General features: G+C 55.3%; 47 protein-coding genes and 2 riboswitches (1 of these 49 cut by a window edge). Of the genes, 22 read left to right on the top strand and 25 right to left on the bottom strand.

All coding sequences use genetic code 11. The annotated features are described in order from the left end of the window. Positions 1-446: 446 nt before the first annotated feature. The gene (locus HRQ63_RS15950; protein WP_229714225.1) at positions 447-1,193 is read right to left on the bottom strand and encodes a transcriptional regulator; all 747 of its coding nucleotides are present in this window, start codon (positions 1,191-1,193) and stop codon (positions 447-449) included. Between the two features lie 586 nt (positions 1,194-1,779). Here HRQ63_RS15950 and HRQ63_RS15955 point away from each other — a divergent pair. From HRQ63_RS15955 to HRQ63_RS15965, 3 genes are all read left to right on the top strand, one after another. Beyond that, on the top strand, positions 1,780-3,903 hold the full coding sequence (locus HRQ63_RS15955; protein ID WP_172245501.1) for a BglG family transcription antiterminator: 2,124 nt from the start codon (positions 1,780-1,782) through the stop codon (positions 3,901-3,903). Next, entirely contained in the window at positions 3,900-5,864 is a 1,965-nt protein-coding gene (locus HRQ63_RS15960; RefSeq protein ID WP_172245503.1) for a PTS mannitol transporter subunit IICBA, read from the top strand. Before HRQ63_RS15955 ends, HRQ63_RS15960 begins: the two co-directional genes overlap by 4 nt. A 344-nt stretch (positions 5,865-6,208) precedes the next feature. After that, entirely contained in the window at positions 6,209-7,357 is a 1,149-nt protein-coding gene (locus HRQ63_RS15965) for a mannitol-1-phosphate 5-dehydrogenase (protein ID WP_172245513.1), read from the top strand. A gap of 150 nt (positions 7,358-7,507) precedes the next feature. Here the strand turns inward: HRQ63_RS15965 and HRQ63_RS15970 are convergent, their stop codons facing one another. From HRQ63_RS15970 to HRQ63_RS15990, 5 genes are all read right to left on the bottom strand, one after another. Next, positions 7,508-8,614 (bottom strand): metallophosphoesterase, encoded by a 1,107-nt coding sequence (locus tag HRQ63_RS15970; RefSeq protein WP_172245525.1) that lies wholly within the window; start codon positions 8,612-8,614, stop codon positions 7,508-7,510. A gap of 433 nt (positions 8,615-9,047) precedes the next feature. Then, positions 9,048-9,863: a carbohydrate ABC transporter permease gene (locus HRQ63_RS15975; RefSeq protein WP_172245527.1), complete on the bottom strand. Its 816-nt coding sequence runs from the start codon at positions 9,861-9,863 to the stop codon at positions 9,048-9,050. Positions 9,864-9,890: 27 nt separating this feature from the next. Continuing rightward, positions 9,891-10,775 carry a carbohydrate ABC transporter permease gene (locus HRQ63_RS15980; RefSeq protein ID WP_371873225.1) on the bottom strand — a complete coding sequence of 295 codons (885 nt, stop codon included), beginning with the start codon at positions 10,773-10,775 and terminating at the stop codon, positions 9,891-9,893. Positions 10,776-10,788: 13 nt separating this feature from the next. Further along, complete coding sequence (locus tag HRQ63_RS15985; protein ID WP_172245537.1) at positions 10,789-12,060, bottom strand: ABC transporter substrate-binding protein; 1,272 nt, start codon at positions 12,058-12,060, stop codon at positions 10,789-10,791. Next, a complete protein-coding gene (locus HRQ63_RS15990) occupies positions 12,057-13,322 on the bottom strand; it encodes an LLM class flavin-dependent oxidoreductase (RefSeq protein WP_172245539.1) in 1,266 nt (421 codons plus the stop codon). Before HRQ63_RS15990 ends, HRQ63_RS15985 begins: the two co-directional genes overlap by 4 nt. Positions 13,323-13,508: 186 nt before the next feature. On the opposite strand from HRQ63_RS15990, the gene HRQ63_RS15995 reads away from it, so the two are divergent. From HRQ63_RS15995 to nspC, 3 genes are all read left to right on the top strand, one after another. Next, on the top strand, positions 13,509-14,384 hold the full coding sequence (locus HRQ63_RS15995; RefSeq protein ID WP_172245541.1) for an AraC family transcriptional regulator: 876 nt from the start codon (positions 13,509-13,511) through the stop codon (positions 14,382-14,384). Positions 14,385-14,742: 358 nt separating this feature from the next. Continuing rightward, positions 14,743-15,942, top strand: coding sequence for a saccharopine dehydrogenase family protein (locus HRQ63_RS16000; protein ID WP_172245543.1), 1,200 nt, complete (start codon positions 14,743-14,745; stop codon positions 15,940-15,942). A gap of 22 nt (positions 15,943-15,964) precedes the next feature. Then, entirely contained in the window at positions 15,965-17,107 is a 1,143-nt protein-coding gene (nspC, locus tag HRQ63_RS16005; protein ID WP_172245545.1) for a carboxynorspermidine decarboxylase, read from the top strand. 73 nt (positions 17,108-17,180) lie between these two features. Here the strand turns inward: nspC and HRQ63_RS16010 are convergent, their stop codons facing one another. The 4 genes from HRQ63_RS16010 to HRQ63_RS16025 all read right to left on the bottom strand — a co-directional run bounded on the left by HRQ63_RS16010 (position 17,181) and on the right by HRQ63_RS16025 (position 20,571). Continuing rightward, positions 17,181-17,669 (bottom strand): glycosyl-4,4'-diaponeurosporenoate acyltransferase CrtO family protein, encoded by a 489-nt coding sequence (locus tag HRQ63_RS16010; protein WP_172245547.1) that lies wholly within the window; start codon positions 17,667-17,669, stop codon positions 17,181-17,183. 136 nt (positions 17,670-17,805) lie between these two features. Further along, a complete protein-coding gene (locus HRQ63_RS16015; protein WP_172245549.1) occupies positions 17,806-18,618 on the bottom strand; it encodes an undecaprenyl-diphosphate phosphatase in 813 nt (270 codons plus the stop codon). Positions 18,619-18,854: 236 nt separating this feature from the next. Continuing rightward, positions 18,855-19,901, bottom strand: coding sequence for an EAL domain-containing protein (locus tag HRQ63_RS16020; RefSeq protein ID WP_172245551.1), 1,047 nt, complete (start codon positions 19,899-19,901; stop codon positions 18,855-18,857). A gap of 253 nt (positions 19,902-20,154) precedes the next feature. Beyond that, a complete protein-coding gene (locus HRQ63_RS16025) occupies positions 20,155-20,571 on the bottom strand; it encodes a pyridoxamine 5'-phosphate oxidase family protein (protein ID WP_172245553.1) in 417 nt (138 codons plus the stop codon). Between the two features lie 173 nt (positions 20,572-20,744). Continuing rightward, positions 20,745-20,857: riboswitch (TPP riboswitch) on the top strand. 162 nt (positions 20,858-21,019) lie between these two features. Here HRQ63_RS16025 and HRQ63_RS16030 point away from each other — a divergent pair. From HRQ63_RS16030 to HRQ63_RS16050, 5 genes are read left to right on the top strand one after another with little or no spacing between them, the layout of a single operon-like run. Next, a complete protein-coding gene (locus HRQ63_RS16030; protein ID WP_229714226.1) occupies positions 21,020-22,060 on the top strand; it encodes an ABC transporter substrate-binding protein in 1,041 nt (346 codons plus the stop codon). Between the two features lie 53 nt (positions 22,061-22,113). Beyond that, a complete protein-coding gene (locus tag HRQ63_RS16035) occupies positions 22,114-22,413 on the top strand; it encodes a thiamine-binding protein (RefSeq protein WP_037285198.1) in 300 nt (99 codons plus the stop codon). Further along, complete coding sequence (locus HRQ63_RS16040; protein ID WP_172245557.1) at positions 22,410-23,207, top strand: ABC transporter permease; 798 nt, start codon at positions 22,410-22,412, stop codon at positions 23,205-23,207. Before HRQ63_RS16035 ends, HRQ63_RS16040 begins: the two co-directional genes overlap by 4 nt. Then, a complete protein-coding gene (locus tag HRQ63_RS16045; RefSeq protein ID WP_172245559.1) occupies positions 23,204-24,022 on the top strand; it encodes an ABC transporter ATP-binding protein in 819 nt (272 codons plus the stop codon). The genes HRQ63_RS16040 and HRQ63_RS16045 overlap by 4 nt, the downstream gene beginning before the upstream one ends. Positions 24,023-24,051: 29 nt before the next feature. Continuing rightward, positions 24,052-24,921: a TatD family hydrolase gene (locus HRQ63_RS16050; protein ID WP_172245561.1), complete on the top strand. Its 870-nt coding sequence runs from the start codon at positions 24,052-24,054 to the stop codon at positions 24,919-24,921. Between the two features lie 525 nt (positions 24,922-25,446). On the opposite strand, the gene HRQ63_RS16055 is transcribed toward HRQ63_RS16050, so the two are convergent. The 8 genes from HRQ63_RS16055 to HRQ63_RS16090 all read right to left on the bottom strand — a co-directional run bounded on the left by HRQ63_RS16055 (position 25,447) and on the right by HRQ63_RS16090 (position 34,452). Continuing rightward, positions 25,447-26,265: a purine-nucleoside phosphorylase gene (locus HRQ63_RS16055; RefSeq protein ID WP_172245563.1), complete on the bottom strand. Its 819-nt coding sequence runs from the start codon at positions 26,263-26,265 to the stop codon at positions 25,447-25,449. Positions 26,266-27,187: 922 nt separating this feature from the next. After that, on the bottom strand, positions 27,188-28,114 hold the full coding sequence (locus HRQ63_RS16060; RefSeq protein WP_172245565.1) for a serine/threonine protein kinase: 927 nt from the start codon (positions 28,112-28,114) through the stop codon (positions 27,188-27,190). A gap of 65 nt (positions 28,115-28,179) precedes the next feature. Further along, entirely contained in the window at positions 28,180-28,929 is a 750-nt protein-coding gene (gene nfsA, locus HRQ63_RS16065; RefSeq protein WP_172245567.1) for an oxygen-insensitive NADPH nitroreductase, read from the bottom strand. Between the two features lie 229 nt (positions 28,930-29,158). Beyond that, on the bottom strand, positions 29,159-29,413 hold the full coding sequence (locus HRQ63_RS16070) for a hypothetical protein (RefSeq protein WP_172245569.1): 255 nt from the start codon (positions 29,411-29,413) through the stop codon (positions 29,159-29,161). Positions 29,414-29,600: 187 nt separating this feature from the next. After that, a complete protein-coding gene (locus tag HRQ63_RS16075) occupies positions 29,601-30,497 on the bottom strand; it encodes a hypothetical protein (protein WP_172245571.1) in 897 nt (298 codons plus the stop codon). A 197-nt stretch (positions 30,498-30,694) separates the two neighbouring features. Then, the gene (locus HRQ63_RS16080; protein ID WP_172245573.1) at positions 30,695-33,199 is read right to left on the bottom strand and encodes a heavy metal translocating P-type ATPase; all 2,505 of its coding nucleotides are present in this window, start codon (positions 33,197-33,199) and stop codon (positions 30,695-30,697) included. Between the two features lie 511 nt (positions 33,200-33,710). Next, positions 33,711-33,911 (bottom strand): copper ion binding protein, encoded by a 201-nt coding sequence (locus HRQ63_RS16085; RefSeq protein WP_172245576.1) that lies wholly within the window; start codon positions 33,909-33,911, stop codon positions 33,711-33,713. Positions 33,912-34,098: 187 nt separating this feature from the next. After that, positions 34,099-34,452, bottom strand: coding sequence for a metal-sensitive transcriptional regulator (locus HRQ63_RS16090; RefSeq protein WP_037285218.1), 354 nt, complete (start codon positions 34,450-34,452; stop codon positions 34,099-34,101). Between the two features lie 374 nt (positions 34,453-34,826). Between HRQ63_RS16090 and HRQ63_RS16095 the strand changes: the two genes are divergently transcribed. From HRQ63_RS16095 to HRQ63_RS16120, 7 genes are all read left to right on the top strand, one after another. After that, positions 34,827-35,402, top strand: a complete 576-nt coding sequence (locus tag HRQ63_RS16095) for a thymidine kinase (RefSeq protein WP_172245578.1) — start codon at positions 34,827-34,829, stop codon at positions 35,400-35,402. A gap of 204 nt (positions 35,403-35,606) precedes the next feature. Continuing rightward, positions 35,607-37,424, top strand: coding sequence for a cache domain-containing sensor histidine kinase (locus tag HRQ63_RS16100; protein WP_229714227.1), 1,818 nt, complete (start codon positions 35,607-35,609; stop codon positions 37,422-37,424). Then, entirely contained in the window at positions 37,417-37,953 is a 537-nt protein-coding gene (locus tag HRQ63_RS25965; RefSeq protein ID WP_229714228.1) for a response regulator, read from the top strand. Before HRQ63_RS16100 ends, HRQ63_RS25965 begins: the two co-directional genes overlap by 8 nt. A gap of 27 nt (positions 37,954-37,980) precedes the next feature. Further along, positions 37,981-38,508 carry a helix-turn-helix transcriptional regulator gene (locus HRQ63_RS25970; protein ID WP_229714229.1) on the top strand — a complete coding sequence of 176 codons (528 nt, stop codon included), beginning with the start codon at positions 37,981-37,983 and terminating at the stop codon, positions 38,506-38,508. 585 nt (positions 38,509-39,093) lie between these two features. Further along, a complete protein-coding gene (locus HRQ63_RS16110) occupies positions 39,094-40,401 on the top strand; it encodes an ABC transporter substrate-binding protein (RefSeq protein WP_172245588.1) in 1,308 nt (435 codons plus the stop codon). 92 nt (positions 40,402-40,493) lie between these two features. After that, positions 40,494-41,372: a carbohydrate ABC transporter permease gene (locus HRQ63_RS16115; RefSeq protein ID WP_172245590.1), complete on the top strand. Its 879-nt coding sequence runs from the start codon at positions 40,494-40,496 to the stop codon at positions 41,370-41,372. 43 nt (positions 41,373-41,415) lie between these two features. Further along, positions 41,416-42,258 carry a carbohydrate ABC transporter permease gene (locus HRQ63_RS16120; protein WP_172245592.1) on the top strand — a complete coding sequence of 281 codons (843 nt, stop codon included), beginning with the start codon at positions 41,416-41,418 and terminating at the stop codon, positions 42,256-42,258. Between the two features lie 48 nt (positions 42,259-42,306). On the opposite strand, the gene HRQ63_RS16125 is transcribed toward HRQ63_RS16120, so the two are convergent. Beyond that, positions 42,307-43,611 carry a hypothetical protein gene (locus HRQ63_RS16125; protein ID WP_172245594.1) on the bottom strand — a complete coding sequence of 435 codons (1,305 nt, stop codon included), beginning with the start codon at positions 43,609-43,611 and terminating at the stop codon, positions 42,307-42,309. A gap of 245 nt (positions 43,612-43,856) precedes the next feature. On the opposite strand from HRQ63_RS16125, the gene HRQ63_RS16130 reads away from it, so the two are divergent. Both HRQ63_RS16130 and HRQ63_RS16135 read left to right on the top strand, forming a co-directional pair. Further along, positions 43,857-44,699, top strand: coding sequence for an MBL fold metallo-hydrolase (locus HRQ63_RS16130; protein ID WP_172245596.1), 843 nt, complete (start codon positions 43,857-43,859; stop codon positions 44,697-44,699). Positions 44,700-45,049: 350 nt separating this feature from the next. Next, a complete protein-coding gene (locus HRQ63_RS16135; protein ID WP_172245598.1) occupies positions 45,050-46,753 on the top strand; it encodes a methyl-accepting chemotaxis protein in 1,704 nt (567 codons plus the stop codon). Positions 46,754-47,200: 447 nt separating this feature from the next. Here the strand turns inward: HRQ63_RS16135 and HRQ63_RS16140 are convergent, their stop codons facing one another. The 4 genes from HRQ63_RS16140 to HRQ63_RS16155 all read right to left on the bottom strand — a co-directional run bounded on the left by HRQ63_RS16140 (position 47,201) and on the right by HRQ63_RS16155 (position 52,837). Then, positions 47,201-47,728 (bottom strand): GNAT family N-acetyltransferase, encoded by a 528-nt coding sequence (locus tag HRQ63_RS16140; RefSeq protein WP_216673964.1) that lies wholly within the window; start codon positions 47,726-47,728, stop codon positions 47,201-47,203. A 163-nt stretch (positions 47,729-47,891) separates the two neighbouring features. Then, positions 47,892-49,754 (bottom strand): ABC transporter substrate-binding protein, encoded by a 1,863-nt coding sequence (locus HRQ63_RS16145; protein WP_172245600.1) that lies wholly within the window; start codon positions 49,752-49,754, stop codon positions 47,892-47,894. Between the two features lie 74 nt (positions 49,755-49,828). Next, positions 49,829-51,373: an ABC transporter permease gene (locus tag HRQ63_RS16150; RefSeq protein WP_172245602.1), complete on the bottom strand. Its 1,545-nt coding sequence runs from the start codon at positions 51,371-51,373 to the stop codon at positions 49,829-49,831. A gap of 21 nt (positions 51,374-51,394) precedes the next feature. Further along, a complete protein-coding gene (locus HRQ63_RS16155) occupies positions 51,395-52,837 on the bottom strand; it encodes an ABC transporter permease (RefSeq protein WP_172245604.1) in 1,443 nt (480 codons plus the stop codon). 179 nt (positions 52,838-53,016) lie between these two features. Between HRQ63_RS16155 and HRQ63_RS16160 the strand changes: the two genes are divergently transcribed. Further along, the gene (locus HRQ63_RS16160; RefSeq protein WP_172245606.1) at positions 53,017-54,801 is read left to right on the top strand and encodes an ABC transporter ATP-binding protein; all 1,785 of its coding nucleotides are present in this window, start codon (positions 53,017-53,019) and stop codon (positions 54,799-54,801) included. Between the two features lie 99 nt (positions 54,802-54,900). Then, positions 54,901-55,074: a hypothetical protein gene (locus HRQ63_RS16165; protein WP_172245608.1), complete on the top strand. Its 174-nt coding sequence runs from the start codon at positions 54,901-54,903 to the stop codon at positions 55,072-55,074. A 115-nt stretch (positions 55,075-55,189) separates the two neighbouring features. On the opposite strand, the gene HRQ63_RS16170 is transcribed toward HRQ63_RS16165, so the two are convergent. Both HRQ63_RS16170 and HRQ63_RS16175 read right to left on the bottom strand, forming a co-directional pair. Beyond that, on the bottom strand, positions 55,190-56,707 hold the full coding sequence (locus HRQ63_RS16170; RefSeq protein ID WP_172245610.1) for an NAD(P)/FAD-dependent oxidoreductase: 1,518 nt from the start codon (positions 56,705-56,707) through the stop codon (positions 55,190-55,192). An 89-nt stretch (positions 56,708-56,796) separates the two neighbouring features. After that, a riboswitch (purine riboswitch) is annotated at positions 56,797-56,897 on the bottom strand. A 237-nt stretch (positions 56,898-57,134) separates the two neighbouring features. Beyond that, positions 57,135-57,671: the 3' portion of a hypothetical protein gene (locus HRQ63_RS16175; protein WP_172245612.1), read on the bottom strand. 426 nt of this gene lie beyond the right edge of the window; the window shows 537 of its 963 coding nt (coding positions 427-963); its start codon lies beyond the right edge, outside the window; its stop codon occupies positions 57,135-57,137.

The following is a 57,671-nucleotide window of genomic DNA, read 5'->3' on the forward strand; positions in this document are numbered from 1 at the left end:
GAGGCACGGCACGGCACGGCACGGCACGGCACGGCACGGCACGGCACGGCACGGCACGGCACGGCACGGCACGGCACGGCACGGCTAACGGATTGTATGTCCCTTAAACCCTCAAATCAACCCCTTCCGAGATTTTAACGGATCGTATGTCCGTCAGACGTAAATTTTGCTGCTTTTCCCGACAAAAACAAGCCCAATCCCATTCTAAGCGTCGCCTGAATCCGTTAGAATTTTCAAACAGCTCAAAACGGACGCTAAGCGTCATCTCGATCCGTTAAAATTCCGGCTTGGTGAAGCATCCGGCTGATCGGGCCGAAAATCTTGTTTCCGCTTCATTATCGAGTTCATCGCCGACAACATCGACTCCGCACTCCGCCGATGCGGTTCTTTATCGCCGACTTCACTTTACCGCCGACGCTTCCCCGCCCGAATCCCCGCTGCGAACTTCAATTTCTTTGCGATTCGAACTTTATTCTTTTTCCGCCGCTGCCGTACGCTGCGTCAAGCCGTTCATGCTCCCTTCCCCCTGTTTTCCAAGCCGATAACGCCAGCCGATACGTTCGGTACCGCTGCTTATCGTTGGCGATTTCCATGCGTTTGCTCTCGACGAGCGTTTGCAAAATCAGCCGCGCGTGCCGATCCGTCACTCGCAGATGCTCTGCCAACTCCCCCGCGCTAAAAGGAGTCAACCGCCTGCGGGCATACCGAAGCGTTTCCTCCTCCAGCCAATTCAGGCCGCCCGACACCGCATCGAACGATAGAAAGCGGCCGACGAACGCAAGAACCAGCTGCCGACAGCGTTCGGGTTCTTCACGGATCGACAAATAAGCGACATGCAGCAGCGTCCAGCCGTCGAGCCCGAGCAGACTGTGCCGCCAACACAGATCTTTGAAGCGCCTCGTGTCCAGATCGCGCGCATGCGAACCGTAACCCTGGATCTCGATCGCGCCTTTGGCTCCGCCGGGTCGGTAGGCCAGATCGATATACCGATAGCCGCCGTGATAATCGCGTACTTCCCACTCCGCGTACAGATCATCGAAATTGCCTACCGCCGGAAACCAGACCTGCCGCAAAAATTCGATCGTGCCGTGTCCCAAGCCTCGTTCCAACAATTCCCGACGGCGCATGCCGCTCTCTTCATCAATCTGCCGCGCCAACCATTGCCCGTAAGTCTGCTCAAAAGCTGCTCCCATGATGAGCGTACTCCCCCTTTTCGTTTGAAAGCACGCAAAAAAGCCGCCTCCGATACCCGAGTATCGAAAGCGGCGCGTGCTTCGCGTCCGTATACGTTCAGTGTACGCGGGATGCATGTCGCCGGGAAAGCCAGTCTCTTCGTTCGGACCGCCGCGGCCCTTTCCATTACCGATTTGAACGAAATCCGGGAAATGATGAATGATTCTCCCTGTTCTTAAGTCGCGCTCAAAAACCATTCGCATCCATCCGATACATATATTAAGCTATTCACTATATTGAAATCCATGAAAAAATTGCACGTTTTTGCATATAAAATGATTGATTCGCCGTGCCTGTGAGTAATAATTGAATGGAAAACTTTTGCTTGGTAGGAAAAGAGAACTGGAGTTCTTCGGCTTTGTCACTATTGATTCGGGACAAATCCAGGCATCTTTCCTTTGCCATTCCGAGACGGGGTGCTTAAAATTTGAGTAGAGGACGAGATCCTGCCTGCTGCGGCGCGTGCCGCAGTGAATCGTCTCCACCCCGTTCCGGGGTAAATGATATCGCTTTCAAAATAGAGGGGTTGAAAAAGGAGGAATCCGCGTGGACAAACCGACCGGACGGCTGCTACCGATCCTGAAGCGTCTTCTCGCTTCACGGGGGGAGTTCGTTACGGTACGGGATCTGTCGGATGAATTGGACGTCAGCGAAAGAACGGTCAAACGCGAACTTCCCGGCGTGGAACAGTGGCTCTCGGCAAGAGGAGCCCGGCTGATCCGCAAACCGGGTGCCGGAGTCAAACTGGAAGCCGCCCAGACTCAGCTTGACGCTCTTATAGAAGAACTGAGCGCGGCAGGCCCGGTCAGGGACTACAGTAGGGACGAACGCCACTACTTCCTGATCAGCGAGCTGCTGCTTGCGGCCGAGCCTGTCAAATCGTACAGTTTCGCTTCACAGTTCAAAGTTACCGAAAGCACGCTAAGCGCCGATCTCGATCGGGCGGAAGAATGGCTGCAGCCGTTGGGCCTGCGCCTGATCCGCAAACCGGGTTTCGGCGTTTACGTCGAAGGTAGCGAGAATGCCATCCGTTCCGCGCTGATCCAACTTGTTTATGAAAGTGTCGCCGAAGACCAGGTCGCCGAGCTGGTAAGCGGAAGCGTCGGAAACGAGGCCGCAGACCCGACAAGAGTCCGCTCCCATATCCGCAGCCGCCTGCTGAACCTGATCGACGAAGGCGCCGCCGAGCAGCTGCAGCAGATGGTCGAAGAGCTTGAAAACAGCCTCGATCTGAAGCTGACCGACAGTGCTTACATCGGCTTGGCCGTCCACCTGGCTCTTGCGATTCAACGCATTCGGGCCGGGCAGCGCATCGTGATCGATGCCCATGTGCTGGACGGCCTTCGCAAGCTCGGCGAGTTCGAAAAAGCCAAACGGCTTGCGGCAAAGCTGGAAGACATGCTGGGCATCGAGATTCCGGAGGACGAAGTCGGCTACATCACGATGCATCTCAAAGGGGCGGAAACCCGCCTCGACCGGGATCACGACAATTATTACGACTACGTCAGCTTCGAACTCGTCCGCCTGGCCCGCAACATGCTGAAAACGGCGGAAGCCGAGCTCGGCTACGAGCTGAAAGGCAGCAGCAAATTGTTCGCCGGATTCGTTCATCACCTGGGACCGGCCGTCGAACGGCTGAGATTGGGGCTGGACATCCGCAACCCGCTGCTGGGCCAGATTCGCGAACAGTACGCCGAAGTTTTCGCCATTGCCGAGAAATGTTCGAATATTCTGGCCGATTACGTGAATCGCGACGTGCCGGAATCGGAAATCGGCTACATCGCGATGCATATCGGCGCGATGAGCGAATACGCCAGGGCCGAACGTCCTTCCCCGAAAGTGCTGATCGCCTGCGCAAGCGGCATGGGCACCTCGGGCCTGCTGATGGCGAGGGTACGCAAAGAATTCCCGGCCTTCAACCTGATCGGCATCGCTTCCGCTTCGGAAGCCGCCGAGAATCAAGAAGCGGACTTTATCGTTTCCACCGTCGACGTCGAGACCGAAACCCCTGTCGTGCGGGTGTCCGTGCTGCTTTCTTTTAACGACGTCGAAAGTATACGGCGCTTCGCGAACGAAGAACAGCGGCATTTCGCCAAAAAGAAAACCAGGCAGAATCTGCAAAGCGATCTGGTCGGTACGCTCGACGAGCATAAGCAGACGCTGGAAGGCATCCTCGACTTGATGAAAAACGTCGATGTCGCGGATGCCTTTGTCTCCCGGGACGTAGGCGAACTGATCGCGGCCATCTCGCGGCGGTTCACCGAAAACGCGGACGATGCAGCTGTGCTCGAACGCGAGCTGCACGAGCGCGAACGTCTCGGCGAAACCGTTCTCTCCCAAGACGGGCTGATTCTGCTGCACTGCCGCTCCGAAGTGATCGGCAAGCTCATACTGGGCATCTTCCGCTTCCCGGACGGCCTAGCCGCCGAGTCGGAAGACAAGCCGATTCAACTCAAAGCGGCACTTCTGCTGCTGGCGCCGAAAGCCAGCGGCAAATCCTACCTCCAGGCGGCCGGAGAAATCAGCAAATCGCTGATCGACCGTCCCGGATTCGCCGCCAGACTCTCTTCCTCCGAGCCCGATGCGCTCCGAAGAGAGATCGCGGACATGATGAGAGAGCTTTATGCAAGAAAAATAGAACAATACACATTGGAGGTTGAACAATTATGAGCAGCGTATCGACGCCTGAAAAATCGGGCGGACTCAGAGACGGCGTACAAAAGTTCGGACGTTTCCTGAGCGCGATGGTTATGCCGAATATCGGCGCGTTTATCGCGTGGGGTCTCATCACGGCCCTATTTATTCCTAAAGGCTGGTTCCCGAATGAGCAGATCGGATCGCTCGTCGGTCCGATGATTACTTACCTGCTGCCTCTTCTGATTGCTTATAGCGGCGGTAAAATGGTCGCGGATCATCGCGGCGGCGTGCTTGGCGCGATAGCCGTAATGGGTGTGATCGTAGGCGCTCCCGATACGCCGATGTTCCTCGGAGCAATGGCTATGGGACCTCTCGCAGGCTGGGTAATCAAGCAGTTCGACCGTATGGTAGAAGGCAAGATCCCTGCCGGCTTTGAAATGCTGATCAACAACTTCTCTGCTGGTATTCTTGGCGCGGGGTTGGCAATCGGCGGCTATTACGGCGTAGGACCGCTGTTCGAAGCATTCACCAGCGTTCTCGAATCCGGCGTTCAACAGATTGTAAACTGGGGCCTCCTGCCGCTGGTCTCGCTTTTCGTAGAACCGGCGAAGATCCTTTTCCTGAACAACGCGCTGAACCACGGTATCTTCACTCCGCTCGGTACCGACCAAGTAGCGGAACTCGGAAAGTCCGTGTACTATTTGTTGGAAACCAACCCGGGTCCAGGTCTTGGCGTTCTGTTGGCATACTGGGTATTCGCCAAAGGTTCGATCAAAAGTTCGGCTCCTGGCGCGATCGTGATCCAGTTCCTCGGCGGTATTCACGAAATTTACTTCCCTTACGTTCTGATGAGACCTGTTTTGCTTCTGTCCGTCATTCTGGGCGGCATGGCCGGCGTATTCACTTTCGTTGCAACAGGGGCCGGCTTGTCCGGAGCTGCAGCACCGGGTAGTATCATCGCGATCATGGCTGTAACGCCTAAAGGCGGCCACCTTGCCGTTCTCGCCGGCGTAGCCGTAGCTACAATCGTCTCTTTCCTTGTCTCGGCACTGTTCCTGCGCAATTACAAAGCTGACGATGAAGCGTTGGATAAAGCGCGTGATGCTTCCAAAGCTATGAAAGGCACTAACGCTGCATCGGCAACAACAGCAGGCGTAAACGTACGCGTTAACGGCAAAGTCGAAAAAATCGTCTTCGCTTGCGACGCCGGCATGGGTTCGAGCGCAATGGGCGCTTCGTCTTTCCGCAAAAAAGTCAAAGCGGCAGGTCTGCCGATCAACGTTACGAACACCGCGATCGAAAACATTCCTGCGGATGCCGATATCGTCGTGACCCAGGAAAACCTGACGAGTCGCGCACGTGCAAAAGCTCCGAACGCGCATCACGTTTCGATCGACAACTTCATCAACAATCCGGTCTACGAAGACCTGATCGAAGAACTGAAAGCTTCCCAATCCGGCGCTTCCCCGGCTGAACGCAACACGACGGCCACGACTCCGGACGCGCAATGGGATATCGACAATGCACTGGACAAAGCCGCTCCCGGAGCAGGCGCCGTTCAATCGGATATCCTGCGCAAAGAAAACATCCGTCTCGGCCTTCCGAGCGTGACGAAAGAAGAAGCGATCCGCGAAGCGGGACGACTGCTGTCGGCATCCGGTTACGTTAAACCGGGTTACGTGGATGCCATGATCGAACGCGAAGGCGTAGCTTCGACCTACATCGGCAACGGCGTAGCGATTCCTCACGGCGTAGGTACGGCCAAAAACGAGATCGATAACTCCGGCATCGTCGTGCTGCAATATCCTAACGGCGTCGAGTTCGAAGCCGGCACGGCTTACCTGGTCATCGGCATCGCCGGCGCCCGCGGCGAACACTTGAAGATTCTGACGAAGATCGCCGAAGCGATCGAAGACGAGTCGACCGTTCAACGCCTGGCCCAAACCAAAGACGTCAACGATATCTACAACACCCTGAGCGTACAACCCGAGTAATTAATCAAGACGTTTAAAGTCGGCCGGCAGGGATCCCCCTCTGCCGGCTTCGGCTTTGACTTTTTCCTTTGATAATCTTGACGTCGTAATGCTTGTACTTACGAGCTTTTGCTCATCCCTAATTCATGATTGCTTTAAGCTTTTTTGCAGGTCAGTTTTTTACCCTACCGTTTCCCTTTCCCGGAAACGGTTTGATATCTTTTTATTCCCACACTCTTTTAGGAAGATTCTTCTTCCACATCCCGGACGCGAGTCTGTTGACTGAAGCGACTTTTGGCTTTGCGCAGCAAAACAACCCGAGCGCCAGGCAACAGACTCGCGTCCCCTCCTGGAGGTAACAACTCATGACTAAAAAAGCCATTCAATTCGGAGCCGGCAACATCGGCCGCGGTTTCATCGGAGCCCTGCTCGTCGAAGCAGGTTACGAACTGGTCTTCGCCGACGTCAACGAAGCCATGATCAACGAGCTGAACGAAAAGCACGGTTACACCATCCATATCCTGGACCTCGACAAGCGCGAGATTCCGGTAACCGGCGTGTCCGGCGTTCTCTCGAACAGCCCCGAGATGTCGAAGCATATCGCCGACGCCGAAATCATCACGACGGCCGTAGGTCCCAACGTGCTGAAATTCATTGCCGTCAATATTGCCGCAGGTCTTGAAGAACGTGCCAAATCCGGCGCAGGCTTCTTGAACGTCATCGCCTGCGAAAACATGGTGGGCGCAAGCTCGCACTTGAAAGAGCAAGTTTACACGCACCTGTCCGACGAAGCGAAAGCCTACGCGGACGAGCACGTCGGCTTCCCGAACTGCTCCGTCGACCGGATCGTTCCTCCATTCAAAGGCGACAACCTGCTCGACGTGGGCGTGGAATCGTTCTTCGAATGGATTGTGGAAGAGCCTGCATTCAAAGGCGGCGTTCCGTCCATCGAAGGCATGAAGCTTACCGATACGCTGGTTGCTTACGTGCAGCGCAAACTGTACACACTGAACACGGGCCACGCGATCACGGCTTACCTGGGCTACCTCAAAGGCCTGCCGACCGTCGATAAAGCGATCGAAGACGAATCGGTACGCGCGGTCGTACGCGGCGCGATGGAAGAAAGCGGCGCGGCGCTGGTGAAAGAACACGGATTCGACGCGGACGAGCACGCGAAATACATCGACAAGATCGAGAAGCGTTTCCGCAACCCGTATCTGAACGATGACGTGAGCCGCGTAGGGCGCGAACCGCTGCGCAAGCTCGGCCCGAACGACCGTCTGAGCGGTCCGGCGCGCATGGCGCTGAGCCTCGACCTGCCGATCGACAACCTGCTGACCGGCATCGCGGCAGCTTTGCATTACAACAACCCGGAAGACAAGCAATCCGTCGAGCTGCAAGCTTCTATCGAAGAAAAAGGTCTGGAAGGCGCGATCGCCGACGCGACCGGATTCACGGAAGACAGCGGCGAAAACGCGAAGATCGCGGATGCTTACGAGTCGCTGAAAAACTAATATTGTTCAAGGCGAGAAGGCTGCAACCAGTTTTCGGATTGCCTTGCCAAACTTTCGTCATACGAAAAAGAGACTGCTTGGCTTACGCCGCAGTCTCTTTTTTGCGTCAGAACATATCTTTTTTCAAATCACGCTGCCTTCGCTTCGCGATCATTCGAAGTTCACGTTGATCACGGCCAGCTCCGACCGCGTTCCCATCCGCAGCGGCAGTCCCCAGAATCCGTAACCGGACGTCACGATCGAATGCATCTGCCCTTTTTGCAAGTAGCCCCAATCGTTCTCGTAGATCCGGTTCGTGATGAAGTTGGCGGGGAAGATCTGTCCGCGGTGCGTATGGCCCGACACTTCGAGATCGATTCCCGCATCCGCCGCCAGCTCCAGCTCATACGGCTGGTGATCCAGCAGGATCAGCGGCGTCGCCGGCTCTGCTTGCGCAGCCAACTCAGCCACGGACATCCGCCCCGGATCGGTGCGGTCTTTGCGGCCGATCAGCGTCACCGGCAGATCGTCGCTGACCACATCGTCGTACAGCATGATCATGCCGCTGTCTTTCAGCGTGCTGATCAGCGACGTGTCGCCGGCCTCCAGACGATCATGGTTGCCGAGCGACGCGTAGACCGGAGCTTCGATCCCGCGCAGAATCTCCGGAATCCCCTGCTTCACGTACTGCACGATATCGTCATCCACCAGATCGCCGGGGAACAACACCAGATCCGGCTGCTGCTCGTTGATCATTTTGACCAAGCGCTTAGCATGCGAAGGACCCGACAACGCGCCGAAATGCGTATCCGCCGCCATCACGATCTTCATCGACTTTCTGCCGTCCAGCGCGGGCTTGCCGATCGCGACGTCATACGTTTTGACCACCGGGCTGTACGCGCTGTAAGTACCGATTCCGCCCAGAACCACCGTCAGCGTCAGCGCCGCGGCAGTCGCCGAACGGGTCAGTTTGCGGCGGTCGATCCGGGTGAACAGTCGGAGCAGCAGCACGGCGGCGTTCGTTGCCGGCAGCACCAGCACCATCAGGTAAGCAAACACCAGCCAGATGCCCGCGCTCCAGTGCGCCCAAGCATACTCGCTGAACGCGAACCGGAAAAACATCGACCAAGCCGCGATCAACAATCCCGCCGACAGCACGATCAGCCAGCGTTTTTTTACGTCAGGCTTGAACGATTGGATCCCTCTCCACAGATTCCACCCGATATAGAAAAGAAACCCGTGATACACGAGCAGCGAAATGATAATACGAATAACCAAACCTTTTAGGCTCCTCTCAACTTTTGACAAGCGGCAGATCCCATCATCGGCCCTTATGCGTTTTCTTTCTATTATACGAAGTCGCCGACCATGAAGTCGAGCCGCGCTCCTTTTACAAGCAAAGCAATCGTATTGAAGCGTGAAGCGAGACGAACATTCGGGAAAAGATCAAACCGCGAAATAACTACGAAAATACAGTTATCAGTTATCGACGGTTTATCGAAAACGTAATACCTGCATATGTCCATCTATTTGAGCAGAAAAAGAAGCACTCTTCGAAAAAAGAAGCAATTAACTGTATGTATGCAGGTATCAATCTCAAATCGCCGAATTCGCAAAAATGAAATGGAGATATGCAGTTAATTTAAAAAAGCCGCTCCGCCCCTGTCACAGGTTCCGGAACAGCCTTTTATCCCGACTTTGGATTAAGCCCTTACCCTTTGATCGCACCCGCCGTCATCCCTGCGATAAAGTACCTTTGCAGGAACAAGAACAATATCACCATCGGAACCGCCGACAGCACCACTCCGGCGAGCAGCGTCGTATAGTTCGTCACGTACTCCCCGCGGAACTGCATCAGCGCGAGCGGCAGCGTCAGCTTCGAATTGCCGTTGATGAGCAGCATCGGCATCAGCAGGTCGTTCCACGACATGACGAACAGGAACGTCGCGCACGCCGACAAAGCGGGCGCGGACAGCGGAATCGCGATGCGCACGTACAGCCGCCATTCGTTCGCGCCGTCGATGCTGCCCGCTTCCAGCACTTCGCGGCTCAGCGAACGCATGAAGCCCGTCAGCATGAACACGGTCAGCGGCAGGAACAGCGCCACCGACACGACGATCAAGCCCAGCAGATGGTCCGACCAGCCGAGCTTGCGCACCAGCGAATACAGCGGCAGCATATTGACCTGCGTCGGCACGATCAGGCCGGCCGCGTAAAGCGCGAAGAAAAACGCGCCGATCCGGCCGCCGAAGCGCACGATCGCGTACGCGATCAGGCTGCCGAGCAGCAAAGACAGCGATACCGTGCCGAGCGTCACGAGCGCGCTGTTGCCGAAGTAGCGCAGCATCGGCTGCTGATCGAACAGCGCGACGAAGTTTTCCAGCGTGAGCGGCTTCGGCCAACCGAGCGGGTCGGCGAAGAAGGCCGTCGTCGGTTTGAAGGCCGAGATCAGCACGAAATAGAGCGGCGCGGCGATAATCGCCGCGTACAGCAGCACGAGCAGCCGTCCCAGCCATTTGAATGCCATAAAGTAGTCCTTCCTCCTTCCCCCGACCTAAGCGGCCCGGTCCGTCCGCAGCGCTTTGAACTGCAAATACGTCAGCACGGCCAGCACGACCAGGAATATCATCGACCCCGCCGAAGCGAGTCCGAATTCGTAGTTGCCGAACGCCGTATGGTAAATGTACGTCGACAGAATCTCCGTCGCGTTATTCGGGCCTCCGTCCGTCATGACGAAGATCAGGTCGAACGCTTTGAACGACTGGATGGTCGTATACGCGATCACGATTGCCGAAGCCGGCGCGAGCAGCGGCCACGTGATATGGCGGAACAGCTGCCAACGGCTGCCGCCGTCGATGCGCGCCGATTCGTACAGCTCGCCCGGAATGGCCTGCAAACCGGCGATGAACACGATCATCATCTGTCCGGCGTGCGCCCAGACCTGCACCGCCGCGATCGCGTACAGCGCGATATGGCGGTCGCCGATCCAATTTTGCGTCAGACTGTCCAATCCTGCGCCTCTGAGGCCCAGATTGAGCATGCCGATCGTCGGATCGTACACGAACGACCAGATCAGGCCGACCGAGACCGACGACAGAATCGCCGGCAAAAAGTAAAGCGCGCGCAGGAAGACGCGCGTTCGCGTATTGCGCGACAGCAGCATCGCGAGTACCAGCGACACGATCGTCTGCACGATCACGACGCTGAGCATGAACTTGACGTTGTTCAGCAGCGTTTTGCGGAACACGAGGCTGTCGAAGCTGTCTTTGTAATTGTCCAGGCCGATCATCCGGTACGAATCGGACACGCCGTCCCAATCGGTAAAGGAGTAAAACAGCCCCGACAGCGTCGGATACGCGAACAGGAACAGATACAGCAGCGTGCCCGGCAGCAGGAACAGCCACAAGGCACGCTTATGTTTCATTCTTTTGATAGTCATGGGCAGGCCGCGCTTACGACTTGCTCAAGTTTTGATCGATGACGGCTTGGGCTTCCTGCGCGGCTTCCTCCGGCGCAGAACCTCCGAGCACGGCTTGGATCGAGTTGGTGACGGCTTTTTGGTTATCGCCGTTTTTGATCGTGAAGCGCGGTTGGAACAGCGTCTTTTTGCTTGTCCAGTCTTCGGCGACCTTCAGCTCCGGGCTATCGTACGATACGCCGTCGACCGTCACGTTTTGTCCGGTCGCGTTGGCGTATTCGCCCGCCACGTCCGGCTGGCTGAGGTATTCCAGGAACTTTTTCGCTTCTTCCGGATGCTTGGACTTGCTGTTGACGGCTAACATGAACGTGCTCGTATGCACGCCTTCGTACTTGGCTTCGCCCGCGCTCACCGTGATCGGGGCGAGCAGCGCCTGCTCAAGTTCCGGATTTTGCGCCGCGTTCTGCGCGAGCTGGTACGAACCGCTGGCGAGCATGCCCGCTTTTTCCTGTACGAACAACGCGCCTGCCGCGGCGTCCTTCGTGCCGAGCGCGTCCGGTTGGAAGTAGCCTTTATCGTTCAGTTCTTTGATCTGCGTCAGCGTTTTGACCCACCATTCGTCGGTCAGTTTGGCTTCGCCCGCTTCCACTTTTTCGAAAATGTCTTCGCTCGGTTCGTTGTTCATCACCATCGTGTTCATGAATTGGCCCGGACCGATATCCGCGCCCGCGAACGCGATCGGGATGATGCCGTTGTCTTTCAGCGTTTGGCACAAAGCCAGGAAGCCTTCCCAATCGGCAGGCGGCGTCAGGCCGTATTTTTCGAACAGCTTCACGTTGTAGATCGGATCGTTGTAGACGAGCTGGTACGGCACCGCGAGCTGCTTGCCGTCCTGCTGACCCGCCGCGATCAGGTCGGCGTTGAAGCTGTCGAGGAAAGACGAGCCGCTCAGGTCCGTGAATACGCCGGCTTTCGCCAGAGCGTCGAACTGCGCGCCGGGGAACGAAGCGAACACGTCGCCTACCGAACCGTCGGACAATTTCGCCTGCGCCGTCGATTGATACTGGTCGGACGGCAGCGTCTGCATCTCGACCTTGATCGTCGGGTTCGCCGTTTCGAACTTGTCGATAATCGTGTCCAGCGCTTTGACGTCTTCTCCGCGCCAATGCAGGAAATTGATCGTGACGTCGCCGCCCGAACCCGATGCGTCCGAGCCGCCGCCTCCGCAAGCGGAGAGCACCGCCGTCAGCGCAAGCGCGCCCGATGCCAACCAATAACGCACTTTTTTCCCGGATTTCCCCGTCATCGTACAACCTCCTTTTGAATGTCAGCCCATTTTTGCTTGAACAGCGGCAGTGCTTCTTTTCCGAAAATCTCGGCTTCTTCCAAATGCGGGTAGCCGGACAGGATAAACGTGGACACGCCGAGTTCGGCATATTCGATCAACCGCTGCGAGACCTGGTCGGCCGTGCCGACGATCAGGATTGCGCCGCCCGAGCGGACGACCGACAATCCCGTCCACAGGTTGGGACCGACGACGAACTGTTCCGCTTTGGACAGCTCGCGCAGCTCGTTCTGACGGCGTTGGTTGGTCGCGTCGGTCGCGGCGAATTCTTTTTCCGCGCGCTCGATCGCTTCCGGGGACACTTTGCTGATGATCTCCCGGGCCGCCGCCCATGCTTCTTCTTCCGTGTCGCGGACCAGCACCTGCGCGCGCAATCCGTAACGCAGCTCGCGCGGCGCTCCGGTTTCTTGTTCGTACGCTTTGCGCAGTTCTTCGATCTCCGCGATCTGCTCCTCGATCCACGCGTGCGGCTCGCCCCACATCAGGAACGTGTCGGCGTGCCGGATCGCGACTCTTTTCGCGCCTTCCGAGCTGCCGCCCAGATAGAACGGAGGATGCGGATTTTGCACCGTGCGCGGCGATCCCGAAGCACGCTCGAACGTGTAATGCTTGCCGCGGAACGGCTCCGAACTTGACGGAACGGCCTGCTTTTTTGCCGAAGCATCGATGTCCTTTGTCCCGGCATCGGTTTCCGCGGCCGCCGGAGCCGCGCCGTTCGCGCCCGATACCGCCGCGAACTCCGAAGCCTGCGGTTTGTCGCCGTTCGCCCATGCCCGTTTCATCACGTCCAGATACTCGTCCGCCCGTTCGTAACGCTCGTCGTGCGAACGCGCCAGCGGATCGCCCAGTTCTTCGAGATCCTGCACGGAGCTTCCGGTCACGACGTTGATCATCGCCCGGCCGCCGGACAGCTGATCCAACGCCGCGCCCATGCGCGCCGAAAGCACCGGAGCCGTCAGGCCCGGACGCACCGCCACGAGCGGACGCAGCGTCTTCGTGCGGCTCATGACCGCCGAACCGACGACCCAGGCGTCCAGGCACGCGCCGCCGGTCGGAATGAGCACGAATTCGAAGCCCGCCGTCTCCGCCGCCTGCGCCACCTCCGTCAAATAATCCAGCGTCGCCGGACGTTCCGGTTCCACGCCTACATGGGCTCCGTCTCCCGCCGTGGGCAAAAACCAGCCGAACTCGATCTCCCGCTTGCTTCCTTCGCCTGCTGTCATCGTCGCTGCCGCCTTTCTGTCGTTTTATATTTTTGTATTTAAAATTTTAAATATATTATCCCAACTAAACAAGTTGGATTAGTTTTGTTAGAATGATAACAACGCTTACGCCAATAGTAAATGTCATTTCGCCATTCGGCCTTTTTGTCATTTTGTATGCACCCTTGCGAAAAAGGAGCTTTGTTCATGCCGATCGACACCGAATACATGAAAGAAGACCATCACGAATATTTGCGCATCCACTTTTTCACGCCGTCGGATTACGAAAAGTCCGGGCCGGCTTGGCCGATCCGTCTCGGCGCCAATCTAGCCAAGCCCAACTACCATATCGGGCCGCGCACGACCGCCTACTACTATTTGCTGCTCGTGCTTGAAGGACGCGGCACGTTCGTGCACGGCGATCGGAAATACGAGCTTGCCGCGGGCGATATGTATTGTCTTTTTCCGCAGGTGATGCACGAATATTGGACCGACGCCGAAGCGCCGCTGCGCAAAATATTTTTGGCGTTCGACGGAAAAATGGCGCTGGAGCTGCTTCGGCGGATCGGCCTGACGCCCCAGCGTCCGCATCTGCCGTCCGCGCTCGTCGAAGAAGCGGCGGCGGCCATGCGTTCTTTTCTGGAAAAAACGTCCACGGAGCACGCCGAAGCGTCCGATCTGAGCCGCCTGTCGGAGTTCTACCGTATTTTCGCCGCGCTGGAATCGACGACGTTTCCTGAAGGGAGCGAGCCGGACGGCGTCTCTTGGCTTCAGCGCGGGCTGGATTATATGGAGATTCATTACGCGGACGGAATCACGATCGAGGAAGTGGCGCGGCACGCGGGCGTCGGACGGACCCATTTCAGCAAAAAGTTCCACGAGCGCTACGGCCATACGCCGGTCAGCCATATGCAGCGGCTCAAGCTGGACGAAGCCCGCATGCTGCTGGAGCAGACCGGCTACTCGCTGTCGGAGATCGCGCATTCGGTCGGCTACCCGGATCTGTTTTCCTTTTCCAAAGCGTTCAAAAAGCACACCGGGCTTCCGCCCAAGCAGTACCGGCAGCGGCATGCTTCCTTTTAACAGAAACGTTCTGCTTGCCCTCATCCTCACTGGGTAATAAATAGAGGGAGAAACGCCCCACGGCTCCTGCGGGCCCGCTGCGTTCCGATACGGCTTCCAAATGGCCTGCTGAGCGGACAAAACGGAGGAATACGACGGATTACGGAGGATTTCTGTTAAAACCCTGTACAAATCCTGGGACGATTCCGAAAAAAGCCGTTTTTTTCGCGTTTTTCTTGTGTTTTTGCCGAATAGTTTGTATAATCCTTCTTGTTGATTTTTTAACCGCAGTTCATTTCGTTATGTAAAAACTGATCTAGTACTGTGTAAAATTCATGTAAAATCCATCTTTTTAAACGGACTAAGGGGGGACTTGATTTTGGGAAAAGCATTGATTATCGGTGCCGGCGGCGTAGCTAGCGTTGTCGTGCATAAGTGTGTCCAGAATCCGGACGTATTTGAGGAAATTTGTATCGCGAGTCGTACGTTGTCGAAGTGTGAAGCTTTGAAAACGAAATTGGACGGAGGACGCACGAAGATTTCGGTCGCGCAGGTCGATGCCGACCGCACCGAAGAAGTCGTGGAGCTGATCAAAAGCTTCGGGCCGGATATCGTAATCAACGTGGCGCTCCCTTATCAGGATCTGACCATTATGGACGCGTGCCTGGAAACTGGCGTTCACTACTTGGACACTGCCAACTACGAGCCGCTCGACAATCCGAAATTCGAATATAAATGGCAGTGGGCGTACCGCGAGAAGTTCGAGAAAGCCGGCCTTACGGCGGTTCTCGGCAGCGGCTTCGACCCGGGCGTAACCGGCGTATTCAGCGCTTACGCGCTGAAGCACTACTTCGACGAGATCCATCAGATCGATATCGTCGACGCGAACGCGGGCGATCACGGCTATCCGTTCGCGACCAACTTCAACCCGGAGATCAACATCCGCGAAATCACGGCAAAAGGCCGCTACTGGGAAAACGGCGAATGGATCGAGACCGAACCTCTTTCCGAGAAAAAAGTCTACGACCTGCCGCAAATCGGACCGAAAGACATCTACCTCTTGTACCATGAAGAGCTGGAGTCCCTCGCCGAAAACATGCCCGGCCTGAAAAAAATCCGCTTCTGGATGACGTTCTCGCAAAACTACCTGAACCACCTGAAAGTCCTCGAAAACGTCGGCATGACTTCCATCGAGCCGATCGAATTCGAAGGCCAAAAAATCGCGCCGCTTCAGTTCCTGAAAGCCGTGCTGCCGGACCCTGCTTCGCTCGGACCGCGCACGAAAGGCAAAACGAACATCGGCTGCATTTTCCAAGGCACGAAAAACGGCGAGCCGAAAACGTACTACGTCTACAATGTATGCGATCACGAAGAATGCTACCGCGAAGTCGGTTCGCAAGCGATCTCGTACACAACCGGCGTACCTGCCATGATCGGCGCCATGATGGTCCTCAAAGGCCTCTGGAAAAAGCCGGGCGTATACAACGTGGAAGAGTTCGATCCGGACCCGTTCATGGAAGAACTGAACAAACAAGGCCTGCCGTGGGTAGAGGACTTCTCGCCGACGCTGCTGGACTAAGGCGTAGGAGGGAAAACCCATCATGACAGACATCGATTTCAGCGCCGTCCCGTCGCCTTGCTACGTCTTGGACGAGCGTCTGCTCACCAAAAACCTGGAACTGCTCGGTTCCGTGCAGGAACGCACCGGCGCCAAGATCCTGCTCGCCCAGAAAGGATTCTCCATGTTCGCGGAGTATCCCCTGGTCGGCAGATATCTGGCGGGCGTGACGTCCAGTTCGCTGTTCGAGGCGCGCCTCGGTTACGAGAAAATGGGCAAAGAAGTGCATGTGTACGCTCCGGCTTACGTCGATCGCGAGTTCGACGAGCTGCTGAGCTACACGGACCACATCGTGTTCAACTCGTTCGCCCAATGGCGCAAGTTCAAAGACAAAGTCCTGAACTACCCGGGCCGCAAGATCGAAGTGGGCCTGCGCATCAACCCGGAATATTCCGAGCTTGAAGTGCCGCTCTACGATCCGTGCTCGCCGTACTCCCGCATGGGCATCACGCTGGAGAATTTCGACGAGAGCGATCTGGAAGGCATCGACGGCCTGCATTTCCACACGATGTGCGAGCAGAACTCCGATACGCTGGAAAACACGCTCAAAGTCGTCGACGAGAAATTCGGCCACGTCATTTCGAAAATGAAATGGCTGAACTTCGGCGGCGGCCATCATATCACGCGTCCCGACTACGACGTCGAGCGCTTGATCCGCTGCATCGAGTTCGCTCGCGACAAGTACGACGTGCAGGTCTACCTGGAGCCGGGCGAAGCGATCGCGCTGAACACGGGCTACCTGGTGGCGACCGTGCTCGACACGATGAAAAACGGCATGGACATCGCCATCCTTGACACGTCGGCGGAATGCCATATGCCGGACGTTCTGGCGATGCCTTACCGTCCGAACATCGACGGTGCCGGCATGCCGGGCGAAAAAGCGATCACGTACCGTCTGGGCGGCATGACCTGCCTCGCGGGCGACGTGATCGGCGACTACTCGTTCGACCGTCCGCTACAAATCGGCGACAAGCTGGTCTTCGGCGACATGGCGCACTACACGATGGTCAAAAACCATATGTTCAACGGCGTGAACCTCCCTTCGATCGCTTCGTACAGCGACGAGGAAGGCCTCAAAGTGATCCGCGAGTTCAAGTTCGAGGATTACAGTTCGCGGTTGTCTTAAGGTTTGTATAAAAAGAGCCCGACTCCTTTTTGGGGATGTCGGGCTTTTTTTATTGCTCGAAATAGTTGTCGAATCAGGCCCTGCTCTTACGCGCCAAGCGCGATCTCAAACGAATTAACCGTGGCCTATTATACCTCTGGATCAGACAAAACGGGATCTGAACAACCACATTGACTAATGCGCAGATTAGAAAAACAAGCGCATACTCGTCAGGATTGATCCAGATGCAGGCAAAACCCAAGATCGCCATGCCCAAGTGCCCGATCTCCCCGTATTTCGTTTCCAAAACGAATCGATCCGCGTACGCCGGAGTCAGTTCCTCGCTCAGCTCTCTTTTTTGAAAATCCCATAATCCTCCGCCTTCCGGAAGCTTGTCTTTCCACCGGTCGAGACGGATTTTTTTGTACAATTTCCGTTCGAACGGCCGCTCCGCGAAAAACCAATCGTTTTTTTCGTACCAAGACTTCGGCAGGAACCGAACCATATGGGCCGTGCCCAGGCAGCAGACCAACCAAAATACCGTGTTGATCACGATCATCCATATCATAAATCCAGCACTCATTTTTCACCGTCCTTATTCGAAACCGAAGTTAACGATTGAGCCTATGTTTCCATACAAATCTTCTATACCCGAAAGGCTTAAATTAAATTCAAAAAAGCGTGCTTCTGCGAATCGAGAAGCACGCTTTCCTTCTGTCCTACAAAAAGATCAACAACAAAATCCCCACCACGAAACAATAATAAGCGAAATACTTCAAATTCCCTTTCGCCATGATGCCCATGAACCATTTCATCGCGAAATACGTCACGATCAGCGTCGCGACGAAGGCCAGCACGTAAGGCAGCAGCATGCCCGGCGCTTCCGACGTGCTGATGATGTCCGGCAGTCCCAGCACGATCGCGCCGAGGCTAACCGGGATGTACAGCATGAACGAAAATCGCAGCGCCGTATCCTGCTTCATGCCCGTCGCGATCGACGCGATGACGGTCGAGCCGGAACGGCTGACGCCCGGGATCAGCGCGACGGCTTGAGCCAGGCCGACCAGCAGCGCGTCACGGAACTTCAAGTCGCCGTCCTGCTTGCGGCCTCGCATGTTGCGGATCAGCCACAAGGCCACGCCCGTGACCAGCAGCGCGACCGCAACCGTTTTGACCGAGGAGAATGTGACTTCGATCCAGTCCTTGAACAGCAGTCCCACAACCACCGCCGGAATCGTGCCGAGCACCACGTACATCGCGAACATGAAGTCGGATTTGTACTTCGCGTCCCGCGTCCGGATATACTGCCAGGTTCCGACGATCAATCTTCCGATATCATGCCGGTAAATGAACATGATCGCGATCAGCGATGCCGTATTCGTTAAAATTTCGAACGTCAGTCCTGCTTGATCGACCCCGAGCAGCCGCTGGGCGATAATCAGGTGACCGCTGGACGATACGGGGATCGGCTCGGTCGCGCCTTGAACGATGCCCAAGATCAGATACTTGAGCCACAGCCAGGTTTCTTCCATTGTTCTCCCACTTTCTTCTATGTATGGTTTTGCGTTCTGCGGAATGCCGGATGTCCGGCTTCCGTACACATCTCTCTAATTTACCATGAAGACGCCTGCGTGTGAAATTCGCCGGCTGATCGACTATGCTTTTTGCGTTGTAAGCGATCGAAATATCACGAAAAAAGCGGCTTCGCTTGATCGCGCAGCCGCTTTCGGTAAGATTTCGGTTTTGATTATAGCTTCTCCGTAACCTGTTACGCCGTGCCGACCGCGACGGGATTCGCTTCCGGCCGGCCGAACAGATAGCCTTGCGCCAACGAAATGCCCCGGCTGCGGCAGAACTCGTACTCTTCGCGCCGCTCGATGCCTTCCGCAAGCACGACGCCTCCGAACGAAGACGAAATATTGACGATCTCCTCGATGCGGCGCTGCTTATCCGCCGATTCGTCGCAGCGGTCGATCAAGCCGCGGTCGATTTTGACGAAATCGGGACGCAAGTTGGACAGCACTTCCGGCGTCGAAAAACCCGAACCCACGTCGTCCAGCGCCACGGAGACGCCTCGCGAGCGGTATACGTTGAAGATGCGCTGCAAATGCGGCATGTCCATGATCCGTTCGGTCTCCACCACTTCGAACACGAAATCCTGCGGATCCTGGTCGTAGCGCTGAATCGCCGCGAACGTATGCTTCAGGCAGTAATCGGGATTGTAAATGGAAGAAGGCAGAAAGTTGATAAAACGTTTTACGCCGCGAGGCAGCACTTCCGCGCTTCGGCGGATCGCCGAGATACGCGCCGCCCGGTCGAGAAACGAATGCATGCCGGTTCTGCGCGCCACGTCGAACAATTCGAACGGGTTAAAAGGCGCTTCGCCCGGAGCCGCGCGCAGCAAAAATTCGTACGCGACGACCGCTTCCTCTTCGTTGACGATCGGCTGAAGGAAACTCGTGAACTTTTCCTGCGTAATGATGTCGACCATGCCCATATTTTGAAACCGTGCGGCGATCTGCGAAAACGGCAGCCACGGAAGCATCCCCGGCGTATCGCTCTCCCCGCAGATTTTGATTTGAAGCGGATCGGTCCATTCGACGGGCAGGCTGTTCAGCCATTCCGCCATCTCCAAAAATTGTTCTTTGCTCGTATATGAGAAAAAGAGAACGCCGCTTTCGTATCCGTTCCGCCCGGCTTTCCAATTGCGGTCTTCAACCAATCGGTTCAGCATATCGGTGACGGGACGCAAATAAATGGTTCCCCAATCTTCGATCGGTTTGACCGGCTGACAGCTGCTGCATATATGCTCCATGAAGGAACCCCCTAAAACTGATAATTAGCAATTTTCCACTCCGACAAAAACAGTTCGTTTAACCTAGCCAGCAAGCTGTATAATCTCCACCTATTACCCAACTTCCTCCTTTTAGAATCGGTTCTTTCGACTTATTTTTTAATAATTAATCTGATTCGACAACTAATTTTACGCAATCTTCATGAAAAAAAGCTCCGATCCGCCGGATTGCGGCGGTTCGGAGCTTTTATCAAAATGTTCGCGAAAGCCAGACTTAACCTTCCCAAACTTCGACTTCATGCTTGCTTTTCGCATACTCGGCGCGCGTAGGCGTAATCTCGATCACCACGTAGTTCGGGTCGTCCGGGCCTTCCAGCCACTGCTCGAACGTATCGTGCCACAGCTTTTTGCGCAGTTCTTCGTCGCGCGTCACTTTTGCCGTGCCTTCGATCTGCACCTCGTCCTGCGTACCGCCTTGTTCGAAACCGAGCAGCAGCGCCACGTTCGGATTCGATTCCAGCTCCTCGACCTTATGCGTTTTGGCGCTGGTCACGAGATAGACGGTCATGCCTTCATTGAATACCGTCATGTAACGAACCTTCGGACGGCCGCCTTCGACCGTAGCGAAAGATCCGAAGCGGTTGCGTTCCAGCGTTTCCGTGATTTTGCTTTCGAGTTGTTGTTGATCCATGATGGTATAGCCTCCCGTGTCGTGAAAGTAAGATTCTCATCGTGCATAATAGTAAGTACCCGAATAGATGAAAGTGAACCTGCAAACGCCGATTCCCTTTTTACTTTGCGCAGTCTTTCTGGACAGTCTTCTTTTTAAAAGCTATAATGACACCGAAGCAACCCGAAAATTTCATAACCCCCGGGGGGTGTCGGAAGAACGGCCGGCTGAGAGTGTATCCCAACAGATACTGACCCTTATACCTGATCTGGGTAATGCCAGCGTAGGAACGTTTAGCGGAAACGCCTTTTCGACCATATCCCGAGAAGCAGCCGCAGTTGGTATCGACGTTACGCGTCCCGGAATCCGGGACGCTTTTTTGCGTTCCGGCGGGCTTGAAGAAACGGGCAATACGGTTTGAAGGAGACATGAACGCATGATGGGCACACAAAAGGGGAACAGAAAAAGAATGAAGTGGCTGGCTCCGATCGCGGCGCTGATGCTGGCAATTACGGCCTGCTCTGGCGGAAACGGCGGAGGCGCGGCAACGGCCGGAACCGGCGGCGAATCGACGACGGAGGAGACGGGCAGCACGGCCGAACTGCGCGACGTCAGCGTCGTGCTGGACTGGACGCCGAACACCAACCATACCGGACTATACGCGGCGGTCGATCAAGGCTTTTACGAAAAAGAAGGACTGAACGTCAGCATCTTGCAGCCCGGCGCGGGCGGAGCGGACCAGATGGTCGCTTCCGGCGAAGTGCCGTTCGGCATCAGCTATCAGGAAAGCATCACGCAGGCGCGGGTGCAAGGCGTTCCGCTCGTCTCGCTGGCTGCGGTCATTCAACATAATACGTCTGGCTTCGCCGCTCCGACGGATCGCAACATCAAATCGCCGAAAGACTTCGAAGGGAAGCGCTACGGCGGCTGGGGCTCTCCGGTCGAGGAAGCCGTGATGAAATCGATCATGGATCAGGAAGGCGCGGACGTGTCCAAGGTGGAAAATATCAATATGGGCGACGCCGACTTCTTTACTGCCGTGAAACGCGATATCGACTTTGCCTGGATCTTCTACGCGTGGACGGGCATCGAAGCGGAACTGCGCAACGAGCCGATCGATATGCTGTACGTCAAAGATTATTCCGAGAGCCTAGATTACTATACGCCGGTTATCGCGACCAACGAGAAGCAGCTCGCGGACGATCCGGAGCTGGTAAAGGCCTTCATGAAAGCAACGGCTGAAGGTTACCAATACGCCATCGACCACCCTGCCGAAGCAGCCGATATCCTGATCAAAGCCGTGCCGGATCTCGATCCGGAGCTTGTCAAAGCCAGCCAGGAATGGCTCAGCCCGAAATACCAGGACGACGCGGCGCAGTGGGGTTGGCAAAAGCCCGAAGTATGGAAAAACTACGGCGAGTGGATGAGTTCGCAAAATCTGCTTGAAGGCGACTTCGACTCTGCAAAAGCCTTCACTAACGACTACCTGCCCGCTGCAGACGGTAAGTAACATTTTGCAGCAATACACAGACTATCTCTTAATAAAAGGAAGGTTGATCATTCATGGCTACGACTCTGCTCAGCATTCAAGTGATTCCGAAAACGCCCAACGGCGAAGATTCCATTCCTTACGTCGACAAAGCGATCGAAGTCATTCAACGCTCCGGCGTCAAATACGAAGTGCATGCGTTGGAAACGACGCTCGAAGGCGAACTGCCCGAGCTGCTGGAGATCGTGCGGCAGATGCATGAAGCGTTGACGGAAGCCGGCGCGCCGAGCGTCATTTCCCAGATCAAAATCGCGCATTACCCGAGTCCGGACGGCATCAGCATGGAGCGTCTGACGGCCAAATACCGTCCATGACGCGCTCGACGCTCAATCAATGGTTCCGCTCCGCGTGGCCGCCCTTTGTGGCGGTCCTCTTGTTTTTAACGGCTTGGGAGGCGGCGGTACGCTTCTTCGGGATCGAGGCATGGATTCTGCCCTCGCCGTCCGTCATCGCGCAGGAAGCATCAAGCAGCGCGTCGTCGCTATGGATGCACACGTTGTCTACCCTGCAATTGACGCTGATCGGATTCGCGATCGGCTCAACGTTCGGGCTGCTGGTCGCGTGCGCGCTGCATCTGGTCCCGCTGCTCAAGTCGGCCCTCTATCCCCTGCTGATTCTGAGTCAAAACGTGCCGACCATCGCGCTCGCGCCGCTGCTCATGATCTGGTTCGGCTTCGGGCTGCTGCCCAAAATCATCGTCATTACGCTCGTCTGCTTTTTCCCCGTCGCCGTATCGACGATGGACGGCTTTGCGCAGACGGATCGCACCATGTTGAACTATATGCGCATGATCGGAGCGAAACGCACGCAGATTTTTCGCAAATTGGAGTTCCCGCATGCCCTGCCTTCAATGTTCTCCGGCCTGCGCATCGCCGCCACGTACAGCGTCATGGGTGCCGTGATCGCGGAATGGATCGGCGCGCAAAAAGGCATCGGCTACTATATGATTCTGCAAAAATCGGCTTTCCGTACCGATCGGATCTTCGCCGCGATCATCATTATCGTCGTGCTCAGCCTGCTGCTGTTCCTGCTGGTGACGCTGATTGAGCGGCTGGTCGTTCGGGGAGGACGGCGCGGCGCAAGTTCGGAAGGAGGAGAAAGCAGATGAACGATAGGGAAAAAGAAGCGCCGGTCAAGCTGGAACTGTCCGGTCTGCGCAAATCGTTCGGCGGCAAACGCAAACCGCTGCCGGTGATCGGCGGCGTCTCGCTTCAGGTGCGCAAAGGCGAGTTCGTCAGCCTGATCGGCCCTTCCGGTTCGGGGAAAAGCACGCTTTTCCACCTGATCGGCGGTCTGCTGAAGCCTGACTCCGGCGAGATCCGGCTGGACGGTCGCGTCATCAACGGCGAGCGTGGCCATATCGGCTATATGCCGCAGCAGCCTGCGCTGTTCCCTTGGCGCACTATTGAAGACAACGTCGTGCTCGACCGCGAGGTGAACGGCGCTCCGCGCCGCGAATCGCTCGAAGAAGCCAGACGTTGGATGGAACGTGCCGGACTGGCCGGATTCGAAAAAGCGTACCCGCACACGCTGTCCGGCGGCATGCAGCAAAGAGCCGCGTTCGTGCGCTCCCTGCTCAGCCCGCATGAACTGATGTGCCTGGACGAGCCGTTCAGCGCTTTGGATGCTTTTACCCGAAGCGAGATGCAGGCTTGGTTATTGGACATCTGGGAAGAAACGCGCCGCTCCGTCCTGTTCGTGACGCATCATATCGAAGAAGCTTTGCTGCTGTCCGATACGATCTACGTTCTGTCCGGCCGGCCTTCCGAAGCGATGCGTCGCATCGAGGTTCCTTTTCCAAGACCAAGGCGCGAAGAGATTACGGAAACGCCGGAGTTTCTGTCGCTGCGCCGCGAGCTGACGAATCTAATGAAGGAAGAACAGCGCAAAAGCACCGGAATGCCGAGCGCGCGCCAAAACTGAATTTCGCCTAAGGAGGAAAACCGTCCGTCATGCATGCCGCCGACACGAAAGCCGGAAACTACGGATTAGCTGATACCCATATTCATTTGGAGAAATACGAACCGGAACAAATCGCCGCTATGCTCGAAGAGTTTCGGGCTGTCGACGGCGAGTTCGTCGTCGCCGTCTCGATGGATCTCGAATCCGCCCGTCGAACCGAAGCTTTGGCCGAGCGTTACCCGAACCTTGTCCGTCCCGCTTACGGCTTCCACCCCGAACAGCCTCTGCCGTCCGCCGAAGACGAAGAAGCACTGTTTGCCTGGATGCAAGAGCAAGCCTCGTTATCCGTCGAATCGCCCGAGTCCAAGCTGCCCCTCTCCCGCATGACCGCCGTCGGCGAAGTCGGACTGCCTTATTACACCCGTCTTGAAGCCAATGAACGCGGCGAGACGTTGGACGAAGACGGATATGTTCGGCTGCTGGAACGCTTCATTATGTTCGCCGCAAAGCATGATCTTCCCGTCATCCTGCATGCCGTCTACGAAGACGCCGACATCGCCTGCGACCTGCTCGAACGCCATCGCGTCAAGCGCGCCCATTTCCACTGGTTCAAAGGTTCCGAGTCCACAGTCAACCGAATGATCGCAAACGGCTATTGCATCTCGTTCACGCCGGATCTCCTCTACGAAGAAGAAATCCGCGCATTGGCCCGCCTTTACCCGACCCGCTTAGTCATGACCGAAACCGACGGCCCTTGGCCGTTCGAGGGATCTTTCGAAGGCCGAACCACCCATCCGTCCATGACCGAAGCGGTATGTCGCGAGTGGGCGAAGCTGCATGGTTTGACGCAGCAAGATGCCCGACGCCAATTGATCGAAAACGCTCGGCTTTTTTATGGTCGTCATTCTTTGGACGATTGATTGAAATCCTGTTCGCGAAAGAGCCGAAGAGCGGAGGGAGAAATTCGTTCAATACGCTGTCTCACCCGGAAAGTTGAATTGGATTTGAATAAGGATCTTTCCGGGTTCAAAGGCGTCTCTCACTGAATTTCTCCCTCCGCTTACCATTCTTTCGGAAACAAAATTACAAGTTCAGACAAAAAAGACGATTCCGTCTACAAACGGAATCGTCTTTTTTACAAGCTAACAGCAGGCACTCCCTGCTAGGGTTTTAAGAAAAATGCACGTGCAAAAACAAACCTGCACTTTAGATTGCTATTTGTAGTCTGCCCTTGATCTTGCCCTTTCCTACCTACCCCCAAGCAGAAAGTGACATAGGGGCGGAGGGAGGTTTCGTGTAGAAACCGAAGACTTTCGAAGAAAGTCACATCGAAAGCATACGCTATAGTTCGCCTTTGAAATTGGGAAGCCTCAACTTAAAATCCAATTCAGCTTCCCAATTTCAACAAGCGATCGAAACGACACCTCCCGCAGCCCCCGCTCCCACTAAACTTTCTCTAAAACACCCTTCACCAGTCCGACGAAGTTCTCGCGAACGCGTGCCGCGACTTCGATGACTTCTTCATGGTTCAGCGGTTGATCCAGGATGCCGCAGGCCATGTTGGTCAGGCAGGAAATGCCCAGCACCTTCATGCCGCCGTGCACGGCCACGATGGCTTCCGGAACGGTCGACATGCCCACCGCGTCGCCGCCCAGCGTGCGGATCATGCGGATTTCCGCAGGCGTCTCGTAAGCGGGACCCGTCCACCAAGTGTATACGCCTTGTTGAAGACCGATGCCTTGTTCGGCCGCGACTTCTTGAGCCAAGGCCCGCAGTTCCGGGTTGTAGACCTGCGACATGTCCGGGAAACGAACGCCCAGTTCGTCGTTGTTCGGCCCGATCAGCGGGTTGTTGGCTACCAGGTTGATGTGATCGGTAATCAGCATCAAGTCGCCCGGATTGAAGCTGGTATTGACCGCTCCGCAAGCGTTGGTCACGATTACCGTTTCCACGCCGAGGGCCTTCATCACGCGAACCGGGAACGTCACTTCCGGCAGCGTATAGCCTTCGTAGTAGTGGAAACGGCCTTTCATGGCTACTACCGTTTTGCCTTTCAATTGTCCGATCACCAGCTCGTTGGCATGGCCCACCGCTTCGGACTTGGCAAAGTACGGGATTTCGGCATATGGAATCACGACCGCGTTTTCGATCTCGTCCGCAAGCGTACCCAGACCCGAGCCCAGAATCAGGCCGATGGTCGGTTGGTGCTGCGTTTTACCCGTGATAAAGTCGCGGGCTTCCAAAATTTCTTGTGTTTTTTGCATGATGAATCCTCCTTGGATGGTGACTTCACGAACGACGTGCCGCTGCAAAGCTTAGACGAATACGAATCCCGCTAGTAGCTTGTCTAGGATTAATGAATGGTTTCGCCCGCCTGAAACGCACTAGAACCATGCGCGTTTCAAACGAACGTAAACCTGCAATTTATTCAAGACAAGATACTAGTACCTTGTCAACTCTTAATCCGAGGTTATGTTCGACTGAAATGTACACGCTTTAGGTGCGTTTTAGTCGAACATAACCTTACTTTTAGCGTTGACAAGGTACCAGCCGCGGCTCGCCCAGGGCGTGTACGCAAACCTCTGAAAACCGAAAAGATTTTTAGCAGGTTTGCGTACACGCCCTCAACCAGTTTACCGGGAGAAGCGTTGCCTGTAAACCGTGGCTTCTCGCGCTTGCTCCACGCTTGTCTTCAATGAAATTTTTCTAATCAAGATTTCATATTCTGCCTGCTGGAGATCGGGTAAAATTCAAGCAAGGATATACGCGCAAGCCGCACCGAAAACGAAACGCGGCAGCCCGACGCCCCGTATATCTTTCATCGCCGGAGCATCGATTGGATGCGGCGCTCACACCCAAGGAGGAAAATGATATGTTCAAAAAAATTGTAGATAAAATTGTCCATTCCGCATCAAGTTCCAGCCACAAACGAGGGTCGAGCAGCCACCGAAGCCGCCGTTACCGCGGCTCCAGCAGCGATCGCCCAAGATACTCGCGCTCCTCGTCTTCCAACCATAAACACGGCGGGTACGGACGTCACGGTCATTCCTACTATAAAAGAAAATCCGGAAGCTCCAGTTGATCCGCAGCAGCAGCGGCAGCGTGTACGCCGGCAGCGCAAACAGGCCGTTCTCCTCGTCGCAATGACGAAGGGAACGGCCTGTTCGTGCGTGTAAAAATGAACGATCAATCGTTACGAAGGGCGTCCAGGCTCTCACTAATTGCCTTCTGTGCTTCGCCCGTGTCCGCAAAAGGCGTATCCAAGCGCAGCAAACGGCGCAGCAGCCTTTTCGTCCGTGCCGATAAATCCAATTCGTCCTCCCATGAGGGCTCGCCCGATTCCGGCAGCGGCACAGGCATGCTTTTCCCTGCCGCAAAAGCCGCTTCCCGATCACGGGGATGCGAGACCGCATGCGAACTCGGCGAGTGTTGAAGGAGCTTTGAAGCAGGAGAAGTCCCTTCGCCCGGCGGCGCATACCCGGAGTAAAGCATATAAAGCAGCAAATGCCCCGCATCCTCCAGGTCCGAGTAGATTCGGGCCGGCATCCGTCCTTCTATCAAAGAACCGTCCGGCGCTTTGACCTCATCTTCACCGATTCGACGCGCCAGTCCGAAATCGATCAGATGAATGCCCTTTTCGTCCATCATCACGTTGGGAATGCGGATATCGAGATGAACGTAGCCGCGGGCATGCACATATCCGATCAAATCCAGCAGTTCCAGCGCCCAGCGCAAGCAATCCGCTTCGTCGAACACTCGCCTTTCCTCGAAAATCAAATCTTCCAGCGTTCGGCCCCGTATATAATCCGCCGCCAGCCAGTCTCTTTTTCGATATTTAAAAAAGTCTTTGCAGCGCGGAATGGACGGATGTTCCATCGCCAGCAGCGCATCGCGTTCCCGCCTCAGCAGCAGCCCCGCCAATCGGCGCCGACTCGGCTTGGCCTGCTTCAGCGCTACCTCGCGGCCGTCCTGCCGATCGATGCAGCGATAGCTCAGACCGTAACTGCCCATGCCCAGCAGCTCGGCCACTTCGTAACGCTCGCCGATCCGTTGACCGGGTTGAACCGGGTAGTCGCGCCAAGCTCGGATGAATTCTTTGATGGATTGAAGCATCCTGCACTCCTTCATGCGGCTATGCCGATTGTGATCGAACCCGGCACATCCGCTTCATATGCTGCTTATTGTTTATTAAAGCCTTTGCTCTCCAAAAACGAACGCAGCTGCAACCGCGACGGGTTGGTTAATTTGGCCGCCATTTGCTCCGACCACGAAGTCGTGCGCTGGCCGTTCGTGCGCGCCGTAATATAACGGACCGCCGTCTCGTCGTAAGCCTGTACGCCGCGCTCGTTTTGTTCAACATGGTAACCGTTCATATGCAATACGGCTTCCTGCGGAAGGCGAGGACGCAGACCGGCCCCATGATTCGGGTCCGGATAGCCCACGCACATCCCGAAGACCGGATAAACGTATTCCGGCAGGCCGAGCAGGTCCGAGACCGTTTCGATTTGGTTGCGAATGCCGCCGATGTACACGATGCCGAGTCCCAGCGATTCCGCAGCCACGGCCGCGTTTTGTGACGCCAGCGCCACATCGACCGTTGCCACGACGAAGTTTTCGGCGGCTCCCTCGTAAGAGGATGCGCCCGGTTGATGCGTCTCGGCTGCTTTTTTCAATCGGGAGAGGTCTGCGCACCACACCAGGAATACCGGGCACTCCTGAATATAGGCCTGATCGCCCGCGCATTCGGACAGCTTATTTTTCAAGTCGGGATCGGTAACCGCTACGACGCTGTACGCCTGAACGTTGCTGGAGCTGGACGCCATTTGCCCGGCAGCCACAATCGCCTCAAGCTGCTCCTGCGAAACGGGTTGATCCGTATATTTGCGAACGGAACGGTGATTCATTAACAGGGAAATCGTATCGTTCATCGAAATGCCTTCTTTCCGTATGGAATCTGTAAAACCTCGGTACGAACTTTTGCTTGGCGCATATTCGCGTCGTTTCTATTATGAAACCCCGATGCGGTCCTTGCAAGAGACGTCAGATCGCATACTTGTCCCGCTCCCTTCCAAAACGCAAAAAGGCTCCGACTTCAAGCATGAATCCCGTTTCGGATCGATGCTTATGCCGGAACCTTTATCCGCCTTGCCTGTATTCTTATTCGCCATACCCAAAGTGAGTCCCACGCTCCTTCTTCTCCGATAACGGTTCATTAGAAAGCGTATTCATAAAATCAGGCCGGAATGAATCATGGCTTGAGGCGAAGTTTAACGGTTTAGGCGACGGATATTCACTGCTTGGCTCATCCGTTTCCCGAACGAGCATTCCCGAGGGATCGCGCAATGCCTGAATGAGCGCGAAAGCGGCGGTAAACGGCAAATGTTGCTGGACTGCCCGGCGGCTTCTGCTCATTCCTTTTCCTCCTCACGTGATCTTAAGCGACATCATGATTGAGCTTTTTGTATATTTAACGTTTGTTGTAGGCTTTGACTCACGTTTTATGGAAATTACAGGGTGAAAACTCGAAAACGCTGACACACGTTCGTCAAAAATAGATTCGGTATCACGATTAAGGGAGTAGGCATCACCTTATGAGAGCCTATTCTTCCACCCACGGATTGCGCACGTCACGGAAAGCTTCGACCGACTTGGTGAGTGTTCCGCCGTTTTGTTCAAGTACCCTTGTATAATTGCGCAGCATCTTGGTGAACGGAGACTGGCTTTTGGTTCGGATTTGCTTCCGATACGCCGCTTTCGCTTCGGGATCGATCTTGCGCGTATCGTAATCGAACAGAGGCACGTTATCCGTGCCGTATAAAACAATATACAGCGATTGGTCATACATCTGCTGCACGGTTTCCGTCTCCGGCGTGTTCGGATAACTTACCAAATAGCGGCTCTGGCGTTCCGCCCTCTCGACCAACTCCTTCCAGCTCACCATCAATCCCGCATCCTTGGTCAGTTCGCTGACCGTCTCGTCCGAACGAATCTTGAGATAATCGGCGTAACGCCCGGTCGTTCGCGAGGCTTGCTTCATGTAGCGCAAATAATCGATTTTCGGGAAAAAGTAGCCTTCCGTCGAGTCGAGCACGTAGCCGTTGTTCTCGATCTCCGCCAGCAGCTTATCCGCTTGAGCGTTGCCCGTGCGCGTTCCTTTTTTCCAATCGCCGTAAATGCCGTCCGTGTTCATGAGCGCATCCTGAATCGGTTCCCGGCTCAACGCTTCTTCCAAGCCCGGCAAACGCTTATTCTGTACCGTCTCCAAACGGCGCAACCAGACGGTCACGGATGCCGGGGATGAAGATGCCGCGTTTTTTTCGATATAGGTCCACATTCCGGACACGTCGCTTTTGGCGGATACGGCATTGAAACCGGAAGGCGCAGCCGCAGCTTCAACGCGTTCTGCCGGCAGAATCGAACCGGTCAGAGCGGTCATCAGCGCCATGGCAGCCAAGGCCGGGATTTTTTTGCGGGTACGCTTTTTAGGTTCGTTCATCAAAAGGCCTCCTCGGAATAGGGATCGTTGCGAAATTGCATTCATGTAAACGAATTCATAATCTTTTGCCTATAATACGCACGAATTCGAAAACGGACTCGGAGATTCGAAAATTTTATTCAATATGCGAAAATAAAGATAACAAAAAGCGACGTTAGGAGCTAAAAAACTCTTCACGTCGCTCGCTTACTTGTATTTTACCGATTCAGCTTCACTCGCTGCAAGCGCAGCGCGTTCAGCACAACCGACACCGAGCTGAAGGCCATCGCCGCTCCGGCCAACCAAGGAGCCAGGAAGCCGATTGCCGCGATCGGAATGCCGACCACGTTATAGCCGAGCGCCCAGAACAGGTTCTGGCGAATATTGTCCATCGTACGGCGGCTCATCAGGATGGCATCGGCGACGCTGTTCAGATCGCCGCGCATCAACGTGATATCCGCAGCTTCCATCGCCACGTCGGTGCCCGTGCCGATGGCCATCCCCGTATCCGCTGTCGCCAACGCCGGCGCGTCATTGATTCCGTCCCCGACCATGGCGACTTTGCGGCCCGCTTGCTGCAGCTTTTTCACTTCTTCGGCTTTGCCTTCCGGAAGGACTTCGGCCAATACGTCATTCTCGCGAATACCGGCCTGAGCTGCGATTGCAAGTGCGGTCGCCCGATTATCGCCGGTAATCATGATGACGCGCAGTCCCATTTGATGCAGGCGGCGAATCGCTTCCGGCGACGATTCTTTGAGCGTATCCGCCACGGCCACCACGCCCGCCAGTCGGCCGTCGATCGCGACCAGCATCGCCGTCTTCCCTTCGTTTTCGAGGCGTTCCATATCCGCTAATGCGGAAGCCGCTTCGATGTTGCGCTCTTGCAGCAAACGACGCGTCCCGATCAGAAGTTCGCGTCCCGATACGACAGCCGTAATCCCGTAGCCGGGCAGCGATTCGAAGCTTTCGGCTTGAGGCATCGAAATTCCGCGTTCGCCGACGCCCCGTACCAATGCTTCAGCCAAAGGATGTTCGGACGCATTTTCCGCCGCTCCGACCAGTGCCAGCAGTTCGTTTTCCTCTACGGCATAGGCGACGACATCGGTCAGTTCCGGTTTGCCTTTCGTAACCGTGCCTGTCTTGTCCAAAACGATCGTATCCACGCTGCGCGCGGTTTCCAGGTGTTCGCCGCCTTTGAACAGAATGCCGAACTCGGCCGCGCGACCGGAACCTGCCATGATCGAAGTCGGCGTAGCCAGGCCAAGCGCACAGGGACAAGCGATAACCAGTACGGCGATCGCTTTTTCCAACGCACCCGGGAAATCGCCGGAATCGACCGCGAAATACCAGATCGCGAAGGTCACGATCGCTATACCCACGACGATCGGCACGAAGATTCCGGAGATTACGTCGGCCATGCGTTGGATCGGAGCCTTCGACCCCTGAGCTTCTTCCACGACGCGCACGATCTGTGCCAGCGCGGTATCGCGTCCGACCTTTGTCGCTTTGACCAGCAGCGCTCCGTTTTTGTTGATCGTGGCTCCGGCAACCGACGAACCCGGCTCTTTGCCGACCGGAAGGCTTTCGCCGGTCAGCATCGATTCGTCGACGGAGGAACGCCCTTCGGTCACGGTGCCGTCCACCGGAATTTTCTCGCCCGGACGAACGCGCACGATATCGCCGACCGCGACTTCTTCGACCGGAATTTCGGTTTCCGCCCCGTCCCGAACCACGATGGCCGTCTTGGCTTGAAGCCCCATCAGGCTGCGAATGGCATCGGACGAGCGGCCTTTGGCTCTGGACTCGAACCATTTGCCGACGAGAACCAGCGTGATCAGCACGGCACTCGTTTCAAAATACAATTCCGGCATGCCGTGACCCGCCATGTTCATGGCATCGTGTCCGGCAGCATCGCTTGGGGTACCGCCGCCGATTGCCCACTGAATGGATAGATACAGACTGTAAAAGTAAGCGGCAGACGTGCCCAGAGCGACCAGTACATCCATGTTGGCACTACCGTTACGCAGCGCTTTATAGGCGCCGACGTAGAACTGCCAGCCGATGATGAGCTGGACCGGCGTGGCAAGAGCCAGTTGGAACCATGGATTCATGAAAATCTCCGGTACATAAATAAACGAAGTGAACGAGAAATGTCCGGCCATCGCCCAGAGCAGAGGCAGCGAGAGCAGCGCGGAGATGATCAGCTTGGTGAGGCGTTTACGATCTTCGCCGCCGCGATCGCGTTCTTCGCCCTCCTGCTTCAGCTTCGCCCCGTAGCCGAGCTGCTGGACTTTTCGCATGATGTCCCCGGAATCGAGCGCGCCCGGCGAATATTCCACGTGCGCAGTCTCCAGGGCAAGATTGACGCTGGCGTTCAGAACGCCGGGCATGCGGTTCAAGCCTTTTTCGATCCGGGCCGAGCAAGCCGCGCAGGTCATTCCGGTGATGTCGAAGTCGGATGCGTCTTTGACCGTGCCGTAACCGAGCGATTCGATCTTGCGTTCGATCTCGGCGATGTCGGTTTCTTTCGGATTATAATCGACGGATGCTTTTTCCAGCGCCAGATTGACGTTGGCCGCGGCGATGCCGGGCATCCGGTTCAAGCCTTTTTCGATACGGTTGGAGCAGGCTGCACAGGTCATGCCGCTAATTTGCAGGGTAGCTTGTTGGGTGCGGGCATTGGGCGACGATGGCGAATCCGGTGCCTGTGTTTGGGTAGACATGGGGGCGACCTCCTTTTTGATTTTCCACATACCCTTAGGGGGTATGTTTCACGGCTGAGAAAAGGCCGAATTCGGCCTTGAGCCGAAACCGATCCGCGATGTCGAAGTATTGTACTTTTAACGGAATCACATGACGCTAGAGGCAAAAATCGGCCGTTTAAAAATTCTAACGGAACGAGGCGACGCTTAGCCGAGAAAATCGTTCCTTTTGTTGGATTTGAGTCCTATTTTGACGTCTAAGCGTTTCTAGGATCCGTTACGTTTGAAAGCTGATCCGAATCAGGCGTTTAACGGACATGCGATCCTTTAAAAATCGGACGCCGGCAAACAGAAAAGTCCGACGAGGTTATGACCTTGTCGACTCTTAATCGGAGGATTACGTTCGAATGAAACCATGATTCCGGTAGAAACTTCGTACACGGCTTAGGTACGAAATTTCTACCGGGCGTAACCTTACCTTTGGTGTTGACAAGGTACGATGATCGGCTCGACGGACTTGATGAGGCGTGGATTAGACGATGTCGTAGCCTTGGTCTTCGATTGCCGCTTTGATCGCGTCCAGGCTGACAGTAGCTTCGTCATAAGAGACGTCTACCGTTTTCGCGCCGAGATCGACCGTACCTTGCGCTCCGGCTTCTTTTACCGCGCCTTCGACAGCTTTGACGCAGTGGTTGCAGGACATGCCTTCGACGTTAAGGGTTGTAGTTTGCATGGGTGGTTCCTCCTTGGGAAATGGGATTTTAAAAGCTTTCGTCAAAGTCGCTAATGGAAGATTGCGAACATTTTTACTGTTCGTAACCCTGATTGGAATCGCTCTCCGGATACCTTTTGTTGCAAGTTGAACCGTCTTGCAACAAAAGCTTTCATCACAGTCGCTAAGGTGAGGGTTACGAACATTTTTACTTCAATAATTTATTCACCGTAATCAACAATTCGTCAATCACTTCGGTCTCCCCTGCCTCGATCCGTTCGACCACGCAGCTCTTCATATGGCCTTCGAGCAAAAGGCGGCCGACGCTGTTGAGGGCGGATTGGGCAGCGGCGATCTGGTTAAGAACGTCGTCGCAGTAAGTGTCTTTTTCGATCATGCCCTTGATGCCGCGGATTTGGCCTTCGACGCGGTTCAACCGGGAAACGAGATTGCTTTTCGTCGCTTCGGAATGATGACTTTTACGCGGCAGCTTACCGTCTTCTCCAGGCGTATGACAGTGCTCGCCCTCCGAAACCGGCTCCACCTTCTTCTGAATCGTCATAAGTCCACTCCCTTCTTGGATGTATAAGCCCACCTTCGATCTGCCTTCATTCTAATATACCCCCATAGGGTATGTAAAGAGTTTTTAGATATTTCTTTGGCTACAACACATAATTGTGATCAGAATATGAAATTTTTAATCTTCTTTCCCTTACCTACTCCCCCTCAAAAAGAAATCTTTCGTGGGACGACCTAGCGGAGGGAGAAATTCAGTGAAGAACGCCTTTGAGCGCGGAAAGCCGTAGGCTTTCTGCGCGAGACAGCGTTCTGAACGAATTTCTCCCGCAGCGCCTCCCTCGCCAATTTCTCTTTGTCCCCCTCTTTTTTCCTGCTACAATGAAAGTCGGACTTCACAGCTAAGGAGCGAATACAATCATGGCGCAACTTTTTTTCAAATACGGGGCAATGAACAGCGGGAAATCCATCGAGATCCTGAAGGTCGCCCATAACTACGAAGAGCAAAACAAAAACGTACTGATCTTCACCTCCGGCATCGACGATCGCGACGAGGTCGGGCATGTCTCTTCCCGCATCGGCATGAAACGCGAAGCGATTCCGGTCTACGCCAGCACGAACCTGTACAACGAAGTGAAAAATTATCAAGGCCAAAAGATCAGCTGCGTGCTGTTCGACGAGGTGCAGTTTGTGACCAAGGAGCAAGTGCTGCAAATGACGCAAATCGTGGACGAGCTGAACATCCCGGTCATGGGCTTCGGTCTCAAAAACGACTTCCGCAACGAATTGTTCGAAGGCAGTCAATATATGCTGTTGTACGCGGACAAGATCGAGGAAATGAAAACGATCTGCTGGTTCTGCGAACGTAAAGCCACGATGGCGCTGCGCGTCGACGAGAACCGCAAACCGCTCTACGACGGCGAACAGATCCAGATCGGCGGAAACGACCGTTACTTCCCCGTTTGCCGCAAATGCCACGCCAACCCGCCGCTTTAAGCCGATTCATTTTATACACATAGATAGGCCGGTTCCTTGTCAGATTTGAACAGGGATACTGGCCTTTTTGCTTCATCTACTTCTGCCTAAATTCGATACCCCCCACCCGTACCCAACTCTCACTTTTGATAAAAAAAGCGCTTCCTTCCCGTCAAGTCCATGTGATACCATGATGCATATTCTGGCCCTGAGGGGGAAGTTGGATTGAAAATCGCACCGCTCGTCCGCAAATTTTTCGGCAGACTCCGCTTTAAAAGCAAAGTCATGGCCGTGTTTATGCCGCTGCTGATTCTCTCGCTGCTCACGCTTGGACTGCTGTCCAGCCATCTGTTCAGCACCTCGCTGATCGAACGCACGACGCGCAATGTGGCGGACGAGTCGAAGCTGATCCTTTCCCGTACGGACTATCTGTTTCGCAGTGCCGAGACCGCCTCGAACATCATGGTCACGGACATCAATCGCTTATACGAAACGCAATCCCCCGGCACGACGCCGCTCGAGAAAAATCGCTTCGCCAATCTGATGCAGAGCCGTCTCAGTATCGACCTGTCGATCTTCCGCGAAGTGGATGCCGCCGTGTTCGTTACCCGAGACGGAACGATGCACGCCTCCTACATGACGGCCAACGACGAAAGCGGCTTTGCCGACAGCGGCATGCTCGAACGCGTACGCGAAGCCGGCAGTTACGGCACCGATCAATGGTTTCCGATGGAGCGCCGCAGCTACCTGACCCCCGACCCTGCTTCTCCTGTCCTCACGCTCGGCAAAAGGGTCATCGACATCAACTCGGGCGAGACGCTGGGCACGCTGTTTTTGCTCATGAAAGAAGAACGATTCTCCGCCTTCCTCCAATCCAGTGACCCCGCTGCTCCCAAAGCTTATTATTTCGTCGACAGCGAGATGCGCATTACGGCCGCTGCCGACAAATCAAATTTGTTGGAGGAGGTACCTCCGTCGCTTCGCAGCGCTATCCAGCAGAATGGGCAGCAACGGGCAAACAGCGGATCAGATGTCTTTTCCTATTGGGAAAAAGGCAATCTGGTTACGGTCAGCCGCTACGCTCCGATGGAGTGGGAACTGGTTAACGTCGTCTCGCTGAAGTTGTTGACGGCAGACGTGCAGGAGAACGGCCGCTTGACGATACTGGTGGGCGCGATGTGCTTGATCTTTTCGTGGCTAGGGGCGAATTTCCTTTCCCGCATGGTCGTCGGTCCGCTCGAACGTCTGACTCGGGCTATGCGGCAGGTGGTGCGAGGCGAACTGAATCCGGTAACCGAGATTAAAAGCGAAGACGAACTCGGCACGATCTCCCAAGCGTTCAACTTCATGGTGCGCCGCGTGCGCGAACTGCTTGAGGAAGTGACCTTAGAGCAGAAGCGCAAACGGGAATATGAGCTGGCGCTCGTCAGCGCACAGATCAAGCCGCATTTTCTCTACAACACCTTAGATACGATCTATGTGCTGAACGAGCTCGATCGCAACGACGACGCGCGGGACACAACGAAGGCGCTGGCCGACTTTTACCGAACCGTATTGAGTCAGGGACGAGAGCTGATTATTCTAGAAAAAGAAGCCGCGCTCACTGACGATTATCTGGCGATCATGCAGATCCGTTATCCCGACGTTTTCCGCTATGAACTGGATATTCCCTCTGAGCTGTCCGGTACGCCTATTCCGAAACTGTCCCTGCAACCGCTGGTGGAAAACGCGATCTACCACGGCTTGAAGCCGACCGGACGCATGGGCTTTATCTCGATTCGCGCGGAAGCGAACGGCGATCGGGTGCGCATTCGGGTCAGCGACAACGGCATGGGGATGGACGAAGCCCGCGTACGTTCGATCCTAACCGCACAGTCGCAGGAAGAAGCCGTTTCGGTCGGTACGTACAGCGTGCGGCAGCGGTTAAAGTTATATTTCGGCGATGACTATGGCTTGAAGATCGACAGCACACCCGGCGAAGGAACAGTTGTGGAACTTTCGCTGCCCATTTTGCATACCCAAGGAGATGAGCCTCATGTATAAAGTGATGATCGTGGACGACGAGCCCCTTTTCCGGGATTACTTGAGGCTCAAAATGGATTGGGCCGCGCTCGGCTTCGAGATATGCTGCGAAGCACGGAACGGAAACGAAGCGCTGCTCGAAGCTGAGAAGCATCGGCCGCATGTGGCGTTGGTGGACATTAACATGCCGATCATGGACGGAATCGAGCTGGCTTCGAGATTGAAGACGCGTTTTGACCGGATTGCGATCGTGTTTATCTCCGGCCACAACGAATTCGACTATTTGCAAAAAGCGATCCGCACCGGCGTGCAAGATTATCTGCTCAAGCCGTTCAACGAGGAAGAAATGATCGCGACGTTGACACGCATCATTCCCCGCCTACCGGAACTGCCGCGCCGCGAAGACGAAGCGCAGGCGGACCACATGGAGGAAAACGAACACGATCTCGGCCATATCCGCGATACGATCGTGATGGCGCTGCGGATGCGCGATAGCGAGACGCTGGAGGAAGTCCGCAAGGCAATCAAGCTGCTTCGCTGCCGGTCCTAGGGCGACGAATACGCGGATGCGATGACAATGGGCTTCGTGTCGCTCGCGCTCTCGTATGCGGGCGAACGCGGCTTTTCGTATTCACGCGTCTGGGAAAGCGAGGGCGATCAATCGCCGCATGAACGGATGAAGGCGCTGAACTCCTGGGACGAGGCCGAGCAGTGGCTGCTGTCGCTGTACCGTCGCGTGATTCAATTGACCTCCGACACCCGTCCGACTAAGTCTTCCTTGCTCTTCGCTTCGGCGGTTGCGTACATCGAGAAGCATTATACGGACAGCGAACTATCTGCCGAACAGGTCGCAGGCGGCGTATATGTCGACCCCAGTTATTTGCGGCGCGTATTCCGCAAAGAATCCGGATACTCGGTCATGGAACATATCACGCATATCCGAATGAAAAAAGCGCGGGCGCTACTACTGGAAGGCAATCGAAAGCTCGCTGATATCGCAGAGAGCATCGGCTATGCCGATCCAGGATATTTCAGCAAAAGTTTTAAAAAACGCTTCGGCGTGACGCCAAGCGAATACGAACGAATCGCGAGGGGATATTTGTGAGGGGGGATTTGTAGGGAAGCGCGGGGCGGCTGCGGGGGAAATTCGTTCAGGACGCTGTCTCACCCGGAAGCATAGATGAAGATTCGGGGAGTAGCTTTCCGGGTTCAAAGGCGTCCTGAACTGAATTTCCCCCTCCGCCTCTCGCTTCGCTTCAAAGATTTGAAGTGTAGGAAGGTCAAAGTCAAAAGATTAGAAATAAGAAACATAAAGCGGCTCTTGATTTGGAGCCACTTAACGTGTGAGAAAATCCAACGTGACTGGAAGAGAGAAGACAGAGAGAGAAATTCAGTGTAGGAGCGATAGCGTTCGCCTTTGAAATCGAGAAAATTCCGCTAAAAATTTAATCCTTTTCTCGATTTCAACACGCGACCGGAACGAATTTCTCTCGGAGTCTTCTCGCTTCCCGCGCAAACGTGACTTTCTCGACATCTAGGCGGCTCTTAATTTAGAGCCGCTTTTTGCAGGTTGTCCCGTTTTGTCCGGGTATGGCCCGTTTTGTGCCTTAATAGCTGAGTGGGGGCGGACTATAATGAGGGCGTAACCGGATGAAAGACAGCTTTTCAAACAGACAAAGGGGGCACACCCATGAAATTGTTCAACAATCGTCTAGGCGCAGTTGTGATAGCGCTTTCCACGGCACTGCTAGTATCGGCTTGCGGATCGCAGGCGGCGAACGATACGACGCAGGCGGCTGCGGAAGGCGGCAAAGTTCAGATTAAGGTCTACGCGCAGCATTTCGACGAAGATACCAAAGGACCGTTCGATTACGCGGTAGAAGAACTCAAGAAGGAAATGCCGGATGTAGAGATCGTGCTCGATTCGGCGGTGCAAGACGGGTATCAGAAGCTGAAGACCTACGCGGCGACAGGCAATATGCCGGATATTTACTTCACGGATTGGACGACGCTTCAGACATTCGCCAAATCCAAAAACGTAGAACTGCTGGACGACTATTCGGCAACGACTGACTATAAAAACAATTTGAATACGGGCGTGGAATCGCGTCTGATCGCGCCGGACGGTCATGTGTATGCCTTCCCGGACACGGGCATCGAATTCCAACTTCTGTATTACAACAAAACGATCTTCGACGAAGTCGGTATTGACACTCCGATCAAGACGTACGACGAACTGATCGCAGCTTCGACCAAGCTTAAAGAAGCCGGTTATCTGCCACTATCCATTTTTGCCAAAGAAAAATGGATCACCAACGCCTTCTATAACGGCCTCGTGACTCGCGAAGATTCGCAAGGACTTGGCGCACTCGACGAACCAGGCGTAACGGCTTTGCCGGAAGCCTTTGTCACCGCTGCCGAGCAAATGAAGAATCTGCAAACCGCAGGACTGTTCGATGCCAATGCGACCAACACCAACTATGACCAAGCATCCTCGCTGTTCTACCAAGGCAAAGCCGCGATGTTCGTCAACGGTCAATGGGAAATCTACAGCTCCACCGAGAAACTGGGCGACCAAGTCGACTGGATGTACTGGCCGGCCAAGGACGAAGCGACGTTCGAGCAAGCGAAAAGTTCCATCAACGGAGCGGGCGCGCCTGGCGGCTATGCCGTCTCGCCGGGCAGCAAAAACAAGGAAACGGCTGTTGAAGTCGCGGCCTTTATTGCGAAAAAGTCTGCCGAATACCGATACACCAAGCTGGGCAGCCCGATCGTGACGCCGAAGGTCGACAAAGAAATCGCAGGCGATGTTCCGGCCATGATGCAAAGAGTCGCGGACGAGCTTCTGCCGAACGCGACCCAATATGCGAAAGCACTCAGCAGCACCGAAATTCAAAATGCCATGAACGATAACACGCAGAACATGCTGGTCGACGGCTTTACGCAAGAAGACTTTATCGGCAACTTGAACCGCACGCTCGAAAAGCAAAATCAATAATCCGATCCACCCAATAATTCCGCCCGAACCCCGACGTTCTTTCCTCGTACGGGGTTCGATTTTGACGGGAGAGCAAGGAGTCGAACCTTCTCATGAACAAATACTTGGGCAACAAAGCTGCACTGGCGCTTTTCCTGCTTCCCGCGCTTATCCTGTACAGCGTTATCTTGATCTATCCCGTGCTTCAAGGCGTCTTCCGCAGCTTCTACGAGTGGGACGGCCTCAGCACGGCGACCTTTATCGGCTTGGACAATTACAAGGAACTGTTCGGCGATCCGCTGTTGCTGACTTCTTTGAAAAACGGTGCGTTGTTCGCGCTGGTGCTCGTCGTGTTCCAGATCGGTCTGGGCACGGTGCTGGCTTTGGTCTGCGCCAACCCGCGCACGCGCGGCAGAAGGCTGCTCAAGACCGCTTATTTTATCCCGGTCGTTCTGTCCGTTACCGTAGTCTGCCAACTGTGGATAGCGATCTATGACCCGACCAACGGACTGATTAATCGCCTATTCGAGATGCTCGGATTGTCCTATCGCCAAAATTGGCTCAGCTCGCCGACCGAATCGATCATCGCGATCGCTTTCGTCAACGCTTGGCAGTTCATGGGTTACCAGTTCGCGCTGCTCTATGCAGGCGTTAAAGCCGTCCCCGAAGATTATTTCGAAGCAGCGACCATCGACGGCTGCGGCAAATGGCGCGCCCACTGGCATGTCACGCTTCCGCTGATGCGCGAGACGTACAAGTTCTGCTTTACGATCGCTATCACGTCCGGGATCGGCGCTTTCGTCCAAATGCTGATCATGACCAACGGCGGACCCGGCACGACCAACTACACGATGACCTTCATGATCTACCGCTATGCTTTTATGGAAAGCAACTATGGTTACGCCTGCGCGGTATCGGTGCTGCTCGTGCTGATTTCCCTGGCCGCAACGATGATTATCAACCGGGTATTCGACCGCGAACAGACGGCTTGATCCTTTTCATGACCCGTCTGCGCATCACCGAAAGGAGAATCCCATGACCTTGAAAAAACTCCAGCCGCTCGGACGCTTTATCCTGCAAATCCCGCTGTGGCTGTATTTGATCGTCTCGATCTACCCGCTGATCTGGATGATATCCTACTCGCTGAAAAACAATGACGAAATCTTCGTGACCAACCCGTTCGGACTGCCGACGCACTTCCGGTTCGAAAACTATGTGAATGCCTGGACGCAGTTCAATATTCCGAGGTATTTCCTGAACAGCTTCGTCGTCTCCCTGATCTCGACGGTGTTCATTCTGATTCTGGCCCTTATGTTCGCTTTTGCCGTGGCAAGAATGCGCTGGCGGTTCCGCTCCGCGGCCCGAACCTATATGATTGTGGGCATGTTCATGCCGCTTCAGGTTATCATGATCCCGCTGGCGATACTGGTGCGCGACTTCCATCTGACCAACACGTATGGTGCGCTCATCATTCCGTATATCGCGCTCGGACTGCCTTTTTCCACGATGGTGTTCTACGGGTTCCTGATGGGTATTCCCCGGGAAATCGAGGAAGCGGCCTGCATGGACGGGGCGAGCATTTATCGGCTGTTCCTGCGCATCATCCTGCCGCTCGCGCTACCCGCGATCGCGACCGTGACCATCTTCCAATTCCTCAACAACTGGAACGAATTCACGCTGGCCTATATCCTGATCTCCGACGAAAACATGAAGACGTTGCCGCTCGGCCTGCTCTTTTTCCAAGGCTCATACAGCACGGATTGGGGCGCGATGGGCGCGGTGATGACGATCGCTTCGCTTCCGATGGTACTGGTTTACTTGCTGCTCAGCGAACAGGTGGAGCGTGCGATGACCGTGGGTTCGGCTGTGAAAGGTTAATTGGATCGATACGTATGACCCCTATGAAAAAAGCCCGAACCCAGCGGATCAATCGATCCCCGAGGTTTGGGCTTTTCCATGTACAACGCTTGTTAAGTCGCGTTCGTCATCGGCTGTGCGTCGATCGCGATGATTCTGCCGAAGCTCCCGATATAGCGAACCGACCATCCAAAGTAGCAGCGCCACGTTCACGTAAACGACGACCAACCCCGTATAGATCCCGATCGTTCCCGCCTGCACCATCCACAGATTAGCGGTCACGCTCAGACTGAGCAGAATCGCCGGGATTCTCCATTTGCGATCGTACAGACACACAAAGATGGACAGCACCAGTGCCGGAACGCTATAGCGTTCATGAATCTCGGTCGGCAGCATGAAAAAGGCAAAGTTGACGAGTGCGGCGCTTTTGAGCAATGACGAAGCATTCAGGCGACTTTTCCATAAGTAGACCGCCGCAAACGCAACGAACAGTGCAAGCAACAGAAACCCGGCCGACCGCAGCGTGAGCACGCCGAAAACCCGTGTCGTATCCGGCGTTGTGGGTGATGTGCCGATAAAGTAATACCAAATGTTCATCGCGTTCATCGTCACCTGCGGATACATGCCGACGGCGCTGAGATAAGCTCCTTTTACCATCGCCTGAAGACCGCCTGCCTGCGCGAAAAACACGGCCGTTACGCCCATGATGCTTGTAAACCCTGCTGCGAACAACGCTAGTGAACGAATGCCTTGCCGATTGGCCAAGCGTCGCAGGAAATAAATGCCCAGCACGGCAAGCAGCGTCACGGCCTGAAACTTGCTGAGCAGCGCCAGCGCGAACAATACGCCCGCAAGCAGAGGCAGACTCGGCAGCATGAGAAGCATCGCGGCCATCAGCATGCTGTGCAGCATATCGACTTGCCCCCAAGACGCGCTGCCGAAGATCAAAGCCGGATTCAGGGCCAGCAGCGCCAACACGAACAATCGGCTGCGCGTGCGTCCCGCCGAACGGGTCAAGGGCAGAGCGGCGGCGAGCAAAATCAGATCCAGCACGATCAGCACGCCTTTAAAAGAAAGCTCGCCCGCCGCCGGCACAATGCCGAACCATCCGACCGCTGCGCGATAAAGATCCATCAGCAGCAGGAAGATCGGCGGATAGTTGATGCTGCTTCCTTCGATATATACGCTCGCCAAGCCGCGCTGCCGCACCTGCTCCATCCAATCGACAAAAAGCTGCTGGTCGCTCATGAAGCCTCCGTGCGGAAAAGCGACCGCGAAGCGGATTCCCGCGGCAGCGACGCCTAGCAGAACCATCCAGATCATGAATGTCCGGTCGGATAAAATCTCTCGTCGCGGCTCCTCCTGTTTTCGCATCGTTCGCTTCCTCCCTGCTTCTGTCGAACCTCGTTTTATCGCGGCATTCGAATCGACGGCGATGCCGCGAATCCCAACAGCGTCCGAATTCGTTTGATTTGCGCTCATCATAGCATGCCGCCATCGGCCGCTCAACTTCACGTTTTTTGCCGCCTAACTGCAAGAATTGACCGCTATGCTGCTGTGTCAGCGCTCCCCGTTACGGGTAAAACAGGGCAACTCAACCATGTGGAGGTGCAACGCCCATGCAAGACTATCCGAACTCCGGTGTGCCGGACGCAAGCCGTCCCGAAGATCGTCTGCCTGAAGACGTCACTTATCTGCGTACCAAAATCGTCAATGTCGTGATGATCGGCAGGCCGGGAGGCGAATGGGTACTCGTCGATACCGGAATGCCCGGTTCCGCGTCCAAGATCGTGAAGGCGGCTCGCGAACGCTTCGGACGGGAAAAGCCCGAGGCGATCCTGCTCACCCACGGCCATTTCGACCATACCGGTTCGCTTGATGATCTGCTTGATCTATTCCCGGACGTTCCTTTATACGCCCATGAACAAGAACTTCCGTTTTTGACGGGCAAAGCGGATTATCCGCCCGGCGATCCGACCGTCGGCGGCGGACTGATGGCAGCATCGGCTCCGTTTTATCCGAACAAAGGCATCGATCTCGGAGAACGCGTTCAGCCGATGCCTGCGGATGGAAGCGTTCCCTTCCTGCCCGAATGGCGCTGGCTGCATACTCCGGGCCATTCGGAAGGACACATCTCGCTGTTTCGCAGCTCGGACGGTACGCTGGTGGCCGGAGATGCTTTTATCACGGTGAAGCAGGAGTCGGCGCTGGCCGTACTCACTCAGCGCCGCGAGATCCACGGACCGCCTACGTATTTCACGCCGAACTGGGAAGCGGCGCGTACCTCGGTCGCCCGACTGGCTGCCTTACGGCCTGCTTCAGCGATTACCGGCCACGGCGAACCGATGGCAGGAGCCGAGCTTTCGCAAGGACTCGAGCAGCTAAGCAGCAATTTCGATACAGTAGCGGTTCCCGCGGCAGGCCGCTACGTGGATTCGGCGCATATCGATCCGGAAACTTGAATATCGAAAAAAACTGCCGTTGTGATCGATCGGACGCGCTGCAGGATTTTTATCGCATCTTCAGCTTTCGTTCATCTTTCATTCATTCGCTAGACATAGACTGGGAATCAAGGATCAGAAATTCCTTGATTCCCAGTCTTTTTTCTTAATTTTGTCGAATGAATCACTATAAAATTAAGTCTTAAGATCTATTTTCGGAAATAAAAATCCAAAAAATTCAAAAAAGAGTATTCAAATCTTTTCATACCTTACCGATATAACAATTATTAGACTTTATTCGACAAATTAAGACTTTTGAAATAGGGAGGGCCTCTCTCTTCTCTTTTCAAAAAGCTCAGGAGGCCCACACCATGAAAAACTTGAACGTCCGCTGGAAAATCTTGATTCTTACTTTCATCTCCGCCCTTCTGCTGGCCGCAGTCGGTTACAGCGGCTACGACGCCACCAAGAAAGTGTCCGACGCTTCGGAACGCATGTACAACGAGAACGTGAAAGCCATGGCGATTTTGGACGAAGTACGCACCAACAATATCTCGATGCAGTCGATCGTGCTCGAAATGATCATCGCTACCGACCAGGCGCAGCTTGCTAAACTCAAAGACGCGCTCACCCAAGCACAAAAATCGAATAACGCTTATTACGAACAGTTGAGCACCTTGGACATGTCCACCGAAATGAAAACGCAGTATGACGCTTTTCGCGCCGTCGTTCCGAATTATCGCGCCGCGCTTGAAGAAGTCGTGACTTTGAGCGAACAAAACGAAAACGATCAAGCTTACTCCGTATTTTCGGAAAAAGTTCAATCGCTCCGTCAGGAAACGAACGATATGCTGCAAAGCATCACCACCTTGCAGGCCAACGAAGCCCAAAACAGCAGCGAGCAAACCGTCGCGCTCAAAAACGGGTCCCTGCTCCTGATTCTCTCCCTGCTGGCAGCAGGCATCGCACTCTCTTTGATCGTCGGTTACCTGATTGCCCGCGCGGTCTCCGCGCCGCTTCGCAATATCCAGCAGCTGATGCAAAATGCGGCAAACGGCGATCTTACGGTCCGAGCCGACTATCAATCCCGCGACGAAATCGGGCAGCTGTCGTATTCCTTCAACGGCATGATCGCAGGTCTTCGCGGCATCATCCAAAAAGTAGACGAGAGCGCCATGACCCTGTCCGCGTCTTCCGAGCAGCTGACGGCAAGCGCCGAACAAACAGCCGTCGCTTCCGGTCACATCGCTTCTTCGTCCAGCGTTCTGGCTGACGGCTTCGAGACGCAAACGCGGACGGTATCCGGCGTCTCGCACTCGGCCGATCAACTCGCCGATCATATGACCAGCATCCGCGGCGGCAGCGAGTCGATCGCCGAACTTGCCGAACGCACCGAACAGTCCGCCAATGCAGGCTTGAGCGAAGTCCATGAAGTGCTGCAACAAATCCGGGATATCGATACCAGCGTAAGCCATACCGGAGCCGTGATGACGTCGTTGGAGCGCCGCATCGAAGATATCGACATGCTCGTCTCCGCGATTCAACAAGTCGCCAAGCAAACGAATCTGCTCGCGCTGAACGCTTCGATCGAAGCCGCGCGTGCCGGAGAAGCCGGAAGAGGCTTCGACGTCGTGGCCCAAGAAATCCGCAAGCTGGCCGAGTCTGCTGCCGAATCCGCTTCGCAAATCACGGAAACGGTTCGTTCCGTCCAAGACGAAAGCCGCAAAGCCGTCGTCTCCATGAACGAAGCCGCAGGTCGAGTGAAGCAGGGCGTCGAAGGCGCCGGACGCGTATCCGATTCCTTCTCTTCGATCCAGCGTTCGGTCGCCGACGTCTCCGGCCGAATCGGCGAAATCTCCCGCTCCATCGCTTCCGCTTCCGGCCAATCCGTCGAAATCGGCCGCGCGATGCAAAGCATAGGTCGCGTCACCGAACAAGGCGCCGCAGGTCTTCAAGAAGTCAGCGCCGCGAGCGAGGAACAACTGTCCACCATGGAAGAAGTCAACGGCTCCGCCCGTTACCTCTCCCAACTCGCCGAAGATCTTCAGCAGGAGATGACGAAGTTCAAGCTGTAACCGGACATGGATCGGGTTCGCGAAACTCCGGCGGAATCGCACCCTTGCCGGACAATCGGACGAAGTCCGAACCTCAAAACTTAAGCATGTTTCTCGGCCGCGGGCGGAACGCCACCGCCTGCGGGAAAGAGTTCCTTCCCTTTCCCGCGGCCGTTTACCATACACCAAAAACCCCGGCAGATTATATGCCGGGGTTTTGTGCGGTGGGGGAAGTTTGGTTTTAATGAAAAGCTCGTGGCGGAGAGTAAGATTCGTGCAGGAGTGCCCGACCTTCATCGAATATTCTTCCCCGAAAAGTCGGACACGCTCGCCTTTGAAATCGGGAAGCTTCCTCCATCGAATCCATCCTGCTTCCCGATTGAGACAGCGACCGAAACGATTCTTACTCGCAGCCCTGCCGCTTTTCATAAAACGAACGGGACTTCCCTCAATGCCGCAGCAAAAGCATCAGAACTCCTGCCGCAAAATCGAATAGAGTTCGGAGTCGTGGAATTCTCCCTTGAAGTACATATGCTCCCGCATCCGGCCTTCCCGCTTCATGCCGAGCCGTTTCATCACATTCGACGAAGCTTCGTTCTCGGGACGGCAGGTGGCCGAAATCCGGTGAATGTCGAGCTCGCCAAAGCCCATGCGCAGCATAGCGAAAGCCGACTCCGTCGCATAGCCTTTTCCCCAAAACCGCGGATTGAACGCATAGCCGATCTCCGCGTTAAAACCCGCCTTATGAATGCCGCAGCCGCCGATCAGCTCTCCGGTTTCTTTTAGCGTCACGACCAACTCGTAACTTCTGCGCGGAATCTCGCGGCTCATCTCGATCATCTGCTCGACGAATTCCTTTGTTTCCTCCTCCGTGTTCGGACCCCACATGGAATAGCGAACCACAACCGGATCGGAGGAATAGGCGTGAACGGCCTCCCAGTCACTTGGAACGGCATCGCGTAAAATCAGGCGCTCCGTTTCGATGGAAATTTTCATGTTCATTCCTCCTTTTTTCATATCGATTATGAACCGACTCGCTCATTCTGACAAGATACGATCCATGAATATCCCGCGTTTCCAGACAAAAACGGACGATGCTTTCCTCTTTCGAGAAAAGCATCGTCCGTTGTTAGGCAGATCGCTTGGTGAAAACGTCGACTTATTTCGAAGCTTCGTAAGAGGCCAGGAATTCCTTCACCTTCGCAGGGTCCGCAGTCAGTACGTTGCCGGTGTCGACAAGCGGGCTGACCGTGGAAGCGGCTTTGATCTTGTTGCCTTCGTAGAATTGCAGGATTTCGTCCTGGTTGATCGAGTACAGAACTGCTTTGCGCAGATCCGCGCTCGTGCCGACCGGACGGTTTTCCGCCGTGTTGAACAACAGATACGTTACGGCGTTGCTTTCCAGCGTTTGCAGCTGCAGCTTGGAATCGCCTTCGACCACGGAGAATTTCGTTTCCGGCACGCCGTAGTACGAGTAGATTTCTCCGCTGCGCAGAGCCGCCAGAGCGCTGTCCGCGTCGGCGATAAAGCGCACGTCGATCTTGGAGATGTTCGGTTCGTTTTCCGTACCCGGCATGTAAGCAGGGTTTTTGACGAACTTGGCGTCGTAGTCGTTTTTCTTCGTCAGGATGTAAGGACCGCTGGCGTACAGCGTGTTGTCGTAAGCCGCGCCTTCCGTTACCGTATTCTGGTCGCCGTAAGGAATGTCTTTCGTCACGTCGAATTTGGCTACGTCATACGTGTTGATGCTTTCGACTTGTTTCTTCGACACGATGCCCGCCGATTGGTGGGCCAGGTAGTTCAGGACTTGCGGGAAAGGCTCGGTCGTCGTCAATTTTACTACTTGGTATTTGCCCGCCGCATTGTCGGCTTGCGTCTTGTCTTCGACCAATTCCGAGATCGGAGCTTCCAGACCGGCTTCAAGCGCCTCGCGAATCGTTCCGCCGCTTGCCGCCTGCGCGGAATCCAGCGAAGCCAGATCCGTTACCGCTTCGACGGTGCCGATGTGTTCGTGCAGCGAGTAGGTACGGTGATCCGGTACGGAATCTTTGTTTTTCGCGCGGTCGAGCGAGAAGATGACGTCGTCCGCGCCTACGCGTTCGCCCGTATCCACGGCTTTGTCGCCTTCGACTTTAGCGAAGTTGATATCGTCGCGCAAGATGAAGTAATAGTCGGAGTTGCCGTCGGCGATGCTGAAGTTGCGCGACAGCGAACCGTCGGACGTGATTTTGTCGTCGTCCGTCAGGTTGATCAGACGCACGTACATGTTGGTGTTGATCGTATTGATCGAACCGTCGTTGCCTTTGATCGGGTCGAGCGAAGTCAGCGTGGACATCGCCTGCGTGATCAAGAGCGGATCGGTTGCGTTTTTGGCCGTGTCGTTGAACGAGATGTCTTCCCAAGCCAGAGCGCGGGATTTGGACAGGCGAACGGATTCCGGATTCAGAATCTCTTTGTTGATCGCCTGGCTTTTCAGCGAGATGTACAGCGGCGCGATATAGGCATTGTCGAACACGAGCTTTTGCTCCAGTTCTTTATATGTCGCTACATAGTCTTCCGGCGATTCCGTCGCGGCCTTGTCGATCAGGGAATCGATTTCGGAGTCGGCCAGGATGCTGTAGTCGCCGCCTGTCTTGAACAGCGAACGTACCGCGTAGTCCGGGTTGCCGGTTACGGTCGTCCAGCTGGAGAGAGCGACATCATAGTTGCCTGCATCCTGCTGCGACTTGAAGCTGCCGTAGTCCGGCTGCAGATTCAGCTTCACGTTGAAGCCGTTTTTCGTCAGTTGGTCGCGGATGATGTTGACGTCCGATTCTTGCGACGTCATCGCCAGCAGCTCGATATCCACCGGAGTGCCGGTCGTTGTCGTTTCCGCCGCCGTCTCGCCTTCCGTCTCGGTCGTCGTTGCCGCCGGAGCAGCCGTATCCGACTTCGTCGTTACCGACGAGCAGCCTGCCAGTACCAGCAATAAGGACAGCAGCAGTACGGTCAGCGTTTTGGTGAACTTGTAAGATTGACGCATGTTTTTCTCCCCCTTTATATGTGTAACGCTATATATTTGGTCCAAAGCTCCTCGGACGCATGCGTCGCGAACTTTTAATCCAGCTTCGGATCGAGCGCGTCCCGCAGTCCGTCGCCCAAAAAGTTGAACGACAGAACCAGGGCGATGATCGCCAGACCCGGATAAACGGCCAGATAAGAGTTCGTTTCCAGATACGCGCTGCCGAGCTTCAGAATGTTGCCCCATTCCGGAATATGCGGCTCCACGCCGAGTCCCAAATAACTGAGACTGCTCGTGGAGATGACGGCCGTGCCGATGGTCAAAGTCGCCTTGACGATCATCGGAGCCATCGAATTCGGCACGATATGCTTAAAAATGATCGACAGATTGCCGGAGCCGAATGCTCTTGCCGCATCGACGAATTCGTACGTGGATACCATCAGGACGTTGGCTCTCATCGTCCGGGCGTAAGTCGGGATAGCCCCTACGCTCAGCGCGAGAATCAGATTGACCGTGCTCGCGCCGAACGCCGCGATGATCGCGATCGCCAGCAGGATGCCGGGGATCGAATACAGAATATCCAGCGCCCGCATGATGACGTTGTCGGTGCGCCGCCCGTAGTAACCGGACACCGCACCCAGAATGCCGCCGATGACGAAAGGAATGATCGTGGACACGGCGCCGACGATCAGCGAAATCCGGGCACCGAATACGATGCGCGAGAACAAGTCGCGGCCGAAGTTGTCGGTACCGAGCGGATAAGCCAGACTCGGGGTCTGAAGAATCGCGCCGTAGTTGTTTTCCACCGCCATGCTGTAGTCGAAGGTGAAGAGACTGCAGACGGACAAGGAGAACAGGAAGAAAATGAAGAACATCCCCAGCATCGACGTGGTGCCTCTCGACAAGCGCTCGATCGCGTCTTCCCATCTTGGCGAAGCCGGCGATTTCTGGCTGCGGATCTTCGCCAGCAGAACGATGCCCAGCAGCAGAGCGAACAGATTGCCTGTCGCGGTAGTCAAGATTAGTGCGAAAGCCAGCCACATCATCTTCGGCGGGACATGACTTCTTTTCACGAAAATAGCAATCAGAATCAACGAGAGAAACTGGAATCCCGCCACGATCATCAGCACCAGCATGCCCAGCGGGAATGTGTCGGCTACGTAAGGCTTGAACAGGTTGAGCGCCGAGATTCCGATCACGCCGATCTGCGTCATGACCATATATCCGGCGAATACGTATTCCGGCGTCTTGACCTTCTTTACAAGCTGGAAGGCCGCCGCCGTCGCGAATACGTTCCCCGTCGCCAAGCTGAGCAGCTGCACCCAGCCGAGCACTCTTGTCCGGCCGCGAATGTAACCTGTCGCAGCCAGATCATGCCGGATCAATAAAGAAATCACGACTTGTACCAATGTAAAAAATGCGTAAGCCGCCGCGATCGTCAACACGCCGGACTTGATCGCGCCCGTGCCGTAGTCGAACGAATTGGCCAGCAGGACCAGCGTCAGCAGCAGCGAAGCGATCCAGGCGAAGCCGGATTGCGCGTACTCTGACGAAGCGCGCGTGCCTCCGCCGAGGCCGGCATCCAGCCCCGACGGGGAAGAACCTGCGGCCGAAGGTTCGGTAACCGATAACTCGGACATTTCGCATGTCCCCCTTTTTGTCTAGTATTGCTTCATCTTGGTACGGATTCTCGGATCGATAAACGCGTACAGCACGTCGATGATCACATTGACGAGCGAGATCGCGATCGCCGTGTAGACGACGCCGCCCATCACGGCCGGAATATCCGGAACGAACTGTTTATCGACGATATAGCTGCCGAGACCGCTGATATTGAAGACTTTCTCCGTGATCGCCGCTCCGCCCAGCATCGCGCCGAACTGAAGGCCCACCACGGTAACGATCGGAATAAGCGCGTTGCGAACGGTATGCTTCATTAATACGGTGCGACGTCCAAGCCCTTTGGCTTTGGCCGTCAGGATATAATCTTCGTTCATGACTTCCAATGTCGACGAACGGGTCATCCGCGCTACCGCCGCCGTCAGTCCCGTGCCGAGCACAATGACCGGCATGATGAACGACAACACATTCCCCGGCGTGTAGGTGGCAGGCAGCCAACCCAGCTTGATCGAGAAGCCGAGAATGAATACCAGACCTTGCCAGAAGTTCGGGATGGACAAGCCGATGAGCGCGATGAACATGAAGCTGTAATCGAGCCAAGAGTTACGGCGCGCCGCCGACAGGATACCGATCGGCAATGCGACCAGCAAGGCCAGCACCAGCGAGAACGAAGCCAGCATCAACGTCACCGGGAACTTTCGCATGATGGTGGACGCGACATCTTCGTTACCCGCGAAAGATTTGCCCAGGTCCAACGTCATCACGCCGCGAATATTGTCCCAAAGCTGTACGAGGTAGGGACGATCCAAACCGTAGATTTGGTTGAACCGGTCAATCTGTTCGGCGGTGGCCGTTTCCCCGAGGATGTTCGCCGCCGGGTTCATCGGCGAGAGGTTCAAAATCGTGAACACCAGGGCTGATACGCCGACAACCACGAACAGAGTCATCAGCAGTCGTTCGAATATGTATTTCGAATAGGCATTGCTGTACAGCAGCATCAGAATCACCATCGGGAATCCGATCACGAAGGCAATAGCCGCAAAGACCGGATTGGCGATCAGCGCTTCGAACGTCGCCGCGTAGTCGTTTCTCGGAACGTTTCCGCCGCGCGCGCGTTCAGCCGTGATCTCGTCAGCCTTGGCTCGAAGCCGTTCCTCCACTCGCTGGTCAACCTCGCGCTTGGTCTCTGCCTCGCTCGGCTGCTGTTTGAAAAATCGCTGTTTATCCGCCAACTGCCGGGCAAATTCGGTTCGCAGTTCCTTTTCAACGCCGGATGCTTTCAGTTCCTGAAGTACCGCAGCGCGCAGCTGCGCGTATCCCCCGCTGCCGCGACGAGCAAGCCATACGGCAAGCACAATCAGATTGACTGGGGCTCCGAGCAGCAATAACCAGAAGCGATAGCCGGGAATGCCCAACATTTTGCGGTATAAACGTCCGATCGGCGCATGCCAGGACGATTGTTGTTTTTTTTCAGCCGCCTCCATAAAAAACTTGCCTCCTAAAACGTTGCAAATGTATAATTCGTTCATAGCGATTTAATTCCGATTAATATACTCGTATTTATAAGTCGTATTTTAGGGTTCAGACTCCTAAAAAGTCAAGAGATACCGAAAACATTTTTGGTGACAGCATATAACGGATAAGATAACGGGGGCCGACGGGGATGGAAAAACTGTTGCAAGTCAGCAATTTACGCGTATCGTTCGTAGCGCGCGAGACCGAAACGGAAGCGGTGCGCGGCGTGAGTTTTGAATTGAATAAAGGGGAAACGCTCGGGATCGTCGGCGAATCGGGCAGCGGAAAAAGCGTGACGGCCCGCGCGATCATGCGGCTGCTGCCGGAAGCCTCTTCCCGCGTCAAAAGCGGAGAAGTCATGTTCCTCGGACAAAACCTGGCGCAAAAAAGCAGAAAAGAAATGGAAGCAATCCGGGGTCGGGATATCGGAATGATTTTCCAAGACCCGATGACGTCGCTCAATCCGACGCTGCGCATCGGCGAACAGATCGCCGAGACGCTGCGCAAGCACCGTAAAATTTCCAAGCGCGAAGCGAAAACGGCAGCCGTCGAAATGCTCAAGCTGGTCGGCATCCGCGATCCGGAAACGCGCTTCAACCAATACCCGCATGAATTCTCCGGCGGGATGCGCCAACGCGCGATGATCGCGATCGCGCTCGCCTGCCGTCCGTCGCTGCTGATCGCCGACGAGCCGACCACCGCGCTTGACGTGACGATTCAGGCACAGATTCTGAACGTGATGAAGCAGATGCAGGAAAAGCTCGGCACGGCGATTGTCCTGATTACGCATGATCTCGGCGTCGTGGCCGGGATGTGCGATCGCGTCGTCGTCATGAAAAGCGGCCAGATCGTCGAAGAAGGCCGGACGGCAGACATTTTCGCGAACCCGCAGCATCCGTACACGAAAAAGCTGCTGAACGCGCTCCCGCGTCTGGACGAGCCGAAAAAGCCTAAGCCGGGACGCGTCGTTGGGACGACCGACACTTCCACGATTGTTTCAACCGAAGACACCCCTGCTCCCCGACCGCTGCTTGAAGTCCGCTCGCTCCAGCAGCATTTCAATCTGGGCAAAGGACGTACGCTCAAAGCCGTCAACGATATCAGTTTCTTTATCCGCGAAGGCGAAACGCTGGGCATGGTCGGCGAATCCGGCAGCGGCAAATCGACGACGGGCCGCGCGATTTTGCGGTTGCACGAACCGACTAGCGGCGACGTCTTATACCGGGGCATGGCCGTCAACCGGCTGTCCGCCAAAGAAATGAAACTCATGCGCCGCGAGATGCAGATGATTTTCCAGGACCCGTACGCTTCGCTCAACCCGAGACTGAAAGTACTGGACATTATCGGCGAAGCGATGGACGTGCACGGACTGACGAAGGACGCCAACCAACGCCGGGCGCGCGTGGAGGAACTGCTGGAGATGGTCGGTCTCGATCCGGCGTTCGCGCTGCGTTACCCGCACGAATTTTCCGGCGGCCAGCGTCAGCGGATCGGTATCGCCCGGGCGCTCGCGGTCGAGCCGAAGTTTATCGTCTGCGACGAACCGCTGTCCGCGCTGGACGTGTCGATCCAGTCGCAGATCGTGACGCTGCTGGAAGACCTTCAGCAAAAGCTGGGCCTGACTTACTTGTTCATCGCGCACGACCTGTCGATGGTGAAGCATATCAGCGACCGCGTCGCGGTAATGTATGCGGGCAAGATCGTGGAGCTGGCGGAAAGCGAAGAGTTGTACAACAACCCGCAGCATCCGTATACCAAGTCGCTGCTGGCGGCGATTCCGGTTCCCGATCCGACGATCGAAGCGAAAAAGAAACGCACATTGCTGGAAGAGGATCACGGCGAGGACAAGTACGGGCTGGAAGGTTCGGAGCTGGTGGAGGTGTCGCCGGGGCATTGGGTGGCGGTGCAGACGAAAGAATTGGCGGGGGATTGAAATTCGCTCGACGTTTGGTGTCATCGGCATTCGTAACGACTCCTGGTTACGAGGCGTTCTATAAAAAGACGCATACACCGTAACGAAGGGGGAATCGTAATGAGAAAGTTTAAGCTTCTAATGATCGGGCTGTTGTTGTTCATGATGATCGCCTATATCGTGCAAAGCTTGATGTACCAAACTTTTAATCCGATGATGTCAACCCTACTGTTTGCCGGTTGTGTCATCGTTCTTGTACAAATGCGAAAAAGCTTGACCCATACGCATGATTGAAAATAATCAAATTCCAACCCGAATTTTTCAAAAAAAGAACTCCTTCGTTAATCGGTTTGTTCACCGATCCAACGAAGGAGTTTTCTTTTTCGAATATTCCGAGAAATTCTAAGGTTTAAACCAGTGTCCGCTCCACTGCCGGCGTACCCGCTGCAGCAGCCTTCTTCACCATTCCCCGCGCGATATGCACGCCGGCCGCTCCGGCTTGCGCCAGGCCGCGGGTGATGCCGGCGCCGTCGCCGCCGCAGTACAGGCCGCGGATTTCGGTTTCCAGCGTCTCGTCCAGCTTCGGACGGGCGGAGTAGAATTTCGCTTCCACGCCGTAGAACAGCGTATGCTCGGAAGCGATACCCGGCGTTACTTTTTCCAAAGCTTCGACCATCTCGATCAAGCTTTTCATCGTGTTGTACGGCAGCACCAGTCCCAAGTCGCCCGGCACGGCTTCTTTCAGCGTTGGCTCGAGGAACCCTTCGCGGATACGTTCCGGCGTGGAACGGCGTCCGCGCAGGATATCGCCGTACTTCTGCACGATCACGCCGCCGCTCGACAGGTCGTTGGCGCGTTCGCAGATCTCGCGGGCGTATTCGTTCGGTTTGTCGAACGGCTCGGTAAATTTGTGCGATACGAGCAGGGCAAAGTTCGTATTTTTCGAACCCAGCGCCGGGTCTTTGTACGAGTGGCCGTTGGCCGCCATGACGCCGCTGTGATTCTCGACGACCACGTGGCCCGAAGGGTTGCTGCAGAAGGTACGCACACGCGTACCGACCGACGTATTGAATACGAATTTCCCCTCATACAGATGCTCGTTGATCTGACGCATCACGACATCGGACGTCTCGACGCGCACGCCGACGTCAACCTGGTTGTTGGTCAGCTTCAGGCGGCGTTTTTTGAACACGTCCGACAACCAAGCCGAACCGTCGCGGCCCGGAGCGATCATCACGCGCGACGCTTCGAACTCTTCCCCGTTTTTCAAACGGATGCCGGTCACGACATGCTCTCCGCCTTCTTTTACCGTGATCAGGTCTTCAACTTCGGCTTTATATTTCATCTCGACGCGCGGCTTCAGGTATTCGAAGATCGACTTCAAAATCTCCAGGTTCTGCTCGGTACCCAGGTGACGGACTTCGGCGCGCAGCAGCTTCAGACCCGCCGCATACGCGTTTTGCTCGATATCGCAAATCACGTCGGTCGTCGGATCGGTGATCGACTCCGTCGCGCCGTGCTCCAGGTTGATCGAATCGACGTATTGGATCAGTTCCAACACCTGCGAAGGCGCCAGATAATCGGTCATCCAGCCGCCGAACTCCGTCGTAATATTGAACTTGCCGTCGCTGTACGCGCCCGCGCCGCCGAAGCCTGCCGTGATCGAGCAGGCCGGCAGACAGCCCGCGAACTCTTTGCGTCCGGCTGCCGGAGGGCAGAATTGGACTTTGTTTTCCAAGATCGGGCAGCGGCGCTTGTAGATATCGTGGCCTTTGTCGACCAGCAGCACTTTCCAGTCCGGCGCTTGGCGGGTCAGCTCATAGCTGGCGAAAATGCCCGCAGGACCCGCGCCTACGATGATACAGTCGTATTTATTGGATTTTTCGGCGTTTTGTTCGTTGAGTTCGAGCGTGATGGAATCGGTCATGATCGGTCGTATCCTCCTCTGATGGGCGCATACCGTGCTTCGGATTTTCGGCAGCCAAACGCGCAAAAAAGCCCGGCTCCCGGCAGGTATGCGAAAAGCATCCTATCCGTAGCCGGGACTTTACGGTTCCCTGGTAGAGACTCCTGAACCTTATCTTCAGGAATATACGAATGATTATATGGTCAATGATAATATTGTTCGCGTTTCAACAAAACCTATCATAACCAATCAGTCGGATTGAGTCAAGTTTATTATTCGTATTTTTCAACCTTTTATCTTTCTTCAGCAAATAAAACTAAGAATATAAGCCTATTTCCGAACAATATAAAAATAAAGTAAACTTTTTTTCGTATAAAGTTTTATTTCATTCAATGTCACGCTTCAACTCGCGAAATACGTTTTTTGTTTCCGATGCTGGCAGCGCTTCTTATCCGTCTTCGCGACGCAAAATTTGGAGCAGCGAATCCTGCAACCGTCCCATTTCGTCCGGCTGGTCTTGCTTTCTCAAGAATTGCACGATCAAGCGCTGCCGGTCTCCGTTTCGATTCAACGTATACAATAATCCTTCGCTCTCCGCTTCGCGCGTGCCGCCTTTCGCTTCGAAATCCCGAAAGCGCAATTTATCCAGCAGTTCGCTCCGCTCGCTTTCCGGCAATTCCGGCTGAAGGATCGTCGTCACGAAACGAACAACTTCGTGATCCGAAGGATTTTCGGCAGCTCCGTCGGCCACAGGCCCCAAACGAAATACCAGCTCTCTCAGATTGCCGTCTTTGACGTTGCTCCAAGCCGTATATTCGTATTCCAGACCGGGCTTGCCGAACTTTTGCACCGTTTCGGTCAAAAGAGGAATGCTGTTCTGGAAAGACTGTGCTTCTTGTTCGGAAGGAAAGATTCGAACCGCATCGGGATTGGCTACCGCCGCCCATGACCATTTGAATTCTTCGTACGTTTTCGCGAGCCGCGG

The sequence above is a fragment of the Saccharibacillus endophyticus genome (assembly GCF_013185185.1).
GTDB classification, from domain to species: Bacteria; Bacillota; Bacilli; order Paenibacillales; family Paenibacillaceae; genus Saccharibacillus; species Saccharibacillus endophyticus.

Excerpts from the sequence above, each read along its gene's own strand:
- HRQ63_RS16085 (WP_172245576.1), bottom strand. The coding sequence starts at position 33,911 with ATGCAAACTACAACCCTTAACGTCGAAGGCATGTCCTGCAACCACTGC.
- HRQ63_RS15985 (WP_172245537.1), bottom strand. The coding sequence starts at position 12,060 with ATGACGGGGAAATCCGGGAAAAAAGTGCGTTATTGGTTGGCATCGGGC.
- HRQ63_RS16055 (WP_172245563.1), bottom strand. The coding sequence starts at position 26,265 with ATGCAAAAAACACAAGAAATTTTGGAAGCCCGCGACTTTATCACGGGT.
- HRQ63_RS16140 (WP_216673964.1), bottom strand. The coding sequence starts at position 47,728 with ATGAAAATTTCCATCGAAACGGAGCGCCTGATTTTACGCGATGCCGTT.
- HRQ63_RS16030 (WP_229714226.1), top strand. The coding sequence starts at position 21,020 with ATGAAGTGGCTGGCTCCGATCGCGGCGCTGATGCTGGCAATTACGGCC.
- HRQ63_RS16080 (WP_172245573.1), bottom strand. The coding sequence starts at position 33,199 with ATGTCTACCCAAACACAGGCACCGGATTCGCCATCGTCGCCCAATGCC.
- HRQ63_RS15975 (WP_172245527.1), bottom strand. The coding sequence starts at position 9,863 with ATGGCATTCAAATGGCTGGGACGGCTGCTCGTGCTGCTGTACGCGGCG.
- HRQ63_RS16170 (WP_172245610.1), bottom strand. The coding sequence starts at position 56,707 with ATGACCGATTCCATCACGCTCGAACTCAACGAACAAAACGCCGAAAAA.
- HRQ63_RS16045 (WP_172245559.1), top strand. The coding sequence starts at position 23,204 with ATGAACGATAGGGAAAAAGAAGCGCCGGTCAAGCTGGAACTGTCCGGT.
- HRQ63_RS16075 (WP_172245571.1), bottom strand. The coding sequence starts at position 30,497 with ATGAACGAACCTAAAAAGCGTACCCGCAAAAAAATCCCGGCCTTGGCT.
- HRQ63_RS16050 (WP_172245561.1), top strand. The coding sequence starts at position 24,052 with ATGCATGCCGCCGACACGAAAGCCGGAAACTACGGATTAGCTGATACC.
- HRQ63_RS16160 (WP_172245606.1), top strand. The coding sequence starts at position 53,017 with ATGGAAAAACTGTTGCAAGTCAGCAATTTACGCGTATCGTTCGTAGCG.
- HRQ63_RS15965 (WP_172245513.1), top strand. The coding sequence starts at position 6,209 with ATGACTAAAAAAGCCATTCAATTCGGAGCCGGCAACATCGGCCGCGGT.
- HRQ63_RS16130 (WP_172245596.1), top strand. The coding sequence starts at position 43,857 with ATGCAAGACTATCCGAACTCCGGTGTGCCGGACGCAAGCCGTCCCGAA.
- HRQ63_RS16155 (WP_172245604.1), bottom strand. The coding sequence starts at position 52,837 with ATGGAGGCGGCTGAAAAAAAACAACAATCGTCCTGGCATGCGCCGATC.
- HRQ63_RS16095 (WP_172245578.1), top strand. The coding sequence starts at position 34,827 with ATGGCGCAACTTTTTTTCAAATACGGGGCAATGAACAGCGGGAAATCC.
- HRQ63_RS16010 (WP_172245547.1), bottom strand. The coding sequence starts at position 17,669 with ATGAGTGCTGGATTTATGATATGGATGATCGTGATCAACACGGTATTT.
- HRQ63_RS15980 (WP_371873225.1), bottom strand. The coding sequence starts at position 10,775 with ATGACTATCAAAAGAATGAAACATAAGCGTGCCTTGTGGCTGTTCCTG.
- HRQ63_RS15990 (WP_172245539.1), bottom strand. The coding sequence starts at position 13,322 with ATGACAGCAGGCGAAGGAAGCAAGCGGGAGATCGAGTTCGGCTGGTTT.
- nspC (WP_172245545.1), top strand. The coding sequence starts at position 15,965 with ATGACAGACATCGATTTCAGCGCCGTCCCGTCGCCTTGCTACGTCTTG.
- HRQ63_RS16135 (WP_172245598.1), top strand. The coding sequence starts at position 45,050 with ATGAAAAACTTGAACGTCCGCTGGAAAATCTTGATTCTTACTTTCATC.
- HRQ63_RS15960 (WP_172245503.1), top strand. The coding sequence starts at position 3,900 with ATGAGCAGCGTATCGACGCCTGAAAAATCGGGCGGACTCAGAGACGGC.
- HRQ63_RS16015 (WP_172245549.1), bottom strand. The coding sequence starts at position 18,618 with ATGGAAGAAACCTGGCTGTGGCTCAAGTATCTGATCTTGGGCATCGTT.
- HRQ63_RS16125 (WP_172245594.1), bottom strand. The coding sequence starts at position 43,611 with ATGCGAAAACAGGAGGAGCCGCGACGAGAGATTTTATCCGACCGGACA.
- HRQ63_RS16165 (WP_172245608.1), top strand. The coding sequence starts at position 54,901 with ATGAGAAAGTTTAAGCTTCTAATGATCGGGCTGTTGTTGTTCATGATG.
- HRQ63_RS16025 (WP_172245553.1), bottom strand. The coding sequence starts at position 20,571 with ATGGATCAACAACAACTCGAAAGCAAAATCACGGAAACGCTGGAACGC.
- HRQ63_RS15950 (WP_229714225.1), bottom strand. The coding sequence starts at position 1,193 with ATGGGAGCAGCTTTTGAGCAGACTTACGGGCAATGGTTGGCGCGGCAG.
- HRQ63_RS16040 (WP_172245557.1), top strand. The coding sequence starts at position 22,410 with ATGACGCGCTCGACGCTCAATCAATGGTTCCGCTCCGCGTGGCCGCCC.
- HRQ63_RS16035 (WP_037285198.1), top strand. The coding sequence starts at position 22,114 with ATGGCTACGACTCTGCTCAGCATTCAAGTGATTCCGAAAACGCCCAAC.
- HRQ63_RS16110 (WP_172245588.1), top strand. The coding sequence starts at position 39,094 with ATGAAATTGTTCAACAATCGTCTAGGCGCAGTTGTGATAGCGCTTTCC.
- HRQ63_RS16090 (WP_037285218.1), bottom strand. The coding sequence starts at position 34,452 with ATGACGATTCAGAAGAAGGTGGAGCCGGTTTCGGAGGGCGAGCACTGT.
- nfsA (WP_172245567.1), bottom strand. The coding sequence starts at position 28,929 with ATGAACGATACGATTTCCCTGTTAATGAATCACCGTTCCGTTCGCAAA.
- HRQ63_RS15995 (WP_172245541.1), top strand. The coding sequence starts at position 13,509 with ATGCCGATCGACACCGAATACATGAAAGAAGACCATCACGAATATTTG.
- HRQ63_RS16115 (WP_172245590.1), top strand. The coding sequence starts at position 40,494 with ATGAACAAATACTTGGGCAACAAAGCTGCACTGGCGCTTTTCCTGCTT.
- HRQ63_RS16070 (WP_172245569.1), bottom strand. The coding sequence starts at position 29,413 with ATGAGCAGAAGCCGCCGGGCAGTCCAGCAACATTTGCCGTTTACCGCC.
- HRQ63_RS16120 (WP_172245592.1), top strand. The coding sequence starts at position 41,416 with ATGACCTTGAAAAAACTCCAGCCGCTCGGACGCTTTATCCTGCAAATC.
- HRQ63_RS16060 (WP_172245565.1), bottom strand. The coding sequence starts at position 28,114 with ATGCTTCAATCCATCAAAGAATTCATCCGAGCTTGGCGCGACTACCCG.
- HRQ63_RS16145 (WP_172245600.1), bottom strand. The coding sequence starts at position 49,754 with ATGCGTCAATCTTACAAGTTCACCAAAACGCTGACCGTACTGCTGCTG.
- HRQ63_RS16020 (WP_172245551.1), bottom strand. The coding sequence starts at position 19,901 with ATGGAGCATATATGCAGCAGCTGTCAGCCGGTCAAACCGATCGAAGAT.
- HRQ63_RS16150 (WP_172245602.1), bottom strand. The coding sequence starts at position 51,373 with ATGTCCGAGTTATCGGTTACCGAACCTTCGGCCGCAGGTTCTTCCCCG.
- HRQ63_RS25970 (WP_229714229.1), top strand. The coding sequence starts at position 37,981 with ATGGGCTTCGTGTCGCTCGCGCTCTCGTATGCGGGCGAACGCGGCTTT.
- HRQ63_RS25965 (WP_229714228.1), top strand. The coding sequence starts at position 37,417 with ATGTATAAAGTGATGATCGTGGACGACGAGCCCCTTTTCCGGGATTAC.